At 33.8% G+C, this 56,261-nt stretch carries 62 protein-coding genes and 3 tRNA genes (1 of these 65 running past the window's edge); 30 read left to right on the forward strand and 35 right to left on the reverse strand.

Annotated features, from left to right (window positions below; all coding sequences use genetic code 11):
- Positions 1-100 precede the first annotated feature (100 nt).
- Positions 101-301: a hypothetical protein gene (locus tag BMX64_RS15595; RefSeq protein WP_143056076.1), complete on the reverse strand. Its 201-nt coding sequence runs from the start codon at positions 299-301 to the stop codon at positions 101-103.
- 546 nt (positions 302-847) lie between these two features.
- Between BMX64_RS15595 and thrS the strand changes: the two genes are divergently transcribed.
- From thrS to BMX64_RS09915, 10 genes are all read left to right on the forward strand, one after another.
- Positions 848-2,794: a threonine--tRNA ligase gene (gene thrS / locus BMX64_RS09870; RefSeq protein ID WP_091171186.1), complete on the forward strand. Its 1,947-nt coding sequence runs from the start codon at positions 848-850 to the stop codon at positions 2,792-2,794.
- A gap of 16 nt (positions 2,795-2,810) precedes the next feature.
- Positions 2,811-3,368 (forward strand): translation initiation factor IF-3, encoded by a 558-nt coding sequence (gene infC, locus BMX64_RS09875; RefSeq protein ID WP_370273076.1) that lies wholly within the window; start codon positions 2,811-2,813, stop codon positions 3,366-3,368.
- Between the two features lie 100 nt (positions 3,369-3,468).
- Positions 3,469-3,666: a 50S ribosomal protein L35 gene (gene rpmI, locus BMX64_RS09880; RefSeq protein WP_022827375.1), complete on the forward strand. Its 198-nt coding sequence runs from the start codon at positions 3,469-3,471 to the stop codon at positions 3,664-3,666.
- A 101-nt stretch (positions 3,667-3,767) separates the two neighbouring features.
- Complete coding sequence (gene rplT / locus BMX64_RS09885) at positions 3,768-4,112, forward strand: 50S ribosomal protein L20 (protein ID WP_073016805.1); 345 nt, start codon at positions 3,768-3,770, stop codon at positions 4,110-4,112.
- Between the two features lie 150 nt (positions 4,113-4,262).
- Positions 4,263-5,984, forward strand: coding sequence for a tetratricopeptide repeat-containing sensor histidine kinase (locus tag BMX64_RS09890; protein ID WP_091171189.1), 1,722 nt, complete (start codon positions 4,263-4,265; stop codon positions 5,982-5,984).
- A gap of 11 nt (positions 5,985-5,995) precedes the next feature.
- Positions 5,996-6,664, forward strand: coding sequence for a response regulator transcription factor (locus BMX64_RS09895; protein ID WP_091171193.1), 669 nt, complete (start codon positions 5,996-5,998; stop codon positions 6,662-6,664).
- A 160-nt stretch (positions 6,665-6,824) separates the two neighbouring features.
- Positions 6,825-7,112, forward strand: a complete 288-nt coding sequence (locus tag BMX64_RS09900) for a hypothetical protein (RefSeq protein WP_091171197.1) — start codon at positions 6,825-6,827, stop codon at positions 7,110-7,112.
- 65 nt (positions 7,113-7,177) lie between these two features.
- Positions 7,178-7,489, forward strand: a complete 312-nt coding sequence (locus BMX64_RS09905; protein ID WP_091171200.1) for a hypothetical protein — start codon at positions 7,178-7,180, stop codon at positions 7,487-7,489.
- A gap of 243 nt (positions 7,490-7,732) precedes the next feature.
- On the forward strand, positions 7,733-8,203 hold the full coding sequence (locus BMX64_RS09910; RefSeq protein ID WP_091171204.1) for a hypothetical protein: 471 nt from the start codon (positions 7,733-7,735) through the stop codon (positions 8,201-8,203).
- A 242-nt stretch (positions 8,204-8,445) separates the two neighbouring features.
- Entirely contained in the window at positions 8,446-9,249 is an 804-nt protein-coding gene (locus BMX64_RS09915) for an endonuclease/exonuclease/phosphatase family protein (RefSeq protein WP_091171208.1), read from the forward strand.
- Between the two features lie 32 nt (positions 9,250-9,281).
- Here the strand turns inward: BMX64_RS09915 and BMX64_RS09920 are convergent, their stop codons facing one another.
- Together BMX64_RS09920 and BMX64_RS09925 are read right to left on the reverse strand one after the other, a co-directional pair.
- Positions 9,282-10,124, reverse strand: a complete 843-nt coding sequence (locus BMX64_RS09920) for an isoaspartyl peptidase/L-asparaginase (protein ID WP_091171212.1) — start codon at positions 10,122-10,124, stop codon at positions 9,282-9,284.
- 57 nt (positions 10,125-10,181) lie between these two features.
- Positions 10,182-11,054, reverse strand: a complete 873-nt coding sequence (locus BMX64_RS09925; RefSeq protein ID WP_091171215.1) for a cyanophycinase — start codon at positions 11,052-11,054, stop codon at positions 10,182-10,184.
- A gap of 269 nt (positions 11,055-11,323) precedes the next feature.
- On the opposite strand from BMX64_RS09925, the gene cphA reads away from it, so the two are divergent.
- On the forward strand, positions 11,324-13,948 hold the full coding sequence (cphA, locus tag BMX64_RS09930) for a cyanophycin synthetase (protein WP_091171220.1): 2,625 nt from the start codon (positions 11,324-11,326) through the stop codon (positions 13,946-13,948).
- Between the two features lie 128 nt (positions 13,949-14,076).
- Here the strand turns inward: cphA and BMX64_RS09935 are convergent, their stop codons facing one another.
- Positions 14,077-15,336: an asparagine synthetase B gene (locus BMX64_RS09935; protein WP_091171224.1), complete on the reverse strand. Its 1,260-nt coding sequence runs from the start codon at positions 15,334-15,336 to the stop codon at positions 14,077-14,079.
- Positions 15,337-15,504: 168 nt separating this feature from the next.
- Here BMX64_RS09935 and BMX64_RS15715 point away from each other — a divergent pair, with 168 nt between their 5' ends.
- Together BMX64_RS15715 and BMX64_RS16000 are read left to right on the forward strand one after the other, a co-directional pair.
- The gene (locus BMX64_RS15715) at positions 15,505-15,645 is read left to right on the forward strand and encodes a hypothetical protein (RefSeq protein ID WP_167543051.1); all 141 of its coding nucleotides are present in this window, start codon (positions 15,505-15,507) and stop codon (positions 15,643-15,645) included.
- Between the two features lie 170 nt (positions 15,646-15,815).
- Positions 15,816-16,046, forward strand: coding sequence for a DUF547 domain-containing protein (locus tag BMX64_RS16000; RefSeq protein WP_396180375.1), 231 nt, complete (start codon positions 15,816-15,818; stop codon positions 16,044-16,046).
- Between the two features lie 294 nt (positions 16,047-16,340).
- Here BMX64_RS16000 and BMX64_RS09945 read toward each other — a convergent pair whose 3' ends face one another.
- The 3 genes from BMX64_RS09945 to BMX64_RS09960 form a co-directional block, all read right to left on the reverse strand.
- Positions 16,341-17,009 (reverse strand): response regulator transcription factor, encoded by a 669-nt coding sequence (locus tag BMX64_RS09945; RefSeq protein WP_091171231.1) that lies wholly within the window; start codon positions 17,007-17,009, stop codon positions 16,341-16,343.
- Positions 17,010-17,012: 3 nt separating this feature from the next.
- Positions 17,013-17,804: a sensor histidine kinase gene (locus tag BMX64_RS09950; protein WP_091171234.1), complete on the reverse strand. Its 792-nt coding sequence runs from the start codon at positions 17,802-17,804 to the stop codon at positions 17,013-17,015.
- Positions 17,805-18,447: 643 nt separating this feature from the next.
- Positions 18,448-18,843: a hypothetical protein gene (locus tag BMX64_RS09960; RefSeq protein ID WP_091171241.1), complete on the reverse strand. Its 396-nt coding sequence runs from the start codon at positions 18,841-18,843 to the stop codon at positions 18,448-18,450.
- Positions 18,844-19,195: 352 nt separating this feature from the next.
- On the opposite strand from BMX64_RS09960, the gene BMX64_RS09965 reads away from it, so the two are divergent.
- The gene (locus tag BMX64_RS09965) at positions 19,196-20,266 is read left to right on the forward strand and encodes a helix-turn-helix transcriptional regulator (RefSeq protein WP_091171245.1); all 1,071 of its coding nucleotides are present in this window, start codon (positions 19,196-19,198) and stop codon (positions 20,264-20,266) included.
- 212 nt (positions 20,267-20,478) lie between these two features.
- Here the strand turns inward: BMX64_RS09965 and BMX64_RS09970 are convergent, their stop codons facing one another.
- Entirely contained in the window at positions 20,479-21,432 is a 954-nt protein-coding gene (locus tag BMX64_RS09970; protein WP_091171249.1) for a transketolase family protein, read from the reverse strand.
- Between the two features lie 61 nt (positions 21,433-21,493).
- Positions 21,494-22,345 carry a transketolase gene (locus BMX64_RS09975; protein ID WP_091171253.1) on the reverse strand — a complete coding sequence of 284 codons (852 nt, stop codon included), beginning with the start codon at positions 22,343-22,345 and terminating at the stop codon, positions 21,494-21,496.
- 153 nt (positions 22,346-22,498) lie between these two features.
- Between BMX64_RS09975 and BMX64_RS09980 the strand changes: the two genes are divergently transcribed.
- The 3 genes from BMX64_RS09980 (at position 22,499) to BMX64_RS09990 (ending at position 24,792) form a co-directional block, all read left to right on the forward strand.
- Positions 22,499-23,086: a Crp/Fnr family transcriptional regulator gene (locus tag BMX64_RS09980; RefSeq protein WP_091171257.1), complete on the forward strand. Its 588-nt coding sequence runs from the start codon at positions 22,499-22,501 to the stop codon at positions 23,084-23,086.
- A gap of 86 nt (positions 23,087-23,172) precedes the next feature.
- The gene (locus BMX64_RS09985; RefSeq protein ID WP_091171263.1) at positions 23,173-23,673 is read left to right on the forward strand and encodes an NAD(P)-binding domain-containing protein; all 501 of its coding nucleotides are present in this window, start codon (positions 23,173-23,175) and stop codon (positions 23,671-23,673) included.
- A 24-nt stretch (positions 23,674-23,697) separates the two neighbouring features.
- Positions 23,698-24,792, forward strand: a complete 1,095-nt coding sequence (locus BMX64_RS09990) for an alkene reductase (protein ID WP_091171266.1) — start codon at positions 23,698-23,700, stop codon at positions 24,790-24,792.
- Positions 24,793-24,931: 139 nt separating this feature from the next.
- Here BMX64_RS09990 and BMX64_RS09995 read toward each other — a convergent pair whose 3' ends face one another.
- The 9 genes from BMX64_RS09995 to BMX64_RS10035 all read right to left on the reverse strand — a co-directional run bounded on the left by BMX64_RS09995 (position 24,932) and on the right by BMX64_RS10035 (position 32,396).
- Positions 24,932-25,501, reverse strand: coding sequence for a YciE/YciF ferroxidase family protein (locus BMX64_RS09995; protein ID WP_091171270.1), 570 nt, complete (start codon positions 25,499-25,501; stop codon positions 24,932-24,934).
- A gap of 176 nt (positions 25,502-25,677) precedes the next feature.
- Positions 25,678-25,998 (reverse strand): rhodanese-like domain-containing protein, encoded by a 321-nt coding sequence (locus BMX64_RS10000; protein ID WP_091171273.1) that lies wholly within the window; start codon positions 25,996-25,998, stop codon positions 25,678-25,680.
- Between the two features lies 1 nt (position 25,999).
- Complete coding sequence (locus BMX64_RS10005) at positions 26,000-26,284, reverse strand: rhodanese-like domain-containing protein (RefSeq protein ID WP_091171275.1); 285 nt, start codon at positions 26,282-26,284, stop codon at positions 26,000-26,002.
- A gap of 121 nt (positions 26,285-26,405) precedes the next feature.
- Complete coding sequence (locus BMX64_RS10010; RefSeq protein ID WP_143056077.1) at positions 26,406-27,575, reverse strand: hypothetical protein; 1,170 nt, start codon at positions 27,573-27,575, stop codon at positions 26,406-26,408.
- A complete protein-coding gene (locus tag BMX64_RS10015; RefSeq protein ID WP_091171284.1) occupies positions 27,572-28,303 on the reverse strand; it encodes an ABC transporter ATP-binding protein in 732 nt (243 codons plus the stop codon). Before BMX64_RS10015 ends, BMX64_RS10010 begins: the two co-directional genes overlap by 4 nt.
- A gap of 4 nt (positions 28,304-28,307) precedes the next feature.
- Entirely contained in the window at positions 28,308-29,519 is a 1,212-nt protein-coding gene (locus BMX64_RS10020) for an ABC transporter permease (protein WP_091171289.1), read from the reverse strand.
- Positions 29,520-29,643: 124 nt separating this feature from the next.
- Entirely contained in the window at positions 29,644-30,858 is a 1,215-nt protein-coding gene (locus tag BMX64_RS10025) for an ABC transporter permease (protein WP_091171293.1), read from the reverse strand.
- On the reverse strand, positions 30,855-31,601 hold the full coding sequence (locus tag BMX64_RS10030; protein ID WP_091171298.1) for an outer membrane lipoprotein-sorting protein: 747 nt from the start codon (positions 31,599-31,601) through the stop codon (positions 30,855-30,857). The genes BMX64_RS10025 and BMX64_RS10030 overlap by 4 nt, the downstream gene beginning before the upstream one ends.
- 237 nt (positions 31,602-31,838) lie before the next feature.
- The gene (locus BMX64_RS10035; protein ID WP_091171301.1) at positions 31,839-32,396 is read right to left on the reverse strand and encodes a MepB family protein; all 558 of its coding nucleotides are present in this window, start codon (positions 32,394-32,396) and stop codon (positions 31,839-31,841) included.
- Positions 32,397-32,782: 386 nt separating this feature from the next.
- Here BMX64_RS10035 and BMX64_RS10040 point away from each other — a divergent pair, with 386 nt between their 5' ends.
- Positions 32,783-33,160 carry a hypothetical protein gene (locus BMX64_RS10040; protein WP_091171307.1) on the forward strand — a complete coding sequence of 126 codons (378 nt, stop codon included), beginning with the start codon at positions 32,783-32,785 and terminating at the stop codon, positions 33,158-33,160.
- A 114-nt stretch (positions 33,161-33,274) separates the two neighbouring features.
- On the opposite strand, the gene BMX64_RS10045 is transcribed toward BMX64_RS10040, so the two are convergent.
- Positions 33,275-33,706, reverse strand: a complete 432-nt coding sequence (locus tag BMX64_RS10045; RefSeq protein WP_091171311.1) for a DoxX family protein — start codon at positions 33,704-33,706, stop codon at positions 33,275-33,277.
- 213 nt (positions 33,707-33,919) lie between these two features.
- Here BMX64_RS10045 and BMX64_RS10050 point away from each other — a divergent pair, with 213 nt between their 5' ends.
- Positions 33,920-34,768 carry an alpha/beta hydrolase gene (locus BMX64_RS10050; RefSeq protein ID WP_091171801.1) on the forward strand — a complete coding sequence of 283 codons (849 nt, stop codon included), beginning with the start codon at positions 33,920-33,922 and terminating at the stop codon, positions 34,766-34,768.
- Between the two features lie 66 nt (positions 34,769-34,834).
- Here BMX64_RS10050 and BMX64_RS10055 read toward each other — a convergent pair whose 3' ends face one another.
- The 8 genes from BMX64_RS10055 to BMX64_RS10090 all read right to left on the reverse strand — a co-directional run bounded on the left by BMX64_RS10055 (position 34,835) and on the right by BMX64_RS10090 (position 40,861).
- Positions 34,835-35,254, reverse strand: coding sequence for a DoxX family protein (locus BMX64_RS10055; protein ID WP_091171314.1), 420 nt, complete (start codon positions 35,252-35,254; stop codon positions 34,835-34,837).
- A gap of 87 nt (positions 35,255-35,341) precedes the next feature.
- Entirely contained in the window at positions 35,342-35,737 is a 396-nt protein-coding gene (locus tag BMX64_RS10060; protein ID WP_091171318.1) for a ribosomal maturation YjgA family protein, read from the reverse strand.
- A 32-nt stretch (positions 35,738-35,769) separates the two neighbouring features.
- Complete coding sequence (locus BMX64_RS10065) at positions 35,770-36,327, reverse strand: YdeI/OmpD-associated family protein (RefSeq protein ID WP_091171322.1); 558 nt, start codon at positions 36,325-36,327, stop codon at positions 35,770-35,772.
- Positions 36,328-36,484: 157 nt separating this feature from the next.
- The gene (locus BMX64_RS10070; RefSeq protein WP_091171325.1) at positions 36,485-37,279 is read right to left on the reverse strand and encodes a DUF3667 domain-containing protein; all 795 of its coding nucleotides are present in this window, start codon (positions 37,277-37,279) and stop codon (positions 36,485-36,487) included.
- Between the two features lie 15 nt (positions 37,280-37,294).
- On the reverse strand, positions 37,295-37,552 hold the full coding sequence (locus tag BMX64_RS10075) for a hypothetical protein (RefSeq protein WP_091171329.1): 258 nt from the start codon (positions 37,550-37,552) through the stop codon (positions 37,295-37,297).
- Between the two features lie 96 nt (positions 37,553-37,648).
- Positions 37,649-37,948 carry a hypothetical protein gene (locus BMX64_RS10080; protein WP_091171333.1) on the reverse strand — a complete coding sequence of 100 codons (300 nt, stop codon included), beginning with the start codon at positions 37,946-37,948 and terminating at the stop codon, positions 37,649-37,651.
- A 626-nt stretch (positions 37,949-38,574) separates the two neighbouring features.
- Positions 38,575-39,714: a pyridoxal phosphate-dependent aminotransferase gene (locus BMX64_RS10085; RefSeq protein ID WP_091171336.1), complete on the reverse strand. Its 1,140-nt coding sequence runs from the start codon at positions 39,712-39,714 to the stop codon at positions 38,575-38,577.
- 205 nt (positions 39,715-39,919) lie between these two features.
- On the reverse strand, positions 39,920-40,861 hold the full coding sequence (locus tag BMX64_RS10090; protein WP_091171340.1) for a 5'-nucleotidase: 942 nt from the start codon (positions 40,859-40,861) through the stop codon (positions 39,920-39,922).
- A gap of 994 nt (positions 40,862-41,855) precedes the next feature.
- Here BMX64_RS10090 and tgt point away from each other — a divergent pair.
- The 5 genes from tgt (at position 41,856) to dnaB (ending at position 47,817) form a co-directional block, all read left to right on the forward strand.
- Positions 41,856-42,986, forward strand: a complete 1,131-nt coding sequence (tgt, locus tag BMX64_RS10095; protein ID WP_091171344.1) for a tRNA guanosine(34) transglycosylase Tgt — start codon at positions 41,856-41,858, stop codon at positions 42,984-42,986.
- A gap of 103 nt (positions 42,987-43,089) precedes the next feature.
- Positions 43,090-44,178, forward strand: a complete 1,089-nt coding sequence (locus BMX64_RS10100) for an LptF/LptG family permease (protein WP_091171348.1) — start codon at positions 43,090-43,092, stop codon at positions 44,176-44,178.
- A complete protein-coding gene (locus BMX64_RS10105) occupies positions 44,165-45,052 on the forward strand; it encodes a DMT family transporter (protein ID WP_091171352.1) in 888 nt (295 codons plus the stop codon). Before BMX64_RS10100 ends, BMX64_RS10105 begins: the two co-directional genes overlap by 14 nt.
- A gap of 115 nt (positions 45,053-45,167) precedes the next feature.
- Positions 45,168-46,121, forward strand: coding sequence for an acetyl-CoA carboxylase carboxyltransferase subunit alpha (locus BMX64_RS10110; RefSeq protein ID WP_091171356.1), 954 nt, complete (start codon positions 45,168-45,170; stop codon positions 46,119-46,121).
- A 151-nt stretch (positions 46,122-46,272) separates the two neighbouring features.
- Complete coding sequence (dnaB, locus tag BMX64_RS10115) at positions 46,273-47,817, forward strand: replicative DNA helicase (protein WP_091171360.1); 1,545 nt, start codon at positions 46,273-46,275, stop codon at positions 47,815-47,817.
- Positions 47,818-48,142: 325 nt separating this feature from the next.
- On the opposite strand, the gene BMX64_RS10120 is transcribed toward dnaB, so the two are convergent.
- A complete protein-coding gene (locus tag BMX64_RS10120; protein ID WP_091171804.1) occupies positions 48,143-49,111 on the reverse strand; it encodes a BamM family beta-barrel-assembly machinery protein in 969 nt (322 codons plus the stop codon).
- 79 nt (positions 49,112-49,190) lie between these two features.
- Here BMX64_RS10120 and BMX64_RS10125 point away from each other — a divergent pair, with 79 nt between their 5' ends.
- A complete protein-coding gene (locus tag BMX64_RS10125; protein WP_091171364.1) occupies positions 49,191-49,580 on the forward strand; it encodes an RNA-binding S4 domain-containing protein in 390 nt (129 codons plus the stop codon).
- 69 nt (positions 49,581-49,649) lie between these two features.
- A complete protein-coding gene (locus tag BMX64_RS10130) occupies positions 49,650-50,150 on the forward strand; it encodes a phosphoribosyltransferase family protein (RefSeq protein ID WP_091171368.1) in 501 nt (166 codons plus the stop codon).
- Here the strand turns inward: BMX64_RS10130 and BMX64_RS10135 are convergent.
- Positions 50,142-50,660, reverse strand: a complete 519-nt coding sequence (locus tag BMX64_RS10135) for a shikimate kinase (protein ID WP_091171372.1) — start codon at positions 50,658-50,660, stop codon at positions 50,142-50,144. The genes BMX64_RS10130 and BMX64_RS10135 overlap by 9 nt on opposite strands.
- Positions 50,661-50,786: 126 nt before the next feature.
- Here BMX64_RS10135 and BMX64_RS10140 point away from each other — a divergent pair.
- The 3 genes from BMX64_RS10140 (at position 50,787) to BMX64_RS10150 (ending at position 51,096) form a co-directional block, all read left to right on the forward strand.
- Positions 50,787-50,859, forward strand: a tRNA-Lys gene (locus tag BMX64_RS10140).
- Between the two features lie 39 nt (positions 50,860-50,898).
- Positions 50,899-50,971 (forward strand) — tRNA-Lys (locus BMX64_RS10145).
- Between the two features lie 42 nt (positions 50,972-51,013).
- Positions 51,014-51,096, forward strand: a tRNA-Leu gene (locus BMX64_RS10150).
- Between the two features lie 182 nt (positions 51,097-51,278).
- Here the strand turns inward: BMX64_RS10150 and BMX64_RS15720 are convergent.
- The 5 genes from BMX64_RS15720 to BMX64_RS10170 form a co-directional block, all read right to left on the reverse strand.
- Positions 51,279-51,449, reverse strand: a complete 171-nt coding sequence (locus BMX64_RS15720; protein WP_167543053.1) for a hypothetical protein — start codon at positions 51,447-51,449, stop codon at positions 51,279-51,281.
- A 200-nt stretch (positions 51,450-51,649) separates the two neighbouring features.
- Positions 51,650-52,183 (reverse strand): DUF4252 domain-containing protein, encoded by a 534-nt coding sequence (locus BMX64_RS10155; RefSeq protein WP_091171375.1) that lies wholly within the window; start codon positions 52,181-52,183, stop codon positions 51,650-51,652.
- A 1-nt stretch (position 52,184) separates the two neighbouring features.
- On the reverse strand, positions 52,185-52,760 hold the full coding sequence (locus BMX64_RS10160) for a DUF4252 domain-containing protein (protein ID WP_091171379.1): 576 nt from the start codon (positions 52,758-52,760) through the stop codon (positions 52,185-52,187).
- A 62-nt stretch (positions 52,761-52,822) separates the two neighbouring features.
- Positions 52,823-53,296, reverse strand: a complete 474-nt coding sequence (locus BMX64_RS10165) for a hypothetical protein (protein WP_091171383.1) — start codon at positions 53,294-53,296, stop codon at positions 52,823-52,825.
- Positions 53,283-53,792, reverse strand: a complete 510-nt coding sequence (locus BMX64_RS10170) for an RNA polymerase sigma factor (RefSeq protein ID WP_091171386.1) — start codon at positions 53,790-53,792, stop codon at positions 53,283-53,285. The genes BMX64_RS10165 and BMX64_RS10170 overlap by 14 nt, the downstream gene beginning before the upstream one ends.
- A gap of 120 nt (positions 53,793-53,912) precedes the next feature.
- Between BMX64_RS10170 and BMX64_RS10175 the strand changes: the two genes are divergently transcribed.
- Positions 53,913-55,367: a S41 family peptidase gene (locus BMX64_RS10175; RefSeq protein ID WP_091171389.1), complete on the forward strand. Its 1,455-nt coding sequence runs from the start codon at positions 53,913-53,915 to the stop codon at positions 55,365-55,367.
- A 113-nt stretch (positions 55,368-55,480) separates the two neighbouring features.
- On the opposite strand, the gene BMX64_RS10180 is transcribed toward BMX64_RS10175, so the two are convergent.
- Positions 55,481-56,261, reverse strand: the 3' portion of a protein-coding gene (locus BMX64_RS10180; RefSeq protein WP_091171392.1) for a YncE family protein. It continues 278 nt past the right edge of the window; the window shows 781 of its 1,059 coding nt (coding positions 279-1,059); its start codon lies off the right edge, out of view; it ends in the stop codon at positions 55,481-55,483.

The following is a 56,261-nucleotide window of genomic DNA, read 5'->3' on the forward strand; positions in this document are numbered from 1 at the left end:
TTTTTTTGAAAATAAATTTTCTACTTTGATTAACTTTACTTGCCAGTATTTAAAAGAACTTCTGCGTCATTGCGGGTGCAAAACTAGCACCTTTATTGCGTTATTCAAGCTTTTTTAAACCTTTTTTTGACCTTTTCTTAACTTTATCTTTAACCTGCTGAAAACATGCTTTTTGAATGTCAAAGTTTTTTAAACAAAACAGTAACAAAACAGCCGATGGGTACAATTTTAAGTCAAAATCGCCTATTTCAGTATGATCGGACGCTTTCAACTTCCCTCTTTTATTTACTAAAGCTTTCAAAATTTAATCTTTATTCATGCTTTAACTGCTCTTAACTAAGCTCTAATCCTTAAAAACAGCCTAACTTGCCTGTATTTAAACAAAAAAACTCGTCTGGACCAATAAAATGGTTTTATGCCGTACCTTATATAGTAACAAACATCGCTTTTCCATTCTCTCCTATATATTAGGTAAAATCATATACGTCAAAATAACAAAAAGCTCTGGTTTATCGAAACCCGCGTTAGGGATAGCAGCGAAAAGCCCACAGTCCCGTTGAGTCTCAAACTCAACGGGACGAGGACTTGTAGCGAATAGCCCGACTTATAAAATACAGAGAGGCGATTACCCTTTACGATAATCGCCTCTCTGTATTTTATAAGGAACGCCAAAATGAAACTCTAATTGAAACGGATCGCAGGAAACAGCTCGCAATAGAAAAAACATCTCTTTACCTATATATAAGGAGTCCGACTTTGTATTTACACCTATATAGCAACAAACCTTACATATATATTGTATGTATTTCTGCAATGCTCTATATTTGCATTCTTAAAATAATAAACAATGATTAAGATTACTTTACCCGATGGGTCAGTTAAAGAGTTTGCTTCAGGGGTAACACCGATGGATGTTGCCAAAAGCATAAGTGAAGGATTTGCCAGAAATGTGATTTCGGCATCATTTGATGGTACAACTGTAGAAACCACAACTCCTTTGACGACGGACGGTAGTCTTATATTATATACATGGAATGACGAAGGTGGAAAAAAGGCTTTTTGGCATTCTACTTCACACGTAATGGCACAGGTTTTAGAGGAAATGTATCCAGGGATAAAATTAACTCTTGGACCAGCAATATCTAATGGATTTTATTATGATGTAGATTTTGAAGATCAAAAAATCACAGATGCTGACTTCAAAAAAATTGAAGATCGTGTTCTTGAAATAGCAAGAGGAAAGCACGAATTCAAACTACGACCTGTTTCTAAAGCTGACGCTTTGGAACAATATAAGGATAACGTTTACAAAACTGAATTGATCACTAATCTTGAGGATGGAACAATTACGTTTTGCGATCATGATACGTTTACTGATTTATGTCGCGGTGGTCACATTCCAAATACCGGAATAATCAAAGCGATGAAAATAATGAGCGTTGCCGGTGCTTACTGGCGTGGTGATGAAAAAAACAAACAGTTAACCCGTGTTTATGGAACTTCGTTTCCCAAACAAAAGGATTTAACAGAATACCTTCTATTATTAGAAGAGGCAAAACGTCGCGACCATAGAAAACTAGGAAAGGAATTGGAGTTATTTGCTTTTTCACAAAAAGTTGGAGCAGGTTTACCATTATGGTTGCCAAAAGGTGCTGCGTTGAGAGATCGTTTAGAGCAGTTTTTGAAAAAAGCACAGAAGAAAGCGGGTTATGAGCAAGTAATCACACCACATATAGGTCAAAAAGAATTGTATGTAACTTCAGGTCATTATGCAAAATATGGTGCAGACAGTTTTCAACCCATAAGCACTCCAGCTGAAGGGGAAGAGTTTTTATTGAAACCGATGAACTGCCCTCATCACTGTGAAATATATAATGTACGTCCATGGTCATACAAGGATTTACCAAAGCGCTATGCTGAATTTGGTACGGTTTACAGATACGAACAAAGTGGTGAACTACACGGTTTGACTCGTGTAAGAGGTTTTACTCAAGATGATGCACACATTTTTTGTACTCCGGAACAACTGGATGAAGAGTTTAAGAAAGTAATTGACTTGGTACTCTATGTATTTGGTTCATTAGGATTCGAAAACTTTACAGCTCAGATTTCTTTGAGAGATAAAGAGAATAGAGATAAATATATAGGTAGTGATGAAAACTGGGAAAAAGCAGAAAATGCCATTATCAATGCCGCTGCAGACAAAGGTTTGAAAACCGTTGTTGAATATGGTGAAGCTGCTTTCTATGGTCCGAAGTTGGATTTTATGGTAAAAGATGCTTTGGGAAGACAATGGCAGTTAGGAACCATTCAAGTAGATTATAACCTACCAGAACGTTTTGACTTGACCTACAAAGGATCTGATAACGAATTACATAGACCGGTGATGATCCATAGAGCTCCTTTTGGTTCAATGGAACGATTTATAGCTATTTTATTGGAGCACACTGCAGGAAATTTCCCGCTTTGGCTAATGCCAGAACAAGCTATAATATTGTCTTTGAGCGAAAAATATGAAATATATGCGAAAAAAGTTTTAGATTTGCTAGAAAATCACGAAATTCGCGCCCTCATTGATAATAGAAACGAGACAATCGGGAAGAAAATCAGAGATGCCGAAATGCAAAAAACCCCGTTTATGTTGATCGTAGGCGAGGAAGAAGAGAAAAACGGAACCATCTCTATCCGTCGTCACGGACAAGAAGGAAAGGGAAATATCAGCGTTACAATAGAAGAATTTGTTGCTATTGTAAACGAGGAAATCAATAAAACATTAAAAGTATACACAGTTTAACTTAAATTATAAAGTCATAGCAATAAGAAGCAACAGAGGTTACCAACCTCGCGTAGAAAAAAAAGATGCCCACAGAATAAACAGTCTTATTCGTGGTGTACAAGAAGTGAGACTTGTAGGTGAAAATATTGAGCCAGGAGTTTTTAAACTTTCAGAAGCTTTAAGATTAGCTGACCAATTTGAATTGGATTTAGTTGAGATTTCCCCTAATGCTGAACCTCCGGTTTGCAAAATCATGGATTACAAGAAATTTGTTTATGAGCAAAAGAAACGTGATAAAATCCTAAAAGCGAAATCTACACAAGTAGTCGTTAAGGAAATTCGTTTCGGACCTCAAACAGATGAGCATGATTATGAATTTAAGAGAAAGAACGCAGAAAAATTCTTAAAAGAAGGAGCAAAATTGAAAGCTTTTGTTTTCTTTAAAGGTCGTTCTATAATTTACAAAGATCAAGGTCAAATCTTATTGTTGAGATTAGCAACAGATCTTGAGGAATTTGGAAAAGTAGAAGCGATGCCAGTTCTGGAAGGAAAGAGAATGATTATGTTCATTGCTCCGAAGAAGAAGAAATAAATACGTCATAAATTCAAAAGTCTTAACGTTAGACTTTATGACTTTTAACTTTAAGACAAAACGATAAGTAAGTAAGAATAAATTAAAACACTAGGAAAAAATGCCTAAAATGAAAACCAAATCTAGCGCCAAGAAACGTTTTAAAGTTACTGGTTCTGGAAAGATTAAAAGAAAGCATGCTTTTAAAAGTCACATCTTGACTAAAAAATCTAAAAAACGTAAATTAGCATTGACACACTCTGCGCTAGTTCACAAAACAGATATGAAAAGCATCAAACAACAATTAAGAATTATTTAATAATTCTTTAGGTTAAAACAATTTAAAATAACCTTGGAGTATGGCCATTAAGTGCTTTTGATTCAATTCAAGCCGCCTACTACAAAAAAAACAATAAAATTATGCCAAGATCGGTAAATTCAGTTGCTAAAAGAGCAAGAAGAAAAAAAATAATGAAGCAAGCCAAAGGTTTCTTTGGTAGACGTAAAAACGTTTGGACAGTTGCTAAGAATGCGGTAGAGAAAGCAATGTGCTATGCTTACCGTGATAGAAAAGTGAACAAAAGAAATTTCCGTGCTTTATGGATTCAACGTATCAACGCTGGAGCTAGATTGGAAGGAATGTCTTATTCACAATTCATGGGTAAAGTAAAAAAGCATAATATCGAATTGAACCGTAAAGTTCTTGCCGATTTAGCGATGAACCACCCAGAAGCTTTCAAAGCAGTACTTAATAAAGTAAAATAAACGTTTTATCAACTCAATTTAGATTACTTACTTATAGAAAAACCTCAATCGAAAGATTGGGGTTTTTTGTTTCAAATTCCATTTTAAAATTGATACTATATACTCATCAAATAACTTTTGTAATAAAGTTATTTTAAGTAATTTCGAAAGATGATTTTTAAAAAATTATACTTCCCAGTTTACATCGCCGTATTAATAGTCCTTACCTTTTTACAATCCTGTAATAAAAAGCCTAAAGACAGCACTCCAAAAAAATTTGATCGAGTAGAAATTAATAAATTTTTAGAACTAGGTTATAAACACCATGAAAGCTTAAAATATGACAGTTCTTATTACTATTTTAACAAAGCAAAATATGTTGCGGAAATTAAAAAAGATACTTCCATAATTATTCATTCATTATCATGGATGGCGCAAATTCAAACTAATTTAGGAGATTATTCTGGTAGTGAGACTACAGCTATCGAAGCCCTTCATTTGTTAGAAAACACAGATAAATATCCTTATGGAGAAACGAACATTTACATCACTTTAGGTAATACTTATTTACAAACATATGATAATGACAATGCCATATTTTATTTCAATAAGGCTATAAACTCAAAAACGGATGAAGATATAAAATCTGGTATAAAAAATAATATTGCGATGGCCTACACGGAAAAAGGTAATTATAAAAAAGCTATCAAGATTCTCATTCCGTTACTTTTAAATAAAAAAGAAATAAACAGCCCAGAAACATTGGCTAGGATCAACGATAATTTAGGACATGCCTATGACAAAACATCAAACCCTAAAGCATTATACCATTTAAATTTAAGTTTAAATATTAGAGAAAAAATAAAAGAATACATCGGTATTTCTTCTAGCTATTTAAATCTTTCACAATATTATAACAAAAAGAATAAAAATCTATCTCTTTATTATGCAAAACTAGGATATTTATCAGCCGTTAAGCGAAAAAACATACTTGATCGTATGATTTGTTTAGAATTATTGATACAAAACAGTTCAGGAACTGAATTAAAAAAACATTCACTCGCTTATATCCATATAAATGACAGCATCAACAAAGTTAGGCAAAAAGCCAAAAATCAATTTGCTAAAATCAAATACGATTTTAAGAAAGAAAAGGATGAAAATCTAAAATTAAAAGCGCAAAAAGAACTTGAATCCGAAAAACAAAAAAATAAAAATATACTTTTATATGCTATAGTTGCAATTATTACTGTGGTTAGTATCCTTATAACAAATCTAATACTAATTAAAAACAGAAGAGAAAAAATAAAAGTCTCCTACAATACTGAGATTCGCATAGCAAAAAAATTACATGACGAATTGGCTAATGATGTATATCATACAATGGCTTTTGCTGAAACACAAGATTTATCGGACACTCACAATAAAGAAATACTAATTTCTAATCTAGATACCATTTATTTAAGGACACGAAATATTTCTCGTGAAAATAACACCATGGAAACTGGTCCTTTATTCATGTCAAATTTGAAAGAAATGATGTCTGGATTTAATACAGTCAATGTAAACGTGATATCAAACGGTATTGAGACAATTAATTGGAAAACCTTAGAACAAAATAAGAAAATAATCGTTTATAGGGTGCTACAAGAAATACTCGTCAACATGAAAAAACATAGCCAAGCTAGTTTGGTCGTATTAACTTTCAAAGAAAATAAAAATAAATTACAAATAGATTACACTGATAACGGGATAGGAGCAACATTTGAACAATTAAATTCAAAAAATGGACTGCAAAATGTGGAAAACCGTATTAAAGCTATAAAAGGAACAATTACTTTTGAGAGTAAATCCAGCAAAGGGTTTAGAATACATATTGTTTTCCCAATATAATACCAATTCCTATGTTCAAAAAAGTTTTAGTTGCCGAAGATTTAGACTCTATCAGCATTTCCATAGTTAAAGTACTTGAAGAACTTGCTATCTTAGAAATTCATCATGCCAAATACTGTGATGACGCTTTTTTAAAAATAAAAAAAGGATTACATAACAGTACACCTTATGACTTATTAATTAGTGATTTGTCATTTAAACCAGACCATCGAGAGAACAGATTTTCATCTGGAGAAGAACTTATTGAAGCTGCAAAAAAACTCCAACCAGACCTCAAAACTATCGTATTTTCTATTGAAGATAAATCCTTTAGAATAAAGTCTCTCTTTAATAATTTAGAAATAAATGCTTATGTTTCTAAGGGTAGAAATAGTATTCCAATACTCAAAAAAACAATTCAACGTATTTATAATAATGAAGAAGTAAAACTATCTGCTGAATTATCTTTGGCTTTAAGGGATAATTCTCTTTTTGAAATTGAATCTTATGACATAGCTCTTTTGAAATCATTGTCAAAAGGATCCACTTTAGACAATATCTCATCTGAATTTAAAGAATCAGGAATTGTACCTAATGGCAGTAGTAGTTTGGAAAAACGTATCAATAAGCTCAAAATATATTTCAAAGCCAATAATAATGTTCATCTTATCGCAATAACAAAAGACTTAGGACTGGTCTAATCTACATTTTTACTCTTCCTAAAGCGAAAGTCTACAGAATAATTGAATTATTTCAGCCATTTTTTAATGTTTTTTATTAAAAATAGTGTTTTTACGGTTTATCGTAAGGATATGATTTATAAAGATGTTAGGTTTATCCCATAAATTTAAATCAATATAAATGGCCAATTTTACAAGAGAAGATTTAGCATTCTCAGGATATTCTCAAACGATTAATCTGGAAAACAATACAAATCATATTGAAATTCTTGACCGAATTTATGTTGATAAAGTAGAAGAATGTGAAGTAATTCATTTTTGCAATCAGTTCTTGGAAAAATATAAAGTCCCCCAAACAAAAGCAACTTTTCAAAAAGTAGAAAGCTTTTTACAACATTCCGCATTAGAAAACGAAGTCTACAGAACTCAATTACAAGACTGGATTGCAAGCAATTGGATAAAAATATAGCAATTACTTTATTTTTATCAGATTTAAAAATCGGAATGAAATTGAAAATATAATACTTCTTAAAAATGAAAAAAAACATCTTGTTAGGACTTCTACTTGTAATATTGTTTTCTTTTCCTTCAAAACAATCGCTACAAATTCATTTAGAAAAGGTCCCTAAATATAAAGGTGATGGTTCATTGATTGACAAACCTAATAACAAAATTTTAATCTCCGAAAAAGATATTAATCTTGAAATTTTTGAGAAATGGAATAAAAAAAATACAGTTGGCATTTATATAAATCAAAAACCAATGAAATGTTCCTCAAGACAACGAAAAGGGAAAATTATTTATTCCAAATACAGCAAAGAAAATTATAGAACTGAATTTGAATAACATTTTTATCTACAAATGAGGAAAACCGTAGACTAATGATTTTTTAAGATTGTAAGTTTGAAATCAATTACTAAACTAGTACAATGGAATTATTACTTTTTTTCAATTTTGATCTATTATTTTCAATACAAATTGCTGTAATCCTAATAGGAACTGCTTGTCTTATTTATTTGGTATATCAAATTTGGAAAAACAAATAAGGTTATTGGACTGGAACTACAAAAAAAATAGAATGACCAGATCATGGAAATGAATAAAAATAAACTTTACCACAGAATAATTTTTAAAAATAAATTCAAGGAAATTAATTTAACAGAACACGGAATAATTTTAAATAAAAGAGGAAAAATAAAAAAAGAAATATTATTTTCTGAATTGGATCAAATTTATATTTCTGTAAATAAAATGAAGCTCAGTAATAAATTTTTAATAATCTTAGTGCTACTCTTTTCTGGACTATTTTCTCACTTATATCTTCAAGTTGACATACCAATCATTCTCGCTTACTTAACAGTCATTATTTTCATTTTAAAAATGAATAAATTCAGAAACTATACCTTAAAAATACGTCTAAAAAACGGAAAGACTTTTGAAAAAAAAATAACTGAAAAATTAAAACAAGAAGCTATAGATCTTATAAATGAAATTCGAAAAGAGATTTATGACTCTAAAATTGATAATAGTACTAAAATCTCAATTGAAATTTGTGCCTAAATGATTTATCCTCAAAAACTGCTAATTCTTAGTTAAATAGGTAACTTCAATACGATTCCGTTTTAAATTAAAAGATATAATCTTCTTAACAAAACAAGAGACAGTTTATCATTAAAGTGAATCCTTAACTATCTTTACATTCAAATCTGAAATAAAAACTAGAACTTATCGTGTGGTTTTATATTTTATACAAAGTCATTTTAAATTAAAATAAATTCATTAAAACATTCTGTTCCTAATAAATGAAATACAGCTATTCCTTCCTGTTCCTCCTCATTGCTACTTTTACTTTCTCTCAAACCAAACTCGTTTCTTGGAATCTTGAAAATTTTGGTAAATCTAAATCCGAAGAATCGATCAACTATATTGCAAATTCGCTGAGAGAATATGATATTGTCGCCATACAGGAAGTCGTGGCAGGATATGGTGGCGCGCAGGCTGTAGCCAGATTGGCGGATGAACTTAATCGTAAAGGAGCAAAATGGGATTATGTGATTAGTGACCCTACCTGTAGCAGCGCTTATAAAACTGAACGATATGCTTTTATCTGGAAAACGAGTACAATTAAAAAAATAGGAAAAGCCTGGCTGGAAAAAAAATATCATTTAGAAATAGACAGAGAACCCTATTTCTGTACGTTTCAATATGAAAACAAACAATTTACAGTCGTTAATTTTCATGCGATAACAAAGAAAAGACAACCTGAAACCGAAATTAAATATTTTAAATTTCTACCGGTTGAATATCCCAGTTTAAATTTAATTTTCGCGGGTGATTTCAATTGTCCGCAATCACATACTGTTTTTAATCCTTTGAAAAAAATGGGCTATCAGTCAATTTTGGTTGACCAAAAAACTTCGCTGAAACAAGAATGCAAAAACGATAATTGTCTGGCTTCGGAATTTGATAATATGTATTTCAAATCTTCGAAAGTAAATACTATAAATTCAGGAATTATCCCGTTTTATAAAAACTTCAATTCTTTAAAAGAAGCCCGAATAATCTCTGACCACATTCCTATTTGGTTTGAATTTTCTTTGAACTGATACTAAACAAAAATCCCTTTAGACAGAGAATATTAATCAAAAACTTCAAAATTATTGCCATCAAAACTAGCAAAAACAATACTTGGATGCGAATCCTGATGAAACATATTTCCTTGACTGTCAATGGCAATTGCTCCTGCAAAACCATCATAAGGTTTTAATTCTTTAAACGTTTTGGCAAAAGCTTCTTGTAGCGCAAAACCATCGGTAACCCGAGTGACGATTTTTGCCGCGGTGGCATTACTCACAATATCTTCACCTACTCCTGTCAAACTCACGCCACAAAATGCATTAGCATAATTCCCGGCTACAGTAGCTGAATCTGAAATACGCCCAGGAATTTCAAATCCTTTCCCGCCTGTTGAAGTTGCTACAGCAATTTTTTCGTTTTGGTCCAAAGCGACACAACCTACGGTTCCTGTCCCCAATGATTTCTGTTTCGCTTCATATTCAGCTCTTCGTTGAGGGATTTCAGTTGAAAAAGCTTCAAAACCATGTTGCCGTGCAAAATTAGTAGCTCCACTTCCACCTAAAATTCTATCGTCATATTGTATCAATATTTGTGCAACCTGAACCGGATTTTTCACTTCTTCTATATTGATAACGCCGCTCATTTTCTGAGTTTCCCCATCCATAACCGCAGCACTCATTCTTATTTTTCCGTCACTTTGAATTTGGGATCCAATTCCGGCATTGAACAATTCGTCATCTTCCAAAAGCGAAACGGCATAAACAACTGTTTCTAATGCGGAATGCGTTTGTAAAAATGTATAGGAATCTTTTACAATTCTTTCTAAAGCCTTTTGCTTGGCCACTTTTGTTTCGTGATTGGTTGATGATTCCGAAAAAAAACCACCATGTATAATTAATTTCATAATTGACTGAAGTCTTTTAGTTTACTGTATAAAAATCTGTTATTCGCAAACTAACTATTATAGGTAATGAGAAGATTGAATGTGCATTTTATGCGTTTCAAGATTATAAGTATCAAATTTGCTCATAACATGTGTTACTAAATGGGAGATAGAAATGGGTTGTCCTAATTCTACTTTCGTTAAATTAGTATCTTTTATCTCACGCCCATCAACCAAAATAACCAAACCGGAGCCTATCGCTTCCATTTCATTATTATTAGTAATCAACAATCCGGTATCTTCTCCAAGTCCTATTCCCAGTACTCTCGGATTACCTACAACAGCTTGAAAAAGTCTACCGATTCTACCGCGTTGTACAAAATGAGTGTCGATAATAACGCCATCAATTAAACCCAATCCGCTCGAAATTTTCACTTCGCCTTTCAGTAAAGCCTCTGAACTGCTTCCCTGATAAATCATGTTATTAGAGGCTGCTGCGGCTCCAGCCGAAGTTCCAGCATAAATAAATTCTTCATTGTGGTATTTATCCAACAACATGTCATGAAATGGTGTTCCTCCCAGAATGGAAGTCAATCGCAATTGATCGCCTCCAGTAAGCATAACAATGTCTGCTGCTTTTAATCGAGATAAAACTGTTGCATCTGCAGCTTGTTCTCGTCTTTCAATATGCAGAATATCTACATTTTTAGCATTCAAATATTCAAATGCCTTAACATACTCAGGACCAATTTCTCGCGGAATGACTGAAGCAGTTGTGATAATTTCTATACGGGACTTCTCTTTGTGTTTTGATTCATTCAGTATCCTTTTTAAAATTCCAGTTTCAAAAAAGTTTAAATTATTGTTGGCATTTTTATCTAAATAGGTTTCGGTAAAACTTCCTTTATCTACTGCACCGCCTATTATTATTAGTTTTCCTAGTATATTCATTTGGTAAAAATAACCAAAAAGATAAAAAAAGAACCTTTGAAGTTCTATTTTTTTTCAATAGTTGCGAACAGAAATAATATTAATTAATTTTCAAAGAATAAATTTCGATTCGTATTGTAAAAAACTTTAATTTAGTTGTATTCTATCTTATTTAGATTGAGTTGTTAGATTGTACTTTACCTTTTTTTTCCAAAACAACACTGGTCAAAAATGAAAATTAAGTCTTTGTATTCAACTTTTTTTACACAAAAAAATAATCTTCTGTTTCTATGAAAATAATTAAAGTACAAGCCCTTCGTGGTCCGAATATCTGGAGTATTCAAAGAAAAAAATTAATCCAAATGCGTTTGGATTTGGAAGAAATGGAGCAGTTCCCTACCAATAAAATTGACGGATTTAAAGAACGCATTGAAGCTATGTTTCCTTCAATGATTGAACACCGTTGTTCTGAAGGTTGTCGTGGCGGATTTTTTTCCAGAGTAGAACGTGGAACCTGGATGGGACATGTGATTGAACATATTGCCCTTGAAATTCAGTCTCTTGCCGGAATGGAAACCGGTTTTGGAAGAACCAGAGAAACTAAAACTCCAGGAACGTATAATGTAGTTTTTAGTTATACGGAAGAAAATGTAGGTCTTTTTGCTGCAGAATCCTCTGTTGCCATTGCCGAAGCATTAATTGCGGGAACTGAATATGATGTGAATGCCGACTTACAGAAAATGCGAGAAATACGCGAGCGCGTGCGACTTGGACCAAGTACCGGAAGTATTGTAGAAGAAGCCGTTTCTAGAGATATTCCATGGATAAGACTTGGAACAAACTCATTGGTACAACTTGGATACGGCATCAATCAAATGCGTTTTCAGGCAACTATTACTTGTAAAACAAGTAGCATTGCTGTTGATATTGCCTGCAACAAAGAACAAACCAAAAAAATGTTGGAAATGGCCTCCATCCCTGTGGCTAGCGGAAGCATTTGTGTAGATGAAGAGAGTCTAGCTGAAGTGATACAAAAAATTGGCTATCCTATTGTCCTAAAACCGTTGGGTGGAAATCACGGAAAAGGTGCCTCCATTAATGTTACTAATTGGGAAGATGCTGTATCCGGTTTAGCATTTGCACAAGCATACGGGAAACGTGTCATTGTAGAGAAATTCATAACCGGTTTCGATTTTAGAATATTGGTTATCGATAATAAATTAGTAGCTGCCGCAAAAAGAGTTCCTGCTCACGTAATTGGAAACGGAACGGATAGCATTCAGCAATTAATTGACACCACAAATCTGGACCCAAGAAGAGGTTATGGACATGAAAATGTGCTAACTCAAATTGATGTCGACCGTGATACCGAAGATCTATTGGAAAAACTGAACTATACTTTGGAAACTATTCCAAGAATTGGTGAAATTGTATTTTTAAAATCTACAGCTAATTTAAGTACTGGAGGAACTTCTGTAGACGTGACTGATATGATGCACCCCGAAAATATCTTTCTTGCTGAAAGAATTTCAAGAGTCATTGGACTCGATGTCTGCGGAGTTGATATAATGGCCGAAAATTTGACGCAACCTTTAAAAGAAAATGGTGGTGTAATTCTAGAAGTCAATGCGGCTCCTGGTTTTAGAATGCACCTTGCTCCTTCTGAAGGCTTGCCCAGAAACGTGGCTGCACCGGTAATTGACATGTTGTATCCTCCGGGGAAATCATGTCGCATTCCAATAATTGCCGTGACGGGAACAAACGGAAAAACCACCACTACCCGACTTTTGGCACATATTGTGAAAAATAATGGATTCAAAGTAGGATTCACCACATCAGATGGGATTTATGTTCAAAATCACATGATGGAAAAAGGAGACACTACAGGACCTCTTAGTGCCGAATATATTTTGAGAGATCCAACTGTAGAATTTGCAGTTCTGGAAACTGCCAGAGGCGGAATTCTTCGTTCTGGTTTGGGTTTCAGTCGCTGTGATATCGGAATTGTAACTAATATTCAGGAAGACCACTTGGGTTTAAGCGACATTCACACATTAGATGATTTGGCAAGAGTGAAAGCTACAGTGGTCAAAAGTATCAAGAAAAACGGCTGGGCTGTTTTAAATGGTGACGACGAACATTGTATAAAGTTAGGAAAAGACCTAAATTGTAATGTCGCCTATTTCAGTTTGAGCGAAGACAGCGATTTTATAAAAAAACTTTGTGCCGAAGGAAAAACAGTTGCAGTCTATGAAAATGGCTATATCACTATCAAAAAAGGAGAATGGAAAATCCGAATTGAGCGTGCGACTCACGTACCTTTAACATTAGGCGGTAAAGCGAAATTCATGATTGCCAATGTCCTTGCTGCTACTTTAGCGAGTTATTTATGGGGTTTCAAAACTGAAGATATCAGTTTGTCCCTTCAAACTTTCATTCCAAGTGCCGCACAAACTCCGGGTCGTATGAATATTTTTGAATTCAAAAAATTCAAAGTCCTTATTGATTTTGCTCACAATGCATCCGGTTATAAAGGTGTCGAAGAATACCTTCAAAGCGTAGATGCTACCAAGAAAATTGGAATAATAGCAGGTGTTGGTGATCGCAGAGACGAAGACATCAGAGAATGTGCCAATATAGCAGCCCGAATGTTTGACCATATTATAATTAGACAAGAAAAATACCTGAGAGGAAGAACCGAAGATGAAATTATTAATTTAATTCTCGATGGAATCAAAGCTTCCGGTAAAACGGTCACCTATGAAATTATCCCTAAAGAAACTGAAGCGATAAAACATGCTATAAACTCTGCCGAAGAAGGAAGTTTCATCACCGCTTTAAGTGACGTAGTGACCAATGCAATTGATATTGTACAAGAATATTTAGACAAAGAAAATGAACACGGAGTGGTGTAATTTTTTCAGGAGCTAATCCTGCTGTCCGTTATATCTTTATTTGCCTAAAGAAGGCAAACAAAGGATGCCACTACCATCAGGGCTAAAAAACGAAAGCCAATCGAATTCAGATTGGCTTTTGTTGTATATTATGTTTTCAACTTTTTCTTTCTGGCTGCAGGAAATAAAACGTTATTCAAAATCAAACGATAACCCGGTGAATTAGAATGCAAATCCAAAACTGTTGGAGGATCTCCCACCTGATGCTGAAAATCTTCCGGATCGTGACCACCGTAGAATGTGAACATTCCTTTCCCTTTTTGACCATGAATGTAACGTGCCTCCCCATTCAACTCACAAGTTCCCATAACCAACACGTTTGATTTTATTAAAGGTGCGTTAAAAGCAGTAGTTTGTCCCATAAATCCTTTAACCAATTGGGTGTGGTTTTGACAGAGCATACTAGGAATTGGATCCCATTTAGCCGAAAATTCCATTAAAGTAAAATAATCTTTATCCATAGGAACTCGTCTTTTAGAAGTCATATCAATATCCGAAAATTCATATTGCTCGGGCCTTCTTTCCAAAGTAAAATCTTTGAAGGCAAAAGAATTACTGAAATTCATCTTCGATTGGTAATTGCCTTCGCTGGCATCACCATCAAACATGGCTTCACAAATATCCATACCATCAGCCGCCAAAGCGATATCAAAACTATCCGTTGCAGAACACATAGCAAACATAAATCCACCGCCAATAACAAAATCCCTGATTTTCTTCGCTACAGCTCCCTTTTCTTGTGAAACTTTAGAATATCCTAATTTAGTAGCCATTGTTTCAGCATCTTTCTTTTGCTCAATGTACCAAGGCACATTTTTGTATGCGCTATAAAATTTACCATATTGTCCTGTAAAGTCCTCATGATGCAAGTGTAACCAATCGTAAAGCAAAAGTTGATCACTTAAGACTTCTTCATCATAAATTGCGGTAAAAGGGATTTCTGCATAGGTTAAAACTAGCGTTACCGCATCGTCCCAAGGTTGTTTTCCTTTAGGTGTATAAACAGCGATTTTTGGCGCTTTTTCCAGCACTACTGATTCCATGTTCTGTGAAGGACTTGAGATTTCATTCAAAATAGCCCACTCTTCTCCATCAGAAATTATTTCAAAACTAACACCTCGTATCTGGCACTCTTTACGAATTTCCTCTGCATCAGGCAGTAAAAAAGATCCGCCACGATAATTGAGTAACCAACTTGCTTTGTAATTTTTGTCCAAACACCAAAAGGTAATTCCGTATGCTTTCAAATGGTTTTGCTGCGTAGTTTCATCCATTGGAACCAAAATAAAAGAAGCTTTGGCAGTTGTAGTCAATAGAAAAAGGAATATATAGAAGAGTTTTTTGAGCATCTTGCAGTAATTTTTTATATCTCAAAGATAGAAAGTAAGCACTTCAAATGAATAAAATTTAACGTTTAAATGAAGCTTTTTCATCGCTTTTCTAAAAAACACGTAAAAATACGCATAGCCAAATTATTTCTTAATTATAAATTCGCAGATATCCTTTAATAAACCAAAATGAAAAATTCAATAATGAATCCAAACGAAAGCAATGATCCGTTCAATCTTCTGAATTTATTAAAAAAAATAGGATTGTGTTTATTAGTAATCCTTATCATAACTTTTTACATGCTTTGCTACCAACATCTTAGCCTATAACGAATGAAAATTATTCTCAAAAAATAGAAATTGTTTTAAAAAATTATTACACCGCTTTATCAGAAGAAATTCTCGTCACTGCAAAATCAGATGGCGATTCGACCTTGCTGAGAAGACAACTTTTCTATATCCAGGCAGCAAAACTGGAGAAAAGTCTGGATAGTGATGATTTGAGAAAGACATTTTGGATAAATATCTACAATGCGTATTATCTCATTATTTCAAAAGAATCTACTGACAATACTTCAATTTACAACTTAAAAAGAATAAAAATTGCTCGTTCTCAATTGTCATTAAACGATATTGAACATGGGATTTTAAGGAAATTTAAAATGGGATTTGGATATCTTACGAATCCATTTTGCTTTACGCAGTATTTCTTTAGAAAAAACAACCATTGATTATTACGACAGTGAAATAATTGAAAACCAACTCGGCCAAATTACCCACAATTTCATTCAATCTGAAACTGAATTTGATTCAAAATTAAAATTAATCCGAACATCAAAATTTTTATTCTCTTATTATCGGGATTTTGGAGGTATGCGCTCAGTTAAAAAAACTATTGCAAACAAGTTTAAAAAAAGACTTGAAAGGGTATACACTTCAGTTCAAAAAACACTGCAAAATAAAAAACAATATCTAATGCAACGCAATTGCCGTTCCTCAAGCAATTAACTAAATTTTCAAAAAAATTAAACTTCAAAATCCATAATTTCATTCTGAACAGCATAAACCACTAAACCAGCAATATTCCTGGATTCCGTTTTCAATAATAAATTATTGCGATGACCTTCTACCGTTCTTGGACTTATAAACAGCTTTTCGGCAATTTCAGCCGTACTTTTTTGCAAACAAATCAGTTTTAATACTTCAAATTCACGAGCTGTCAAAAAATTATTATCTAAAGCGCTCTTTGTTTTTTTAGCAGTCAAGACATCATCCTGAATAATTTTCATGACATAATCCGTGTAGTAAAAACCCTTTTCAGCAACTTCATTTATAGTTTTAATCAATTCTTGCGGAGTAGCATTTTTTATCAAATACGAAACTGCGCCTACATCAATCATATTGGCAACAAAAGACTTTGAATCGTAACTGGTCAGTGCTATGATTTTTAGTTTTGGAAATTCCACATGAATAATCTTAGTTGCTTCAACACCATTAATTCCTGGCATTTTTAAGTCCATGATGATAATATCCGGATGATTATTTTTATTGTTTTGCAGAAAAGAAATCAATTCATCACCGTTTGACGCTTCAAAAATGATGTCAATATTTGGTTCACGACCCAATAAAAAAGAAATTCCTTTTCTAAAAAGAATCTCATCATCCACTAATATTATTTTTATAGTTTTGCTCATTTTTTAAAAATTAAAAACTACCGAAACTCCTTTGCTTAATGCTGATTCTAAAGTCATTTTACCATTTAAAAAAGCAATTCTGCTTTCTATATTTTTCATTCCTAATCCTTTTTTATTTTTGTCGGATTTCATTTCAAAACCAATTCCGTTATCTGAATAATAACAGTTTTTGATTCCGTTTTTCTCTTCAAAAAGGACTGCAATAACGGTTGCTTTTCCGTGCCGAAGCGAATTATTCATCAGTTCTTGCAAAATTCTAAAAACATGTAAATGTTTATCAATGTCTCTGATATCAAATGTAGTTTTGTTTTCATAATTTACTTTTACTGCTTTGGAACTGCTAAATTCCAAACATAATTCCTCGACTCCTGCATGAAGTCCAAATTTTTCTAAAACAGGAGGTAACAAACCGTGTGCAATTTTTCTTGAATTATCTAAAGCTTTCCCGGTAAGATTGATAATGTTTGCAGTAATTTCATGAATCTCGTTTTGAGATAAATTAGGTGTGGTCAACAAATGCGAGTTCAGCGAAACAATATTCAGTTTAGAACTGATGTCATCATGCAAATCTTGTGCAATACGCTTGCGTTCCTCTTCCTGAGTAATAATTACGGCACTTAAAAGTTCTTTTTGATACTGAATTTCTAAATCCTTTTTTTCTAATTCCTTTTGAATAATTTTCTTTCTTGAAAAATAAAAAAACAATATCAAAACCAATCCCATTAGAAGGAAAGCGATAAAACTATACACTATGATTTCAATTATTTCACTTTCCTGCAGCGTATTGACTTTCATAAAATTGTTTTAAATTCTCTTTTTTTAGAAAAACTTTTTTTCCATTCTACCAATATGAAAATCTGATACAAAACATACAATATACTATTCAAAATCCACGTAATTTTATTCATTTTTGGACTTAAAACAATTGTCAGATTCCCCACCAAAAACAAAATTGTACTACCGAACAAATAGAACAAAATGCCCATATTTATGAAATAGAACTCTTTTTTTTCATTTAACATATTGTAAAAATGAAAAGTGGCATACAGAATCAATAATATGGAAGTAATGAATATTTCGAAAAGATTAAATTTTAAAAACAAAGAAAAGTCATTCACATATTGTACTGCTAACGACAACAAGACTATGATTAGACAAACTTTCACTATTTTTTTTTGCAATTCTCCTTTTAAAATATTTATGTAAAAAAGACTCAGAAGTATAAACTGGCCGATAAAATAAAAATGCGAGAGATATAAGTTATTAATATTGAATTTCTTCAAGGTCATTGAAGTAATTTGGACTAAAAAAATTACACCAAGATACCATGTAAAAATTGAGAATGCTTTCCCGTAATTTCGGGCGCTTTTAATAAATAGAATTAGGTTAAGGAATAAAATTAAGTAACCAATATTTGCAAATAAACTCCACATGTCAATTAGGAATTTAAAGGACTTTCAGGATCACTCGCCGGCGGGCAAGGCTCTGTAAAATCGTATATATTATCTTCACCTCCTGCTGAATTTCCCAAAGTGCCAGAAATCATATCTACATAAATACCTGTTATAGGATCATATTTCGTACCTACAATCATTAATTTTTCAACTCCATTATCATCAACCCCTATATAGGCTCTTGCGGCATCAATTCCCTCTGCTAATACTTCAAGTAAATCAGCTTTAGGGATTAGAAATGCATTCAAATTATGGTGCTTATTATAATGACCTTCTTTTTTAGCCCAACGTTTAGCCCATCTTTGTGCTTCTTTGAGCGGAATAGTGTTTGCTTTTTTTGATTTTGATTCATTGTTTGCTGTAGTGGTTTTTTCAGACATAGTTTTTAGATTTTGGATGTTGATCTTTCAATAGTAGATTTATAATCTGAATGCTAAACTACTCTTTTTTTAAGATTTTTAACAAAAAAAGCATGCTTAAAATATAAAACCAACAAAGGTATTAGTAGCGAAAACAGCACTAATCACTTCTAAAACAACAGTTAATCGATTATTCAAAACACTTAATCGATGAATTAAAAATTTCATTTATTTTTAATTTAAATTAACACTTTTTTAGAATAAATAATTGTCCTCAAGTTTATCAACTTAGATGTTTAAATAATTTTAACTCTAACAATATTTTTTGGTTGCGCAACTAAATTGATTTTAAATATTAAGAATATTAAAATTTATGTCCTTAAATAAATGGTCTAAACACCTTCAAAAATACCTTTTCCTGCTCAAAGATGATTTTTTTGAATTGCCTTATTTATCCAATTCCCCGGAAGTCATGTTTAATAGTGTAATAAAAACGCCAATAGCAAAGCATAAGCCCTTAGAACAAGCAATTTACACTAACAATCCTTTTTGCAAAGGCATCATGCATTATCGCCAAATCGAAGATGGTTTTTGGCTCTTAGCCACCGATATAGAAATTAAACAAAATATAATTGCAAAAGCAATTTATACTGAAGATGAAGTTACTGATTATTATTTTTTATCGTTTTCAGCTTTTGAATATGAGTTTCCTATAAAAGACTCTTTAAATAATAATGTAACACTATTAAGTGTTTGCTGGACATTTTACAAACCAAGAACAGAAGTAGCTACTTATTTTTATAAAAATACAAAAGGCAAATTTTACAACCTTATTTTTAACAAAAAATGGGCAGATAACAATCTTTTTTTTAAAGACTTAAATAATAAAGAAAGTATTTATAAACTTCTGAACAATGATTTAGGGTTTTACACCTGGCTTGATATTGCTCCCAAAGCCAGTACGTTAGCAAAACAAATTTCGAAAATTTTGGAAAACGAAAATTCAGGGGTATTTAACACTGTTGATTTAAAAAAACATAGCTTAGATTTAATCACGGACTTCGTTAATAATGCCTTTAACGACAATCGCATGAAAAATGATGTTTCATTAAGTAATTTAGATTATTACAAAATTGCGAAAGCTGAAAAAATGATTCTGCATAATTTAAATGTCCCTTTTGTGGGTATTGAGCATATTGCCACTGAAGTGAACATGTCTCCAACAAAATTAAAATCTAATTTCAAAACAGTATTTGGACTATCGTTATTACAATATCATAAAGAGAAAAATATGCGTTTGGCGTTACAGCTCATTCAAAAAACTAATGACCAAGTAAAAGTAATTATTACTTTGACAGGTTATAATAGCAATAGTAAATTTTCAAGTGCCTTTAAAAAACGATTCGGTTTCCTTCCCTCTGAAACAGAAAAAAAAATAACTTAACCGTTTTATAATTCTAAATATTAATAGTTAGCAGTTTCACAATAATTTAATGCTAATTTTTGAGTTTTATATTCTCTTATCAAGGGATTATTAGAATTCAATCGAAGTAAATCCAAAAATTAAAAACGGATCATCCAAAAAAGTTCCTATTATTTTTAAATAAAAAAACGGATGCCTTTTTGTGGCATCCGCTTTCAATTCCAGAAAAAAAATTATTTTCTTTTCATTACTCTTTCTACAGCTTCAACAATCGCTTGATTGTTCAATTTGTATTTATCCATTAATTGTTCTGGTGTTCCAGATTCTCCAAAACTGTCATTAACCGCTACAAACTCTTGTGGAGCTGGGCTGTTTAATGCTAATACTCGGGAAACACTTTCGCCAAGACCACCAAGAATATTGTGTTCTTCAGCAGTAACAATACATTTTGTTTTTGCCAATGATTTCAAAATCGCTTCTTCATCCAATGGTTTGATCGTATGAATATTGATTACCTCAGCAGAAATCCCTTGTGCTTCTAATGCTTCCGCAGCAATTAAAGCCTCCCAAACTAAATGTCCGGTAGCTATAATAGTTACATCAGAACCTTCAGTTAAAACAATTGCTTTTCCTATTTCGAAAGGCTCGTCTGCTGGCATAAAGTTAGGTACAACTGGACGACCAAAACGCAAATAAACAGGACCATGATGATCTGCAATTGCTAATGTAGCCGCTTTAGTCTGGTTGTAATCACAGGTGTTGATTACAGTCATTCCCGGTAACATTTTCATCAACCCAATATCTTCAAGGATTTGGTGCGTTGCACCGTCTTCACCTAAAGTTAATCCAGCGTGTGAAGCACAAATTTTTACATTTTTCTCAGAATATGCAACGGATTGACGAATTTGATCGTACACTCTTCCTGTAGAAAAGTTAGCGAAAGTTCCAGTAAAAGGAATTTTTCCTCCAACGGTTAAACCTGCTGCAATTCCGATCATGTTGGCTTCCGCAATTCCAATTTGGAAAAAACGCTCCGGATGGTTTTTCTTAAAATCATCAAATTTTAAAGAACCTATTAAATCCGCACAAAGTGCCACAACATTTTCATTTTTTTGACCTAATTCAGTCATGCCCGCTCCAAAACCCGAACGCGTATCTTTACTTCCTGTATTTGTATATTTTTTCATTTTCTAATTTAGATTTTAGCAGTATTCTACTGAACACTAATTACTGAATTCTGAATACTTTTTAATAATCGCTTTCTCCTTCAGTATAGTTTTGGCCTAAAGCAATTTCAAGTTGCGTATCATTAGGCGCTTTACCGTGCCAAGCATGACTATACATCATAAAATCTACTCCATTACCCATTTCAGTATGTAACAATACACAAACTGGTTTTCCTTTTCCAGTTCTTGATTTAGCATCATTCATACCAGCAATGATAGCTTCGATATCGTTACCTTTTTCAATTTCTAAAACATCCCAATCAAAAGCTTCAAATTTAGCGCGGATACTTCCCATGGCTAAAACCTCATCGGTAGAACCGTCAATTTGTTTTCCGTTTAAATCGATTGTAGCAATAAGATTGTCCACTTTTTTTGCAGAAGCATACATGATGGCTTCCCAGTTTTGACCTTCTTGCAATTCTCCATCGCCGTGAAGCGTATAGATAATATGGTTGTCCCCATTCAATTTTTTAGCTTGAGCAGCACCAATTCCTACTGATAATCCTTGTCCAAGAGAACCAGACGCAATACGCACTCCCGGTAAACCGTCATGTGTAGTTGGATGTCCTTGCAATCTTGAATTGATCAAACGGAAAGTAGCCAGTTCCGAAACCGGAAAATAACCGCTTCTTGCTAAAACGCTGTAGAATACAGGTGAAATATGCCCGTTTGAAAGGAAGAAAAGATCTTCTCCAATACCGTCCATATCAAAACCTTCTTTACGCTCCATTATATTTTGGTATAAGGCTACAAGAAATTCAGTACAACCAAGAGAACCACCTGGGTGACCTGAGTTGACTGCGTGTACCATTCGAAGAATATCTCTTCTGACTTGGATTGTTAAATCGTTTAATTGTTGTGTGTTCGGTTTCATTTGTGTGTTAAAATTAGACTGCACAAAGATAATCAGATATTTTGATTTATGAATGGTTCCATTTTTAGATTTATCAATAGTTATTAAGGATTGTCTTTTATTAGCAATAATAAATTTTTACATGAATTATCGAGTATTTAGTATCTTGCAGCCATGTTTCAACAATTATTCAAAAGCATTCAGGAAAAAGTACTACTGACCCAAGAAGAAATGGAGTTGTGTAAAACTTTTTTTATTCCTAAAAAGTTGCATAAAAAACAAACCCTGTTGCAAGAAGGAGACATTTGTATCTACAATGCATTTGTTGAAAAAGGAATCCTCCGCTCTTTTTCCATGGATGAAAAAGGAAACGAACACATTGTACAATTTGCGATTGAAGGCTGGTGGATTACAGATTTATCCAGTTTTCTGACCAACAGCAACTCTATTTATACCATTGAAGCGCTTGAGGATTCTGAATTGCTTTTGCTGACTACTGAAGCCAGAGAAGCTTTGATGGATAAAGTCCCCATGTTTGAAAGATACCAACGCTTGCTTTTGCAAAATGCCTACATCGCAAATCAAGCCAGAATAAATTCGGCCTTAACAGAAACCGCCGAAGAAAAATACACCAATTTAGGAATTGCTTATCCCGGAATTGTAAAACGAGTTCCTCAACACATGATCGCTTCTTACCTTGGACTGAAACCGGAAACATTGAGTCGGGTTCGCAAACAAATTAACAATAGGAGTTCATTTTAATTGACATAGATCAATAGAATTTCTTGTTTTATATCAACGGAAACTTTACCAGTACAGCCCTAAATTTGCCAAGTAAATAAAAGTCGATGTCAAATAAAAGAACATTTGCAGTACTTGGTGTTTCAGAAACCAACAGTATTTTTTTAGCGAAGCAAATTGCCAAAACCAATTCCGTTTTACTGTTTGATCATGATGCTGTTGTACTGAATACAGTTTATTCCCAAATACTTTCAGAACATCCAAACGCAAACGCGGAGATGATGATTTGTCCAACCAATGCCAGTTGGGAAGCTGACGTTATTATACTTTCAAATCCTGCGGCAACTGATGTCAATCTGATTGAAAAAATTAGAAATGTGGCTACAGGCAAGATTGTAATTTTCTTGGAAAACAAAAAGAACACGATTAATTTCGAAAGTACTCTTGAAAAATTACAGCTTTTGGTTCCTTTTTCTAAAGTTATTCAGAGTTTTGAATCAGCGGATAATTCTAACGATTCCGTTCTTTTGAAAGGAAATGATAAAGAAGCCTTAAAAACTATTTTGACACTATTTACAAGTATTGGTTTGAAAGCCAATATCATATAAACTAACACTAATTAAAAAAATCAAATGAGTAAATCAATTTTATTTCAACCCTATACATTAGGAAGCAGTACTTTAAAAAACCGAATGGTGATGGCACCAATGACGCGAAGCCGTTCTAATAATGAAGGTAATGTTCCTACAACACTTACTGCCGAATATTATGCGCAAAGAGCAACAGCAGGTTTAATTGTCTCTGAGGGAACTTTTGTGAGTACAAAAGCAGTTGGTTTTATCAATGTACCTGGAATTTACAGTGGAGCACAAACCGAAGGTTGGAAACTAGTTACCAAAGCAGTACACGAAAAAGGAGGAACTATATTCGCACAATTGTGGCACACGGGACGATTGTCGCATCCGGATTTGCATAATGGCGAATTGCCACACGCACCTTCATCTTTAAATCCTTTTGCAAAAGCGTACACGAATGACGGTTTTGTAGATACAGTTGTTCCAAAAGAAATGACGATTGAAGACATCAAACAAACCGTTTTAGATTTTAAAAACGGAGCTAAAAATGCAATTGCTGCAGGTTTTGACGGAGTCGAATTGCACGCAGCCAACGGGTATTTGTTGCAACAGTTTTTTAATGGGTATTCCAATCATCGTTCGGATGAATACGGTGGTTCTATTGAAAACAAATCCCGGATCTTATTTGATATTCTAGATGCTTTAGAAGGAGTTATTGATTATGCTAAAGTTGGTGTTCGATTGAATCCTTCATTGCACAATGCGCAGGGAATGATGCTGGATGAAGAGACAATTCCAACCTATGAGTACATTATCAATAAACTGAATGATTACGGATTGGCTTATATCCATTTAACGGAGCCTTTTACTGATGTAACTGAGGTGCCTTTTGCGGTTACTGAAGTAGCTAAACATTTCAGACCATTTTACAAAGGAACTTTAATCATCAATAAAGGTTTTAATAAAGAAACGGGTATCAAAGTTATTGAAGACGGTTACGCTGACCTTGTTGCTTATGGAGTTCCCTTTATTGCAAATCCGGATTTAGTGGCTCGTTATGAAACTGATGCACCATTAAACACGCCAGATCAAACTACTTTTTATACTGATACTGTAAAAGGATACACTGATTATCCGGCAATGGCTGAATAATTTAAATCTTTTGTTAGATATAAAAAATAGTACTTCTTCAATGAAGTTTGGTTATAATTCACAAGAAAGCCCGCATTTTGCGGGCTTCTACTTTTTACAAAAAAATCACTATTTTTTATGCTCCAATAAAAGAGAGACGCTACGTATTCGTTATTGCGTCAGCTTTGTGAGCTTGATTGTTGATGTGTGACATTGCAATACCAGTTAGTGCGGCATCTGTTTTTTTCTCTTCATCAAGACTCATCGCCAGCAAGTTTGCCGCTTTGTTTTCTCCTAATGTTTTTGCATAAGCATGCAACGTACCATAAGTGGCAATTTCATAATGTTTTACTTTTTGGTCTGCGGCAATGATTCCGGCATCACGGACTACGCCAAGATCCGTTTGTTTGATAAGACTATTTGTTTCTTTCAATATACCACCCATTGCTTCGCATTTTTTAGCTGTGGCTTCAACACCTGTGACTTCAAATATTTTTTCCAGACGCGATACATGCTCTTGGGTTTCATTTAATTGGTTTTTCAAAGAATTAACTAATTCTGGCGATGAAGCATTTTTCATCATTCTGGGTAAGGTTTTAGTTAAAACTTTTTCCGCCCAGTAAATATCTTTTAGCCCAACTTCAAATAAATCTCGTAATCCATGTGCAGCATTCATTTCTCCTCGTACGGCACCTTTAATACTTTCATTTTTACTAATTGCGGTTCTCATAACAGTAGTTTTTAAGATTAATTTTTCATGAGAAATATGCACTTTCACAGCATCTCATGTGAACTGATTACTTAACTTTTAAGTTTAATAAAATTAAACATATTAAAACACAACTAACTGTTAATTAACAAATTATAAATAAGAATTGTATTATTTACACTTTTAAAACGTATTCTTCAACGTCCAATTTTATTTTTTAGACTGCTCCATCCTCCACCATTATAGACTTTAGTATACCCATTTGATTTCAAAATACTTTTTGCCGAAGCACTTCGCATTCCTGAGGCGCAACACGTAATAATAGGTTGGTTTTTATCTTTCAATTTGAACAGATTATTGCGTAGCGTATCCACGGGAATATTAATGGAATCCTTAATATGTCCTGCTAAATATTCTGCTTTGCTACGCACATCTATCACAATTGCCCCGTTTTGTACTAATTCCGGATAGTTCACTTTAGCACTAAGTCCGAATAATTTTTTGAGTCTGTTTAACATTTTATTCTATTTGAGATTGATAATAATTCACATCCAGCCACGAACCGCCATTGTAAGATTCAATTCCATGTGCAGTTAGAAACACTTGTGCCTGTCCACTCCTGTTTCCAGAGGCACAACACAGTACCAATGGTGCTTTAAGTTCCTGTATTTCCTGCATTCTATGTGGTATTTCATTCAACGGAATATTAATGGAGCCCGCAACATGACCGCCCATAAATTCATCATAAGAACGCACATCGACAATGGCTCCTAGTTTTTCTTTAATTATTTTAGCTACTTCCATAGTTTTATTTTTAAGATTAATAAGTTTTGTATTCCTACTCCAGTGTTACAAAATTACAATTACACGGTCGATTTCTAGTACTAATTATCACTTAACAAAAATTATATTTGGCATTAATACTCTAAAAACTCCATCGGCCTCTAATGTAAATCTCCGTTATTAAATTCTGGTACGTATTATTATGTTCCGCAAAAAAGGACTGTGCTGTGAAATCCAAATCAAAATTGGTCGCCACATTCCAAGCATAAACAGGAACTAAAATCATCGTATTTTTTTCGGGGGAATAAATAATCGAAAAGTTGAACGATTTAATTGGAGAAATAGTTTTCATAACTGTTGCATAAAAATTATAGCGAAAGGGAAACAGCAATTTTGCTGATAAATTTGAGTTATGAAAACTTTCGCTGGCTGCAAAAATATTCGTAGGATTGCTATTGTATAAACCGGCAATCGAGACATACCAATCGTTCCCAAACGTTTGATCCGCCATTATGGAAAAACTAACCGTTTTGGATGTCTCCAAAGTGTTTCGTTTTGGAATAAAATAACTCAATTCCCCTTTAAAACCAGCTTGTTTAATGTTCCCCGCCCAACCTCCGCCAACAACATAATCAGATTGGTAGATACCTCCCAAGAACTGAAAATCATAGTTCCATTTATTGAATTTATATAAAAAAGCAGCAGTATGTTCGTCCATATATTTCCCCGGTTTGTAGGCAAATTCTAAAACGGAACTGTTGTTCAAATTGCGCTGAATCCGTATCGCATCATTGCCCGGTCGTTCTTCATAATCAAAATCCAGAAAATTATAAGCATTGAAAATATCATTGGGATTCCAGATGTTGTTAATTCCCCAGTTAATGCGTTGCCTTCCTATTTTAATATCCCATTTTTCATCTGCATATTGAACTAGCATGCGATCAATGACAGAATGCGCCACGAATGATTTTTCGTCTATCCATAAATGAGAAAGGTTTAATAAACCATTGTATTCGTTAATGGTTTTTCCAAAGTTTGGAATCAGTTTGACTTGCTCGCCATAAAAAATACGATTCCTGATTTCTAGTCTTCCGCTAATTTTAGGTGAAATAATGAACTTAAAATTCAAACGGTTGTGAATCAGATTCATGGATGCATTCGAATCAATTTTTTGAATAAAATAAGTGCTTTGCATATCTTTGATATAACCGTTCAGTTCTATCCAACGTGTTTTTGTACTATCCTTTTGCGCAATAACTGTAGTGCAAATGAAGTATAAAATCGAGGTCAATATGAAGCTATAAAGTTTCACAAAAGTTTATTTATTTCTATTTTTTCATGAACAATGGTAGTTGGAGCTGTATCAGACACCATTTTTCCGTCTTCGAGTGTGATGACTCTTCGCGCTCTGTTGATGACTCTCTGGTCGTGTGTCGAAAAAACAAAAGTCATATTTTCTTCCTCATTGAGTTTGAGCATCATGTCCAATAAATTTTCTGCTGATACAGAATCGAGATTTGCCGTAGGTTCATCTGCTAAAATAAATTGTGGTTTTGGTGCCAATGCTCTCGCCACGGCCACACGTTGCTGTTGTCCTCCGGATAATTCTCTTGGACGTTTATTGATTTTGTCTTCTAAACCAATTTGTTTCAGTAATTCCAAAACCCGTTGCTCAGTTTCTTGCTTGGGACGCTTTTGCAAAAGCATAATAAACTCGATATTTTCTTTGGCGGTAAGCACCGGAATCAAATTATAGGATTGAAATACAAAACCAATATTGTTCAATCTAAAGTCAATCAGTTTGTTGCCTCTGAGTTCCGTGATATTGGTTCCGTTAATCTCGACAAAACCTTCTGAAGGAATGTCTAAACCGCCAATCATGTTAAGTAAAGTGGTTTTTCCCGAACCCGAAGGACCTTTGATGGCTGTGAATTCTCCCCGTGAAATATGAAGATGGACTTTGTTTAGGGCATACACCGGAATAGTATTTTCATCGTATATTTTCGATAAATTATGCGCATCTATAACTGTTTCTTTCATGGTCTTATTTTTTTAAAGATTCTGCCGGATTCAATTTCAAAACTCTTCTTGCCGGAAATAAAGCCGAAAATAAGGCCGTAATAAAAACCAACAACATGATAATCCCGAACTGCCTTGCCGTCAAGCTGGGATAGATTATGGAACTGTAACCAAAACTGGAATAGGCTTCAGAGAAATTACTAAAGTCAATTCCTGTTCGTTGCGTTATACCAATAGAAACAAAGGCTAGTAAAATCCCAACTGGACAACCTGCAATTATCAGAAACAGCGTTTCCAAGAGAATCATCATGAATATTTTAAATTTATTCATCCCTAAAGCCAGTAACATCCCTATTTCTCGTGTTCGCTCTAATACGGACATCATCATTGTGTTGACAATTCCAAACGCCAGCGCCAGAAGAATAATTCCCATGAAAATAAATACCATTTGGTCTCCCACGGAAATTGTCAGCCCAAGTTCCGGTGAAATTTCCATCCAGTTTTTTATTTCTGTTTTTGGAAATTTGTGTTTCAGTTTTTTTTGAATTTCTTCCAATTCTGTATTGGATTTCAGTAAAATGGCAATTTCATTAATGGCATTTGGAATCCCCGCGAGCGAATCTATATCCGTTATTTTTACAAAAACATTACTTTCGTCGTAAGGCCCATTTACGGTTTTGTAAATAGCGGTAATCCGGAAAGCTCCTGATGCCAGATTGCCTTCGGTATCCTGAAAAGTCAGGATGGTTTTCTTGTTGAGGTTCAGTTTTAATTTTTTGCAGAGCTTTTCACTCAAGATGATTTCGTTTGTTTTTTGGGGATTGAAATAGTTTCCCTTGATGATTTTTTCGTTCAGATTAGTGAGTATTTGCTCAGCTTCAGGCTTAATTCCGTTTATCGTTATGCCACTGCTTCCGGAGGCCGAAGCAATCATTCCTTTTAGGATTATACGACCTGCTATCGCTTTTATTTTGCTGTCTTTTCTAATAGTTTCCACTATTTTTCTGCCTTCGGATAAATGATATTTTATGTCATATTCTTTTCTGAATTCGGGATGGTGTACTTGAATATGAGAAAGTTCGTCTGTAATTGCAGAATTGATTCGTTGTTCAATCATGCCGTTGTAAAAAGCCATCATAAAAATTCCAGCCCATAAACCAATGCTTACCGCCGCGATAATGATGAGACTTCGTTTCCTGCTTCTCCAAATATTTCTGCTGGCGATTTTTGTCAACATGATTTTTTCTTTAATATGAATTGTATCATTGTTTTTTTGAATTGAATCCCACTTTTCGGATATTAAAAAATCAGTGTGAATTAATGGTATTCTTGGCTCACTTTTTTTCGAAATAGAAAGTACATCACTTTTTCATTGCATTCACAGGATCCAAACCGTGAATATGCCAAAGCGGATATACGCCAATCAGTACTGCCATTGCCAAGACAATGAGCGATTGGGTTATAAAAATATTCTGGTCAACGTTAGTGGGAAAGAGTGCTTCAAAACCAAATTGTTCATACGCTTTTGCTAATTCTCCCCCAAAACGGATTGGCTTTTCCTTTAAATAAAGTACTAATGGCAGACTCAACAAGATGCCTAACAGGACTCCAAAAAAAGTAATCAGTACTGTTTCACCAAATAGTATCAGTTGCAATTTGGATTTTTTCATGCCGATAGCGATCAGCATTCCAAACTCATATTTGCGCTCAGCCGTCATCATTAAAACCGTTCCAAAAAGTCCGAAGCCAATGATGAGGTATAAAATTCCTGAAAAAATGTAAAACGAAAAACCATCGGCTTTGATATGGTTCGCAACATCAGGTATCAGTTCCTGCCAAGGCATTACTTCATATTGTTGTCCAATAATGGCTTTTATGTTTTGAGCGATAGCATCCGTATTTTCAGGGTCATCAATCCCCAATGAAACAGAAGTAAGTCTGTTTTCAGCACTCAAAAAAGACTGGGTTGCAGTCAAAGGCAAATACACAAAAGCTGCATTCATTTCTGGAGAGGCCAAATGGATAATTCCTTTTATTTTATATTTTCCGGCAGCCATAACGCCATGAAAACCCTGACCAAAAAGCACAATCGTATCACTAAAACTAACCTCCAGCCGTTTAGCCAAACCTTCCGCAATAAGAACTGTTGCCTCATTGTTTTCGAAATAACTTCCTTTGATTAGTTTGCTTTTTAATTGAGTGAGTTTGTTTTCTCTTACGGCATCAGTTCCCACGAGCAGGCATCCTTTGGTTGTATTTCCTTTGGAAGCCAAAACAAAAGTTTCTAATCGGGGAACGATTGCTGTTATTTGATGGTTTTGTTGCAGTTGATCATTTAATTCTTTTTTTAGCTCAAAGCTATTGTCCAGAATTTGTTCGTCCCAATAGCCTTTTTGGTGAATTTGAACATAACCGGAATAGTATCCTACCACATTTTTAATCAAATTATTGAAAACCCCATCCTGAAATGATTTCATCAAAACGGCAAATAAAACGGCAAACGCTATGGAAGCCATCGTAATTAGCGTGCGTCGGCTGTTTCTCCAAAGGTTTCTCCAAATTAATTTCAGAATCATTTTACTTTGGTTATGTTTTGGGTATTGAAGAATGAATCATCCAGTGGCGTATCAAAAACAAGTGAATTATAAAGTAATACTGTTTTATTGCCTTTTTTGTTAGCAGGAACCATTTCCATTCTTGCGGGTAATAAGCGACCTCCCAACATTTTGATATCGGTGCAATGCATCGTGTTAATGAGTACTCCATCTTCGTCATAGTACTCAACATGCAGCATCATGAAATCTTTTTTGTCAATCGCCATAATGACTTTTCCCCAAACTACTGCCGCTTTGGGTTTGGGCAGCAGTTGGATTTTATAACAAGTTCTTGCGTCAATAGTTACTTCTGCTAGAAACGAATGGTTGTAATCTTCCAGAATAGAAGCTTCCTTGACCAAATCATCATTAGTAAAATCCGTCCCCATCCAACTCTGGCTCATCATCGAAGGCGGCATTTTGATGTTTCTTTCTATGGAAGGAATCCAGTTCCAAACTTCTTTTTTTCGCTTTAAGTAGACTACGCCTTTTTCTTTGGCTGGAGCCAAAACCAAAATCAAGGTCAAATCATTGCCTTTTGTCCATCCTTTCACACTCATTTCCCGAGTCCATCCTGGCCGAATTGTTTGAATCGTGATGGTAGCCGCAGAGGTTTTTCCTTTTGCTTTTTCGTCCGCTTTTTTCACAACGTCTTTTGCCTCTTGCGCAAAAGCAAAAGGGATAATCAATAAATGAAAAAAAAATAGGAAGAATATCTTTTTCATACCTTCGATTTTAATAATTAGGTTGATTTAGCCCAATCGTGAAAATATGCAGGTTTCGATAAATAAAGATAAAAGGGGCGGTAATGGATATTAGGACAATTCACTTTTCGAAACAACGTCCTTTTTGAAATACAATAACTCAAAACAAACTCACCATAACGGAATAAATCATAACTACCTCAAAGATAATGAAATATCAGTCCAAAAATGTGGATAAAAAACATATTTTGATTAAAACTATCCGTTTTTTATAGCATAAAGCTGTTTCGCTCTTTCTAAATTTATGGGCTGGTTCAAAGGAATTTCTAAAAAATATTCCAGTTGCCATTTTTGGGTTTTTTGTGCCTGTTTGCTCACTGTCAAATCCCAAGGTGGATACACACGTATTGCTCGTTTTCCTTCTTTTACGATGGTACTGATAATTCCTTGTTGGCAAAGTACTGATTTTGGAAAAATAAATTGACCAAATTGATTACCACTTTTAGTATTTATAATAAAAAAATCAATCTCGTCTGAAACAGCATAAGGTTCGATTGGCCCTTTTCCTATTCTCTTCCAAAAAGTGACAAACTGCCCAATCTTTGTAGGAGTAATTTTGGCAACACGAAAGAGTGTTTTAATTTTATCAAGATCAAATTTACAAGCGCCATATTCGGCACTTTCTTTTTCTATTTCGAGATTTTGAAATTCAAAACCACATTTGTCAAATACAAGCTCTTTAGTCTCAATTAGGTTTTCGGGAATCATTTGAATTGTTGTAAATAAGGATTTATCAGGTTGATTACATACATGCATTTTTAACCTTAATTTCCAGTAAATATATACGATTAAACTGATATAAAAATTATTTCAAAAAAATACACATTGATTGTTTTATGAAAAGTTCAGATTTATTTTGAATAAGCAAGATCATATCACCAAAACATCAATTATAATTTATTGGTTTTAGATAATAAAAATAGGTACAATAAGAACTCCAATGACTATTTATTTAAAGATTTAAGTAGCTTTCCTCTATAATTTACTGTAAATTAGCATATGCTTTAATAAAAGTAACGTACTGAATCAGTGCTATTAATTGCAGCTAACAAGGTGTTTTTAAAAGAAAAAAGAAATAATCCTTCGCGGCATGCTTTTTGAACATTTAATAATATAAGTATTAATAAAATAAATATATAATAATGTCAGACAAAAGTAAAAAACAATTTGGAGTTTGGATGGATTCACATCATGCAACTATCGTAGGTAGAGAAAATGTAGATTCAGGTGATTTCGTAGTATTAGGGCACGAAAAAGAAGAAGGTCAAGGTGGAAATTCAAGTGAAAATGCAGCAAATAATGCTGAAAGAGATTCACTTCACAAGTTATTCAAAAACATCACTGCTCACATGCAAAATGTTGATGAATTGCACGTAACCGGACCTGGTGTTGCTCAAGAGCAATTTATTAAATATTTGAAAGAGACTCCACAATATAAAAATGTAGAGACTAAAGATAGTACTTCTAATAAAATGAGTGATGAAAGTTTAATTGAATATGTGGCTTCACAATTCAACTAATCTTTTCTGAAATAAAATGTTGATAGGCTGTCCGGAAGGGCAGCCTATTTTGTTTGGTACAATATAATTTTGAAATTTAAATAAAAAATGCATGGGACTTCCGTCCTCAATTTTTTATTTTGCCCTCCACGAATGCCAGGCTCCAGTTGACCATAATGCTACTAGAATGAGGACTGGTTGAAATGGAAGTCTGAGCCATCTGGCAAGTTCTGTATTGAGTCCGAAAGCGTTTCTATGTTCGACCAGCTGCGCAATATTTCCCGGAAAGACAAGGACAAAAAAAGCAGCTACAATCCATCCAACCTGGATGCGATACTTAAACAACAGAATTAGGGATAAACCCAAAGCAATTTCGACTACACCAGACAGCAGAACCACTAAATCGGCGTTTACTGGAATCCAGGGTGGTACTTGTGCTAAAAATTCTGTTCGACTCCAAGTAAGATGACTAATTCCAGCAGTGGTAAGGAATAATCCTAATATATACCGACTTATGTTTTGAACTACACTTGTTTTTTCGAGATTTTGGGTATTCGTAGTGTTCATTTGTATTTAATTTTTTTTTATAAAAATAAAGGTAGAAAAGATGCTCTAATTATTTGATAGAGAAAAATTTTAGTAACATTAGTAAAAGAAAATTTAGAAGTAAATATAGTTGTATTAAAGGATATGAAAAACGTTTTACTCAAGAAAACTACCTTTTAAAGCTAAATTAACTTTCGTGATTTTTTAAAATCTTATATTCGTAAAAAAATGAATATGCGTTTATCTTTCTTCATAATCGTCTTACTGAATGCTTTTCTTTTGGTCAACTGCGGTTCAAAAAAAAATACTGATATTTCGTACCTCAATTCTACCGAAAAAAATACGGCAAAACCGCCACAATTGAATGTTTTTGTTCCCCGAAAATCAAGTGTGACGCCGGCTCCCGTTATAATTTTTGTTCACGGAGGCAATTGGAACAGCGGTCGGAAAGGGACGTATGATTTGTTGGGCAGAAATTTTGCAAGCAAAGGAGTGATTACAGTTATCCCGGATTATACATTGAGTCCTAAGGCTTCTTACGATGATATGACACGGCAAATTGTGTCCGTAATTCAATGGACAAAAAAGAATATCAGCCAGTACAATGGTAATCCCAATTCGATTTTTATCACGGGTCATTCGGCAGGCGGTCATCTTGGTGCTTTGGCAGTCATGAATCCGAAATATGGAATTGATTCTGGGACTATTGCCGGAATAATCCTGAATGATGCGGCAGGATTGGATATGAAAAATTATTTAGAAGGAAATCTGCCAACTGAAAAAGATGATTATTTGGCAACTTGGACATCAAATCCGGAGCAATGGAAAGATGCTTCGCCCATTTATTTTTTAAATAAAAACACACCACCTTTTTTAATTTATGTTGGAGACAAAACATATAATTCCATTAAAATTGCCAATAGCCGTTTTGTAACTGCTTTGCAACCTTTCCAACCCGATGTGACACCAATACGGTTGAATAAAAAGCACGTCCCAATGGTGCTTCAGTATTTTTCGCCTTGGAGCAATCGCTTTTATGAGATTATTGCTTTTATGGAATTGAACAATAAGAAAAAACCTTAACCATACTGATAGGATCAGCATGATTAAGGTTTTGATATTTAAATCCGAAGAATAAGAAGAATTGGTTTATGCTTTTCTTTTCAAAACAGCATCCATTGAATATTTACCACTTCCCAATAAAAACAGCGCGCAATAGGATAGTAAATACAATAATGCAGATTCCATTGTTCCTAAATCATCATTGATATGGACAATAAATACCGCCACCGCCATGGTTACAATAAGCGGAATCAAAGCCAGTCGGGTCCATAATCCAAGTACTAGTAATGCGGAGCATAAAACTTCGGCAAAAACGGTCAAAGCTAATGATGCCGGAACACCAATGCCTATTGGATCACCAAATTCCATGTTGCCATCCATTAACTTCATCAGTTTTGGTATACCATGACTCAACATCAATAAACCAAATGTTAATCGTAAAATAAGCGAAGCCCAATCTGTTGCATTAGCGGACCATGAACTTGAGGAAAATAATTTTCGAATCATATTTTTTAAGTTTTTAAATCGTGTTCAGACAAACATAAGATTTTTTCACAAGAATTTGCTATATGAAATACCGTATTTTAGCGAAAGTTACATCTGGTTATGGATTTTATTCTTTTGTTTTAAATGGAGTGTTTCAATACCAATTACGGTTAGAATTCCAAGAAAGTAGGCAAGCAAATCCATCCAGGCAAATGAATTCCCGAGCACAACTCTTGCAATCTTAGAATGTTTTAGTCCCAGTTTTTCCACCATATTGAAATACTGTGCGATTTCGATACCGAATGAAAAAATCAATACAAGACTTGCAGCTACCAAAACCGAAACTTTTGCAAAGGATTTCACAAAACAATAGAGTAAAATAACCACTAAAAAATCTCCGAAATAAGGTCTTATAAAGTCATCATGAACGTACATGGCAATGGCAACTTCTGTCAGAAAAAGTAAAATTGTAAGTATAAAATAGTTGCGGTTGAATTGAAACATTTTGGTGGTGAAATTATTTAGGATTTTACTTTTTATAACATTCGTTTTTGTTGCTCACTAATTTGTATTGTTTTTTCAAGTCTGGCTATTCTGGTTTTTTCCTGTTTTGCCGTCATAATCCAATGTGTCATCACTTTTTTGTAGGAAGGTGCTTGTGCATTAAAAAAGTCCCATGCTGGCGGATTCATTTTAAATTGACTTTCATAATTTGGGTCAAGAATAGCAGGTTCTTTTTCGTGAGAATAAATTCGGGATTTGCTTTCTTTGCGTAAATCAAATGCTTTTTGTCCTTCGGGAGTCATTAGTCCGGCTTTACTGAGTTCCTCCATTTTCTGGATGTTGATGGCGCTCCAAATACTGTTGCTTCTTCGTGGCGTAAAACGTATGCTGTAACTTTCAGCATCAATCGATTTTCGTACGCCGTCAATCCAGCCAAAGCATAGCGCTTGATCCACGGATTGCGACCAAGTCATGGATGGTATATCGCTACTCACTTTGTAGAAACCTACTAGTAGTTCGGTTTCTTTTTTGTGGTGCTTTTCTAACCATGTTCTAAATTGGGCTTGTGTTGCAAAAAAGGTTGGTGCCATTTCAAAATGAAGTTTGTTAAATACCGCAGAAAAATACAAAAAAAAGAGGTCACTAAATCCTCTTATAATTCTATCTTCTAATTTATCGAAAACTCCACAGCACCTGCCAATGAACGGTTCTCGCGAAAAAATGGAACAGGCTGTTCAACCGGAGTTTCTATTTGGGTTTCATATATTCTAGTGCTTCAGGTCCTTCATTCATTGCATAAATAAATCCTCCAATTACTGTTAAAATCATAAGTAAAACAAATCCTAAAATCATTAATCCTATTGTTAATCCAACCCGACCAATTACACTTTTCAAGGGCTTGTCTGAATATAATTCTTTAAAAAACCAAGTTAAAATGAAAAGAATAGACAACATTGATAAACTTGTCAAAGAAGCAAAAAAATCAATATTACTTTTAAATAAAAACATCAGAGGATAGACTAAGAATATATTGAACAGGGTATAAAAGCAAAGTACATAGGAATTCATGACTATGTGTTCATAATAGTTATGTCCCCATTTGCTAAAAGCCAATTTTGTAAAAAAAGCAAAAAAAGGAATTAATAAAAGCATTATAATGGAATTATAACTTGATGTTATAGCCATATAATCATTCATAAATTCGGAATTTATATGTTGCTTTGCATAATAACTGCTCATAATTTCTTTAAGTCCAATTATTTTGAATGATATGAATGCAGAAATACCACTCAAAACAAAAGCCAATAAAATGGGCTTGTAATGATTTACCCTTTTACCGTCAATAAATTCTTTTGCTGTTTTTCCCGGATTTTTAATGATGTTTTTTACTGAATAGAGAAATCCTTTATTAGTGTGTAAAAAAGTGTATTGAATTTCGTCCCAAATATATTTTTTGTCAATTTTTTTATATTTTTTTTGTCCACAATTTCCACAGAAGTTTTCGTTAGTAATTTGATTGCAATTTTGGCAGTTTAGTTCCATATATTTTCAAAAAAATTAAAGATTTCTTGATTTAATTTCTTTATTCATTAAACTTAAGTTTATGAGTAAAGGAATAAAAGTTATTGACATTGTGAAAACAGGAATAAGTGTTGCAATAGGAACGTTTTTGAATCCTTTAGCAGTTAAAAGATAAATTAAAATAGTCGTAGCTAATACGAAAACAATTCCCAAGCCAATTGAAGCGCCTTTTAGCAAACCTCTCTTTTTTAGCAATTTTTCATTTGTCAATTCTTCGTAAATATTTTTCTTCATATGATTTCTTGTTTTTTCTAAAATTTATATTTTTTTTGCAGATTTGGGGTTCAAATGTCTTTTTATTTTTTCAGTTTACAATAACTAAAAAACTGACTATAATAATTTCATTAAAATTTGGACAATCTTATACTGCTTGTTTAGTTTAAATTTCGATATTTCCTTCATTATTTCTTTTTCGAGTAATTTACTATTCCCTGAATTTTTAATTAACAAATAGCCTATTATTAAAGGAAAGAATGTAAAAAATCCAAAACCGTTTTTCACATAACTATAAAAGAATATACCAATTGTTATTCCTATAATAAAAGAGAAAATTATTTTATTACTTTTTATTTTTTTATATTCTAAAATTAAATTTTCATCGCTAAATTCTGATAAATTTTCAGGTTTCATTTCGTGTTTTTTTATGGTTTATGGTTGTCTTTATTTTAAGTCTATTTTTCAAGTAATCAATCTTAAATAAACTCCAAATAATTATACGAATAAAATTCATTGATCTTGTCAAATGTTTTTTTTCATTGATGTAATAACTAAATGCATTAAATAAAATTGGCATCACAATAGACACAATGAGAAGTGCTAATACAAATTCATTGTAGATTTTACATCTTTTTCTGTTTTATTTACGTATAATTTTTCTAACATTTTTTTACTTTTAGGTTTTAATTTTACGCGTTAAAGTTCATGTAAAATATCTGTTACCGTCAGTTCATCTAAAAACCTCTAAACGAACTCTATTTTGTTAATCAGTGCGTAAATATATATGATTTAAACTACAATTAAAATTCTTTATTAAAAAACGGATTGTTTGTTCATGAAATAAAATAAGACCCAAATAGTATAACAAACAGGTAGATAGCGCATTATAATTATAGTAATAGAATAAGCATCGATGGTTGTTGTAGCTTTATACTTTGTAGCGGTTTTTTGTTGTTTTTGTTATTTGCTCACCGTTGTGGGCACAGTTTGCAGAATTGGGCTAACGATTTTGGTATTTCAGTGCAGTCGGGGTCAGTTTTTTATTGGATTGCTTTAATAAATTTTTTCATTTCGTCCATTTTACCTACTGTAATCCTCGTCCATTTACCTTGCTCTTCATATATTCTTCCGCCTTCAATATTATTATCTTCTAATTGCTTGAAATAGTCCTTGTTGTATTTTGCAAGTGAAAAATAGATGAAATTTGTATTAGAAAAAATGCACTCGCAATTTAACTTTTTGAGTTCGCTGATAGTATATTGTCTTACATTTTCATTTAGCAAGTAGCAATTTGAAACAAATTTGTCATCTTTCAACGAAGCTATAGCAGCAAGTTTTGATAATACACTAACACTATTATTTGTATTGGATTGAAAATTTGCCAAATTATCAATTATTGTTTTGTTCGCAATTGCATACCCAATCCGTGCTCCAGCCAAACCATACATTTTGGAAAATGTTTTGGCGATAATAATATTTTTGTGGTCATTTACGAGATTGCTAAGGGATTGCTGTTTAGTAAAGTCCAAATACGCCTCATCAATCAATACAATTGTATTTTGTGAAATCTTGGTTACAAATTCTACTAATGCTTCTCTTTCACAAATTGTTCCTGTTGGGTTGTTTGGATTACAGATATAAACAAGTTTTGTATCTTGGTTTACAGCTGCCAACATAGCTTGCAAATTAATTTTCTTATAGGTTGTAAGCGGTACTTTATTTTTCGTTAAACCTAAATTATCTAATGTAACTGTCCAATAATCATAGCTTGGGTCTGCGATTACATAATTTGCGTTGCCAGTCACCTTCGGTTCGTGTCCTTTGTCTAGTGATACAAATTTCGCAACCAAATCTAAAATTTCAGTTGAACCAGCTCCCAACAATATGTTTTCGTCTTTAACACTATTTCGTATTGCAAGGTCAGCAATCAGTTGTGTCGCAACATCCCAATTATATCGGTTACTAATATTCGCATTGTCTACAAATGCTTTCCTTGCTAATGGAGATGGACCATAGGGGTTTTCATTTGAGCGTAAAAAAATTAAGTTAGCATCATTTTCAAAACTATTAATTAAATTTTCTGATACAAGAGGAGAAGCAAATGAATTGAAGTGTGTAAGTCCAATACCAGCTACTCCAATTCCAATTTTTTTCAGCCAAAGTCTTCGGTTCGTTTCCATACTATCTTTTTCTTTAACAAGTCTTTAAAAAAAATAGTTTGTTACAACCGCGGAGTGTTAAAATTACGTCCAACGTTCGTTTCGCCACTTTGAAAGGGCTGGAAGTTCGTAAACGTTCAATTTTAGGATTTATGAAAACTTGATACGAAACGGTAATTCCGGTAAACTACAGCTAGCTCAAAATGGCGGTTGGCAAATCGGTTTTTTATTCTTTGATTTTGTTTTTTTCGTATTTTTTTAATGGAGAGTCGGTTTTGTATAATACTTTTCCAGAAGGCACGACTTTACTTGAGCCTTCAAGATGGGTTTCTTGGTCGTCAAAAAAAATATGAGCTCCAAATGCTTTCAAAACTTTGTCTTTTGATAATCCACCCAAAAAATATGCTTCATCGACATAAACACCCCAATGACGAAGTGTCTTAATTACTCTCATATGACTTGGAGCATTTCTAGCTGTTACAATTGCAATTCTTAGTGGTGTTAATTCTATTGTTGTTGGTAAAAATTCTTGAATTTTAGATAATTTTCTTAACAATTCGGCAAATGGTCCATCACTTAACGGAATATCTTCATTTTCGGTTTCGTGTTGATGGAAAGCTTCAATACCTTTTTCTTTATAAATCTGTTCGGATTCTTCTGAGAAAACAACAGCATCGGCATCAAACGCAAATTTCACTCTGTCAATCTCGGGAAGATAATCTGTAGGCGGTGCGTAAATTAATGCTGTGGCGCAATTTGAAGTATCACTTATCTTCTGTACTTCAACTTCATCTTTTGATAAAAATAAATCAATATCAAAAGCATCAATAAATGGAGAAAGTGGTTCGCCTCCCGAAAATGCCCATCTAGTAATTGGAAGATTAAAGTGTTTCATTGATTTTAAAACTCGGACTCCTGTTTCTGGGCTATTTCTAGACATTACGACAACTTCAATAATTTGTTTAGAAGCAATTTCGTTTAACTTTAATAGACTTTTGATTAAAGGAAAAGCTGTTCCTTCTGATAATAATTCATTTTCGTGGTCTAATTGATATTTTCGAAATCCTTCTATATTTTCATTTTTGAAAATTTCATTTTCTACTTCTAAATTGAAAAGAGCTCTAGAAGAAACTCCAACTACTAATATTTTTGAAAAGTCTAATGCCATATTTTCTTGTAATTTCTAATGAGGTTTTTCGGTTTTTCCAAACTGTTTTCCAACGTCCCCGCGCTACACGCAGGCTGGGATTAAGAAAGCCTAAACTTTCGGCTAAAAAATAATTTTTCAAATACAAAACCATCATTAAATTTTGCCAAATGCCCAGCTTGCTTGTAGCGTGTGTTACCGGAGGCTTGTTTTGACGAAATCTCGTTTTAAACCGCAATTTTTTTAAGATTCCGTTTATCCAATTCCGTCCGCTCGACAAAGTTTAGTTTTCGGTTTTTGGTTCTATATTTTTTGGCTCAAAGTTTCAAGTTTTCACTTTCCGCTTTTCACGTTTCTTTTTTAAGTTTCAGTTGGCAAATTCCAACTTTTACGTTTCTGCTTTTCAGATTCCAATTTTCAAGCTTGCTTTGCCTGTTCGCTGTCGCTCGAGTCTGCTGGCAAGTTTCAACTTTCACGCTTCTGCTTTGTAAATTTTCTGATTGAAACCATCAGCGTGATTTCGGCACAAGTCTCCGGTAACTTGTATATAGGCGAAACAAACCTTCTTGTATACACCCTAATATGGGTAGATTTGCGAAGGTTTGTTTCGCGTTATAGATTTCCAAATATATTAAAATTTTCTTACAAATAATCAAAAGGATTTTTTAATAACTGGATGTTTTTTTGAATAGCAATCGGAATATTTTAGTCGTTGATACAACTTTTTGCGTGAGGGATAACAGTGGAAATCCTTTTATGAAGCGCAGCGGAGTAAAAGATTATAACGAATAGCCCGACCTTTTTAGGGCACGCCCAAAACCAGATACTAATTGCACTTGTCTTTTTGAACGATATAATTATCTCATTTTTCTCTTAAAAAGTTGGTATGTTTTGGTTGTTATTCTGATAGTTTTTGGGATACTTTTTTACTTTATGGGATGGAAAACATTTTTTTGATGTAGATTTCAAATTAACCTATCTTTGCCAGCCGAACAATCGGGTGAAATACGTTACTATGAAGTTTGATTTATTAAAAAAAGATCCGCAGTCGAAAGCCAGAGCGGGAAGTATTACTACTGATCACGGGGTGATTGAAACTCCAATTTTTATGCCTGTGGGTACCGTAGCTTCAGTAAAAGGAGTGCATCAACGGGAACTGAAAGAAGACATTAACCCGGATATTATCCTGGGAAATACCTACCACTTATACTTGCGACCACAAACGGAAATCCTGGAGAAAGCTGGTGGTTTGCATAAATTCATGAATTGGGACCGTAATATTTTGACGGATTCTGGTGGCTACCAAGTGTATTCACTCTCGGCCAACAGAAAAATTAAGGAAGAAGGAGTGAAGTTCAAATCGCATATTGACGGTTCGTACCACTTTTTTACACCAGAGAATGTGATGGAAATTCAACGTACCATTGGTGCCGATATTATTATGGCATTTGATGAGTGTACGCCGTATCCGTGTGATTACAACTACGCAAAACGCTCCATGAAAATGACCCACCGTTGGTTAGACCGTTGCATCAATCATTTAGACACGCAGCCTGTAAAATACGGTTACGATCAAGCTTTTTTTCCAATTGTTCAGGGAAGTTGTTATAAGGATTTGCGTCAGCAATCAGCGGAATATATTGCAAATTCAAATCAAGTAGGAAACGCCATTGGTGGACTTTCAGTAGGGGAACCTGCCGAAGAAATGTACGCGATGACTGAAGTGGTTTGCGAAATTTTACCGGAAGACAAACCGCGTTACCTAATGGGCGTGGGAACTCCAATAAATATTTTGGAAAATATTGCCCTTGGAATCGACATGTTTGACTGTGTTATGCCAACGCGTAACGCCAGAAACGGAATGTTGTTTACCGCAAATGGTACCATCAATATCAAAAATAAAAAGTGGGAAGCTGATTTCTCTCCAATTGACGAAATGGCAATCACTTACGTGGATACAGAATACACGAAAGCGTATTTGCGCCACCTTTTTGCTGCTAATGAATACCTAGGAAAACAAATTGCTACGATACACAATCTTGGTTTTTATATGTGGTTGGTTCGTGAAGCCAGAAAACATATCTTAGCGGGCGATTTCAGACCTTGGAAAGAAATGATGGTGAAAAATATGAGCCAGCGATTATAGAAATGTTTAAAGTTTTTTTAGTTTAAAGTTTAAAACTCCTTGTGTGAATTTGCAACTGTACTAAACCTTAAACTTTTAAACCTTAAACCTTAAACTTTTTTAAATGTTAACAATAATAGACAAATACATCCTAAAAAGATATTTAGCCACATTTGCGGTGATGCTGTTGTTGTTTATACCCATAGGAATCGTTGTGGACGTATCCGAGAAGATCAATAAAATGCTGGAAAATAAAGTTCCGTTTTTAGAGATTGCTCTTTATTACTACAACTTTACAGTTTATTTTGCCAATTCCCTTTTTCCGATATTTTTGTTTTTATCTGTAATTTGGTTCACGTCAAAACTGGCGAATGATACGGAGATTATTGCTATTTTAAGTTCGGGGATTTCATTTACACGATTTTTAAGACCCTACATTATTGGCGCTTCCATTGTTTCAGTTTTTGTATTGTTAATGGGTTTCTTTGTCGTTCCGGCGGCCAGTGAAGGTTTTAACAATTTCAGGTATACGTACTTGAAAGGAGGCGGAAAAGAAGCGATGCGTGGTGATAATACGGATGTGTATCGCCAGATCAATGACAATGAATTCATTTATGTAAACAGTTTCAATACGGAATCTAAAATTGCTTTTAATTTCTCCTTGGAGAAATTTAAAAACGAGAAATTAGTTCATAAAATAACGGCCAGCAGAATCAAATGGAATCCAAAGGACAGCACCTACACGATGTATGATTACACGAAAAGAACGGTAGGTGAACTGAATGATAAAATTGAAAATCTGCCGGAAAAAAATGCTGTTTTTACTTTTGATTTAGAGGATTTAACACCTGTAGTTTATATTGCGGAAACGTTGAGCTTAGGAAAATTGAATGCTTTCATCGAAAAAGAAAGAGAAAGAGGTTCCTCTAATATCAACGTGTATTTAGTGGTTTTGTATAAAAAATATAGCGTTCCGGTATCGGCATTTATTTTGACTATTATTGCCGTAGCCGTTTCTTCGATGAAACGAAGAGGCGGAATGGGAACGAATCTGGCCATTGGAATTGCACTGGCTTTTGCCTTTGTGTTTTTTGATAAAATCTTTGGCGTATTAGCCGAAAAATCGAGTATTCCGCCCATGTTAGCCGTTTGGTTGCCTAATATTGCTTTTGGAATTTTAGCCATTTATTTATTACGAAATGCAAAACGATAATTTAAAAAGTTATTTAAACCTCCATTTGATTGTTTTTATCTGGGGTTTTACCGCCATTTTAGGCGCTTTAATTACCATAACAGCAGATGCTTTGGTTTGGTATCGCATGTTTTTTGCAGCTGTTTTTTTAGCGCTGTTTTTGGTTTTTAAGAAAAAATCGTTTCGAATTCCCTTAAAATCGTTCCTCAAATTGATTTTCGTAGGGTTATTGATTGCGTTACATTGGATCTTTTTTTTCAAAGCGATTCATGTTTCTAATGTGTCGATAACACTGTCGGTTTTTTCATTGGGTGCTTTTTTCGCATCTATTTTGGAGCCGCTTTTTTATGGTCGAAAGGTTTTGTGGTACGAAGTCTTTTTTGGACTCATCATAATCGCTGGATTGGCACTGATTATGAAAGTCGAAATCAATTACCTTGACGGAATGTTATATGCTTTAGCATCCATTATATTAGGTGTTTTGTTCACACTGATGAACGGAAAACTGATTGCAGATCACGATCCTTCAGTAATCTCATTTTATGAATTTTTGGCGGGCGTTGCCTTCATTACTATTTACTTTTTATTTCAAGGGAAATTTACATTGGACTTTTTTGTATTGACTACAAATAATTGGATTTTAATCCTGATTTTAGCCTCGGTTTGTACCGCGTATGCTTTTACGGCATCGGTGAAAGTAATGCAAAAACTAACGCCGTACACGGTCATGTTGACTACTAATTTAGAGCCGGTTTACGGAATTGTATTAGCGTATTTCATCCTTGGCGGAAAAGAGAAAATGAGTTTTGAATTTTATATTGGCGCACTGATAATAGTAATCACAGTAATCCTAAATGGTGCAATTAAACACTATCAAAAGGGTAAAACAGAATAAGAACTTCCTGCTTTATTGAAGCAAACTTTTACATATAAATAGAATATTTACCTTTTCGAACGATTTAAAATTTTATATTTGCGGTTCGAAATAAAAACAAAAACGCAAAAATCCTATGGAATATTTAGATTTTGAGCTTCCAATAAAAGAACTAGAAGAACAGTTAGACAAATGTCTCGTTATTGGTCAGGAATCAGATGTTGATGTAACGAATACTTGCAAACAAATCAACAAGAAACTAGAAGAGACTAAAAGAAATATTTATAAAAACCTGACTGCTTGGCAACGCGTTCAACTTTCTAGACATCCAAGTCGTCCGTATACAATGGATCACGTTCGCGCTTTGTGCGGTGATACTTTTCTGGAACTTTTTGGAGACAGAGGTTTTAAAGATGATAAAGCCATGATTGGTGGTTTAGGAAAAATTGACGGACAATCGTTTATGATTGTGGGTCAACAAAAAGGATTCAATACTAAGACGCGTCAGTTCCGTAATTTCGGAATGGCCAATCCGGAAGGATATAGAAAAGCGTTGCGATTGATGAAAATGGCCGAGAAATTTGGCATTCCAGTTTTGACTTTGATTGATACTCCGGGCGCTTATCCAGGATTAGAAGCAGAGGAACGCGGACAAGGAGAAGCCATTGCCAGAAACATATTTGAAATGATTCGCTTAAAAGTGCCTATTATCACCGTTATTGTTGGTGAAGGAGCTTCTGGAGGAGCATTAGGAATAGGAGTGGGTGACAAAGTATATATGATGGAAAACACTTGGTATTCCGTTATTTCTCCAGAATCTTGTTCTTCTATTTTATGGAAAAGCTGGGAATACAAAGAACAGGCTGCTGAGGCTTTGAAATTGACTTCGGCTGACATGAAAAAGCAAAAATTAGTAGATGATATTATTCCAGAACCGTTAGGTGGAGCACACTACGACAGAGAAACTGCTTTCAAAACCGTAGAGCAATATATTATGAAGGGTTTTAATGAGTTGAAAGACTTATCAACAGAACAATTAATTGCCCAAAGGATGGATAAATACAGCAAAATGGGCGAATATAAAGAGTAAAATCTTACAATTTAATACTTAATCCGTCTCGCGCTAGAACCTAGAACGAGACGGGTTTTTTTTGGGTTATAAACAAAAAATAGTTAGTTATGAACAATTATTTATAACAACTCAACAACCATATTTTTTTAATTTTCGTTACTTTCGCTCTATGGAAAACTTCAGAAATATTAATCCTGTGAAGGTTGATAAAACTACTATTATAAGCCTTGAAAAAGGAAAATTGCAACCGCAGGTTCTCGATTTAGAGGAGGCTGTATTGGGTGCTATGATGATTGATAAAAAAGGGGTTGATGATGTAATTGACATTTTACAGCCCGATGCTTTTTATAAAGAAGCACACAAACATATTTTTGAGGCTATCGTTCAACTATTTACAGAAACACAGCCTATTGACTTATTAACCGTTTCTGCCCAACTGAAGAAAAATGCAAAACTGGATTTAGCCGGCGGTGATTTTTATTTAATTCAGCTTACGCAAAAGATATCGTCTTCGGCACACATTGAATTTCACTCCAGAATTATTCTTCAAAAATTTATTCAGCGCAGTTTGATTCGGATTTCGACTGAAATTATCGAAGATTCTTACGACGAAACAACGGATGTTTTTGACTTATTAGACAGAGCCGAATCTAAATTATACGAGGTTACACAAGGAAATATCAAACGAAGTTCCGAAACGGCGCAGAGTTTAGTATTGCAAGCCAAAAAACGTATTGAGGAAATCGCCGGTCAAGAGGGATTGAGTGGTGTAGCTACTGGTTTTGACAAGTTAGACAAGATTACTTCCGGTTGGCAACCAAGTGATTTAATTATTATAGCGGCAAGACCTGCAATGGGTAAGACCGCATTCGTATTATCAATGGCCAGAAATATGGCAATTGATTTCGGAATGCCAGTTGCCTTATTTTCTTTGGAGATGGCATCAGTTCAGTTGATCACCCGTTTGATTTCTTCGGAAACAGGTTTGTCCTCAGAGAAATTACGTACCGGAAAATTAGAAAAACACGAATGGGAACAGTTGAGTACTAAAGTGAAGAATTTAGAAAAAGCACCATTATTTATTGATGATACGCCTTCCCTATCGATTTTTGATTTACGTGCAAAAGCCAGACGTTTGGTGTCCCAACATGGAATCCGAATTATAATTGTCGATTATTTACAATTGATGACGGCAGGAGGAAACGGAAAAGGTGGAGGAAATAGAGAGCAGGAGATTTCTACGATTTCCCGAAACTTAAAAGCTTTAGCTAAGGAATTGAACGTTCCTGTAATTGCACTTTCGCAATTGTCGCGTGCGGTAGAAACGCGTGGATCCAGCAAAAGACCTTTATTATCTGATTTACGTGAATCGGGAGCGATTGAGCAAGATGCCGATATTGTATCTTTTTTATATCGTCCCGAATATTACAAAATTGACGAATGGGATGATGATGAAGCATCACCTACAGCTGGTCAGGCAGAAATAATGATTGCAAAACACCGTAACGGTAGTATTGAAAACGTTCGATTGAAGTTTATTGGACATTTAGGAAAATTTGACAATCTGGAAGATTACAGCGGCGGGTATGATGATTTACCATCGAGCATGAATCAGGATGACAATCCTTTTATTACTAAAAATCTACCCTCTGCTAATGATGCTTTTGGAAGCAATTTGAATGATCCTGATGATGACAGCGACGTTCCTTTTTAGGAATACATTACACTCAGTATCAATCTAATCAACTGAATTATTAACGACTCTATTCTAAAAAAATCAACTAATTTATCAAACACACAGAGAAAGCATACTTTTAGAATGACATTTTACTTTTAAAATCATTGTTGTTTTCTTAAACTTCTTCTTGATATAACAGCAGGATTTATAATCTGAATCCAAAAAAACTTATTCGCGGACAATGTAATTACTTACCTTTTGAACAAGAAAACAATTATCAAGCTATAGATAAAGATTAAAAAAAAAATCATAAAAAAACCAGTTCAATTGAACTGGTTTTTTTTATGAAAAAAATTTCTATTTAATTACACTTTACTAAATGTCTTTTGATTCTGGTAGGATCAGTAGTATTACCATCACAACTCGGAATCGCTTCAAAAGGGATTAATGCACCATTAGCATCAGTTATTTCCAATTTAGTAGATTTCCCATCACCATCATCATCAACATCTAAAAAATTAGGAATTCCATCGCCATCTGTATCATCCGGATTTACAACTCCTGTTGCTAAAATACGCATGTAGTCATCTCCGTTAATATCTTCTTGAAAATTTAGAATGCCATCGCCATCGGAATCTAGTCTGTTGATTTCATATAATTTAAAACTAAAAACCAGAGGTGCGTAGGCCGGAATAGAAGCACTTCCTGCATTATAATACCCTAATCCTGAAGGAATAAACATTACACCTGCTCCATAATCTTTATATGAAATTGTACCATCAGCATTAGAAGAGTAAGTTCCAGTTTTAAATTCTGGAAAAGTTTCTCCCCATCCTGTTATTGTACCAAGCAAACTAAAGAATTGTTGTGGGTTTTTTACCACTTCAAATTGTGTCGCGGAAAATGTTGTAACTTCAGATACCGTTTGGCGTGATAAATAATCTCCTTTATAAGCAGCCAAAACAGCATCTGCATTTGAAGGAGAAACTCCTGTTCCTTCTCTTAAAACTAAGTAGTATAATTTATAAGTAATATCGTGAAGACTCACTTCTTTACTTAAAAGCTTAGGAAAAGTTGCGCTATTTAAATATGAAAAAATAGACGGCTGCGTCCCTCCTGTTGGAATTTTAGAAATTTTAGTATCAACATCAGGTGAAACATCTTCTATATAATAGTTTTTTAAATATTCTTCAATATCAGTTAAATCAGTTGCATATTGCACTGCATAGTCTCTTGGTGGTGTAATTTCTGCTGCCGCATCATCCTTTGAACATGAAAATAAAGAGAGGGTTGTAATTGATAAAATAAAATAATACTTAAATTTGTTCATTATAGCTAATTTTTTAAGTGCGCAAGATACAATATTGATTGATTTTTGTAAACTATTTAACTCCGATTTTAGAAAATTTATGAGAATAGATAAATATTTGTGGTGCATGCGGTATTACAAAACCCGAAATATGGTTACTGAAGCCTGCAAAAAAAATCATGTAACAGTAAATGGCCTTGTAGCCAAGCCCTCAAAGGAAGTCTTCCCTACTGACAAAATTACGTTCCGGAAAGACCAAATTACCCAAATCATTACTGTTTTAGACATTCCTGAGAATCGTGTTGGGGCAAAACTCGTTGATATGTATCGAAAAAACGAAACTCCGGCTGAAGCTTATGCGCATTTGGAATTACTAAAATTATCCAAAGAACATTACCGCAAAAATGGTACTGGAAGACCAACCAAAAAAGACAGGAGGGATATTGACGAATTTGGAAATGAAATAATTACTGATGGAGATGAAGATTAAAAAAAATAGGATTTAGTCTTTTAATCAAAAACCATAATTATGTATAACATTAAACTATAAATTAAAATAATGAGCAAAAATATCATTTTAACAAATCAGGAAATCGAGCATCAAATAAAAAGGATTGCTTACCAGATCTACGAAACTTTTGTTGATGAAGAAGAAATTGTCATTGCTGGAATTGCAAGTAATGGTTTTACTTTTGCAAAAAAAATAGCGGCAGTACTAGAAACCATTTCTCCGCTAAAGGTTTCGCTTTGCGAAGTTCAAATTAACAAACAAAATCCCCAATTACCTATTCATACCTCTTTATCAAAAGAACAGTATACCAATAAAGGTTTGATTCTTGTTGATGACGTATTAAATTCAGGCACCACATTAATCTATGCCATAAGACATTTCATAGACGTTCCTTTGAAAAAATTCAAAACGGCTGTACTTGTAGATAGAAACCACAAGAAATATCCCGTAAAAGCCGATTTCAAGGGAATATCTCTTTCAACATCATTATTAGAGCATGTACAAGTAGTTTTTGATGAAGATGGAAACAGTTATGCTTATTTAAGCTAAGATGCTTACAATGTCCAGAACAACCTGATCAATCGTTTTATCATCAACACTCACTTTATACTGTGCCTGATTGTAATAAAAACTTCTTTCGAAGAGGTGCGTTGCAATAAACTCTTTCATCTCCTCATCACTTTTGTTAGCGATGAGGGGTCTTTTGCTTTTATTAGCAGACAACCTGCTAAATAAAGTTTCAATTGAAGCTTTAAGATAAATGGAAACAACATTATCTGCTTTTAGCAGCTCATGATTATTGGCATAACAAGGCGTTCCTCCGCCCAAACCTATAATTAATCGCTCCGGCGAATTCAATAATTCGATGAAAACTTCGTGCTCCAACTTTCTAAAATAAATTTCTCCATGCTTTTCAAAAATGGCATTTATGGATAAATTCACTTTTTCTTCTATCTTTATATCCAAATCCACAAAAGGGATTCCGATATTTTTTGACAACTTATTTGCAATAGTGGACTTCCCGCACCCCATATAGCCTAATAATATAATTTTTCTCATGAAATAAAACCTTATAAATTAAGGCATTAAGATTTATTGTTTAAAAAAGACAAATTTATAATAAAATTGCTTGGAAAACTCCAAAATAAGTCCTTATATTTGCACCCGCATTCAAGGAAAGAATATGACTCGATAGCTCAGTTGGTAGAGCACATCACTTTTAATGATGGGGTCCTGGGTTCGAGCCCCAGTCGGGTCACAATTTTAGTGATCAACACATAATTTTCTTGAAAGCATTGACTCGATAGCTCAGTTGGTAGAGCACATCACTTTTAATGATGGGGTCCTGGGTTCGAGCCCCAGTCGGGTCACAAAAGGTCGAGTAATTTATTACTTGACCTTTTCTTTTTTAAGGCCACGTGGAGAAACGGTAGACTTGCCAGCTTGAGGGGCTGGTGCTCGCAAGGGCGTGTGGGTTCAAATCCCACCGTGGTCACTTTTAAAACAAATAAAATCCTAATAACTTTTAAATAAGTGATTAGGATTTTTTGCTTTTATGATATGTATTATTCTGTATTTTTAATTTTTGTATTCCTTTTAAATATCCCTTTTCATTGAAAAATATTTTGTTTTAGCTTCACATTTGTTTACAAAACAAGACAGCACTTCAAATCTTTCTTAAAACGTCGTAAAAAAATCATCAAGAGTATTTAAAAAAAACATACTCATCAAAATTACAACTGCCACACCTCCTGTCATCAAGAAAAAAGTGCCAATGTATAAAAATGCTGTGTTATTTCTTTGTCCTAAAGATTTATAATTATGTTTTACTTGTGCTGTGCTTTTCATCTTCGATGCCGAATTAATTTGATAAATAGTTCAAAATCTATTATGTAGTAAAATTACAAGTATAAAAAAGCTTTTACAATACCCACTTTTAGTGATTTTTAATGCTGCTAATACAAACAATTACTGATAATCAATTTTTGAACAATAAAAAAGCGTCTTGACATAACATCAAGACGCTTTTCTATCAAATATAAGCATATTTATTTCATTAATTGCTGCAAGGGCTTCAACTGTTCTAAATCAATATTAGATTGCTGTAAAACGCTCATCATAGTCATAATATTAGTAGGATTCATGTCCTTGCCTAAAATTCGAACAACCGCGAAACCGTTATCTTTTTTATTCGCATAAAAAATGAATTCTTCAATGTGTTCATCCGGACCTACAAAGCTTACCGAAGCACCTTCTTTACCTGAACTAAATTTCATCAGTTGCTGATACTTTTTGTCCTTTAAAATCAAATCAACTTTAGCGCATTCTGTTTCAAACTCCGTTTTGTTGGTTTCATTCAATTTGAAAGCCAAAACATTCATCTTATCAAACGATTTCAAAGCATCACTTTGTTCTATTGATAATTTTGTTTTATCAACATTCAAAATACTGGGAGAAACATCAAGTACTACAAAATTTCTATTCTCTGAATTTTCCACAAAATACTTTTGCAAACTGGGCTCTGAGTTGCAACTGATCAGGAACAAACTAAACAGTAGCGTAATTCCATAAATTGTTTTCATCTTATTTTTTTCCTTTAGTTGCTTTCTTCAAGTCATCACCACCGGGAATTCTCATTTTATCGGTAAGAACTGAGATTTCATTCAAATCGAAGTTTCCAGTCAAAGACATTAGAACGGTGTCGTCATTTTTAGCACCTTCAATAAACATCAGTAACTCTCTAATTTGAGAATCTGTTGAACCTGATTTTACTAGAATTTTAATATTTCTGCCATTTTCATTCACACGCATCAACTCTTCTAAACCGGCTGATTTGATGTACTTATCTGCAACTACTTTCATTTCTCCTTCTACCCTAGTACTTTTGGTAGTAAAAACTTTTAGATTATCCAGTTTTTTTATTAGACTCAAGTATTGTTGTGTTTCTTTATCAGAAGCATCTACTTTTACTTTACTCATTAAGTCAAACATTTTTTTATTGACTATAATTGAGGTAACATCGTCTTGACCGTCAAATTTATCAAATGCCGCTTGCGCAAAAAATGGACTGGAAACGAATACAAATACTAATGTGAGCATTATTTTTTTACTCCAACTTAAATTATTGCTCTTTTTGTTGCTATTGATTGTTGATTTCATTTTTTTGTTTTTTACTGTTTATTTAAATTATTTTTTTGTTTTTTACTGTTTATTCAAAGCAATCAAGAACCTCCTGAGTTTTTTTTGGTCTCGATAAAAACTTTTTCTTTTGTAATTTGATATTCTTGAATATACAATACACTTTCTATGCCAACATTTACATTATCTGACAATAGAGACAATGCTTTTTGGGTTGCTCTGAAAGCCTTTTCAGGATCATCATATGTTCCTAAATCCTGACTTTTATTTGCAACATCCAAATTATAATAGGCATAGGTTCCAATTCCCAGCAAAACAACAACCGAAGCTGCAATTGATAACCACGCTACAGTACGTTTATTAGATTGTAGTGGAATCTCATGCTTAAACTGAGGCTCTTTTGCAAGAGAGAAATAACCAAATAATGGCTTGTATTGTTCCAAATGCTGCGCAACATTTAGTGAAGAAAAATAATTACGTAATTCATTTTCTTCTGCAATACTGGTTTCTCCCTGAAAGTATTTTTCTAATAAATTTTCTATTTTAACTGATTCCATAATTGTGTGTTTCTGTCATATAATCCCGTACCGTTTTCCTTGCTCTTGAGAGCGCCACCCGAATCGCACTTTCCTTCATATCTAGTATTTCAGCAATTTCTTCAAATTCATATTGTTCAATATCCCGCATCTGAATAATTAATCGTTGCTGAACTGGCAATTGATTCATTATTTTTCCGACCCAACTCAAACTATCAAGATCTTCCATTTTCTTCTCTAGTCCCGGCTCCTTGTCCTCGTAATTGGTATGGACAATTTTGAGATTACAAGTTCTTTTGGATTTTAGCTGATCCAAACAATAATTTTTTGTCATTGTCATCGCAAATGCCTCAATACTATTATAACCCGTCAAGTTTCCGTTTTTACTCCATAATTTTACCAAAACTTCCTGAGTAGCATCTTCAGCTTCCTCTGTACTCACAAGCAACCGCTTGGCCAGTCTAAAGACTTTGTCTTTAAAAGGAGTTATAAGAAGGACAAACTCATTTTGGTTCATAAAAATTGGTTTTTAAGCTGGTTATATAATCTAGACGATTCATTTTTATTTTTGTAACAAAAAACATAAAATAAAACTAAAGTTAGTATTTTTACGTTAATAAAGTATTAAAACAAATTTATGAGAACAGCATTCAAACTTACGCTTTTATTATTTATAGCTGCTTTAACTTTCCAAAGCTGTCAAGACAATGACGATATTCCGCCACCAGCCACTTTGGAAATCCAAGATTTTATTTGGAAAGGAATGAATTTATATTATTTATGGCAGGCTGACGTTCCTAATTTAAGTGATGATCGATTTGCAAACCAAACGGAATTAAATACTTTCCTGGCTAGCTATCCTGTTCCTGAAGATTTGTTTGATGCATTAAGAGTGAACAATACTATTGATCGATTCAGTTGGATTGTAGATGATTATTTAGAACTCGAAGGACAACTTCAGGGAACTACTAAAAACAATGGCGTAGAGTTTGGTTTAACTTACAAGCCAGGAAGTACCACCGAAATATTTGGTCGTGTTCGTTATATAATTGCAGGATCAGACGCTTCTAACAAAAACATTAAACGGGGTGATTTTTTCACTGCCGTAAACGGGATTCAGCTAACGATTAGTAATTACCGATCTTTACTGTTTGGCACCAATGAAACTTACACACTAAATCTTGCAGATTACAATGGAACAACAATTGTTGCAAATGGAAAATCTGTAGATTTAACAAAAACGGTTCTATCCGAAAATCCGATTTTGATTAATAAAGTAATCACTTCCGGCTCTCATAAAATAGGATATTTAATGTATAATGGTTTTTACGCTAATTACGACAATGAATTGAATGATGCTTTTGGCACATTAAAATCTCAAGGAGTTACGGACTTAGTTCTAGATTTAAGATACAACGGAGGCGGTTCTGTTCAAACCGCTACACGATTAGCAAGTATGATAACAGGTCAATTTACTGGACAGGTTTTTGCAAAACAACAATGGAATGCAAAAATTAATGCTTATTTTGAAGCTGATAATCCGGATGCCTTATTTAATTACTTCACGGATAAAATTGGAGATAAAGAAATAAACAGTTTGAAATTGACTAAAGTTTATATCTTGACTAGTGCAGGCACGGCATCAGCAAGCGAATTAGTAATCAATGGATTAGAACCACACATTCAAGTTATACAAATTGGCGATAAAACTGTCGGGAAAAATGTAGGTTCAGTAACTTTGTATGACTCCCCAAGTTTTGGTAGTGAGAACAGGAATCCAAAACACAGATATGCCATGCAGCCTATCGTGTTAAAAATTGTAAATTCAGTTGGATTTGGAGATTACTTCAATGGATTACAGCCTGATTATTTATTAAAAGAAACGTCGTTCATTGCCTTAGGTGTCCTTGGTGAAACTGATGAACCATTATTAAGCTCAGCCATTGGAAAAATAACCGGTACTGGCAGAATGTTGAGACAAGACCTTGGAAAGGATTTTGAATTTTTTAAGGATTCTAAATCAATGCGAAGATTTCAAAATGAAATGTATATTGAAAAAGCACCAGAAGGACTTTTGAAAGCATTGGAATAAAACCTAAAAAGCATTTCTAGCACTAATTCTAAGAAAAGCTATTCCTAATTTTTTACAAAAAAAGAGGCTATCCGATAAAGATAGCCTCTTTTTTTAAAATTTATTTTTACCTATTAATTATTGAAATAAAAGCCATTAGGAGTTACACCAACAGTGCTATTGTTTTTCAAAACTCCGTTTGTATCATAAATAACAACTTTACCATTCGAACTATAATCCGCTGCATCAGCCAAGTAAACTGAATTATTGTTTACAGCAAAACCATAGATACTAAAACTAGTCGTAAAAAGAGCTTTTGAAGGCAAAACAGTATCCGATGTATTCATCACAAATACATTTTTAGCTTGTGTGAAATACAATTTATTATTTTCTATATCCATTTGACCAGGATGCGAAGTCAAGGCGAAATCTAAAGTTGTACTAACCATATTTGTTGTAGGATTGATTTTTTGCAACTTCCCAGCAGTTTCATCACCAGTCCAAGAAGCTTTACCACTACTTAGAACATAGATAACACCTTGATTTTCTTCAATACTTGCTGGCTTATCTCCTACTGAAATAGTAGCTGTCACTTTAGAAGTCAAAACATCAACCACCGAAACCGTATTTCCTGAACCATATCCGCCTAAATGTGCTACATATAATTTATTATTGTAAACGATCAGCTTTTCTGGACCTTCAGCTACTGGAATTTTGCTTTCTATTGTATTTGAAGTCAAATTCACAACAGCAATATAATCGTCCGTTGCATCACTTCCATCTCCCCAGTTTGTAACATATCCTTTTCCATTTGCAAAAACAATATATCTTGGATTTTTCAAATCTTTATCAATAGTCGCAATACTTTTGAAAGAATATCTGTTTACAATTTGAATTGTATTAGAACCATTCATT

It is taken from the genome of Flavobacterium sinopsychrotolerans (genome assembly GCF_900110375.1).
Classification (GTDB): domain Bacteria; phylum Bacteroidota; class Bacteroidia; order Flavobacteriales; family Flavobacteriaceae; genus Flavobacterium; species Flavobacterium sinopsychrotolerans.

What these genes read in the sequence shown, in the direction of transcription:
- thrS (WP_091171186.1), top strand. Translation starts at nt 848, where the DNA reads ATGATTAAGATTACTTTACCCGATGGGTCAGTTAAAGAGTTTGCTTCA.
- rpmI (WP_022827375.1), top strand. Translation starts at nt 3,469, where the DNA reads ATGCCTAAAATGAAAACCAAATCTAGCGCCAAGAAACGTTTTAAAGTT.
- rplT (WP_073016805.1), top strand. Translation starts at nt 3,768, where the DNA reads ATGCCAAGATCGGTAAATTCAGTTGCTAAAAGAGCAAGAAGAAAAAAA.
- BMX64_RS09890 (WP_091171189.1), top strand. Translation starts at nt 4,263, where the DNA reads ATGATTTTTAAAAAATTATACTTCCCAGTTTACATCGCCGTATTAATA.
- BMX64_RS09895 (WP_091171193.1), top strand. Translation starts at nt 5,996, where the DNA reads ATGTTCAAAAAAGTTTTAGTTGCCGAAGATTTAGACTCTATCAGCATT.
- BMX64_RS09900 (WP_091171197.1), top strand. Translation starts at nt 6,825, where the DNA reads ATGGCCAATTTTACAAGAGAAGATTTAGCATTCTCAGGATATTCTCAA.
- BMX64_RS09905 (WP_091171200.1), top strand. Translation starts at nt 7,178, where the DNA reads ATGAAAAAAAACATCTTGTTAGGACTTCTACTTGTAATATTGTTTTCT.
- BMX64_RS09910 (WP_091171204.1), top strand. Translation starts at nt 7,733, where the DNA reads ATGGAAATGAATAAAAATAAACTTTACCACAGAATAATTTTTAAAAAT.
- BMX64_RS09915 (WP_091171208.1), top strand. Translation starts at nt 8,446, where the DNA reads ATGAAATACAGCTATTCCTTCCTGTTCCTCCTCATTGCTACTTTTACT.
- BMX64_RS09920 (WP_091171212.1), bottom strand. Translation starts at nt 10,124, where the DNA reads ATGAAATTAATTATACATGGTGGTTTTTTTTCGGAATCATCAACCAAT.
- BMX64_RS09925 (WP_091171215.1), bottom strand. Translation starts at nt 11,054, where the DNA reads ATGAATATACTAGGAAAACTAATAATAATAGGCGGTGCAGTAGATAAA.
- cphA (WP_091171220.1), top strand. Translation starts at nt 11,324, where the DNA reads ATGAAAATAATTAAAGTACAAGCCCTTCGTGGTCCGAATATCTGGAGT.
- BMX64_RS09935 (WP_091171224.1), bottom strand. Translation starts at nt 15,336, where the DNA reads ATGCTCAAAAAACTCTTCTATATATTCCTTTTTCTATTGACTACAACT.
- BMX64_RS15715 (WP_167543051.1), top strand. Translation starts at nt 15,505, where the DNA reads ATGAAAAATTCAATAATGAATCCAAACGAAAGCAATGATCCGTTCAAT.
- BMX64_RS09945 (WP_091171231.1), bottom strand. Translation starts at nt 17,009, where the DNA reads ATGAGCAAAACTATAAAAATAATATTAGTGGATGATGAGATTCTTTTT.
- BMX64_RS09950 (WP_091171234.1), bottom strand. Translation starts at nt 17,804, where the DNA reads ATGAAAGTCAATACGCTGCAGGAAAGTGAAATAATTGAAATCATAGTG.
- BMX64_RS09960 (WP_091171241.1), bottom strand. Translation starts at nt 18,843, where the DNA reads ATGTCTGAAAAAACCACTACAGCAAACAATGAATCAAAATCAAAAAAA.
- BMX64_RS09965 (WP_091171245.1), top strand. Translation starts at nt 19,196, where the DNA reads ATGTCCTTAAATAAATGGTCTAAACACCTTCAAAAATACCTTTTCCTG.
- BMX64_RS09970 (WP_091171249.1), bottom strand. Translation starts at nt 21,432, where the DNA reads ATGAAAAAATATACAAATACAGGAAGTAAAGATACGCGTTCGGGTTTT.
- BMX64_RS09975 (WP_091171253.1), bottom strand. Translation starts at nt 22,345, where the DNA reads ATGAAACCGAACACACAACAATTAAACGATTTAACAATCCAAGTCAGA.
- BMX64_RS09980 (WP_091171257.1), top strand. Translation starts at nt 22,499, where the DNA reads ATGTTTCAACAATTATTCAAAAGCATTCAGGAAAAAGTACTACTGACC.
- BMX64_RS09985 (WP_091171263.1), top strand. Translation starts at nt 23,173, where the DNA reads ATGTCAAATAAAAGAACATTTGCAGTACTTGGTGTTTCAGAAACCAAC.
- BMX64_RS09990 (WP_091171266.1), top strand. Translation starts at nt 23,698, where the DNA reads ATGAGTAAATCAATTTTATTTCAACCCTATACATTAGGAAGCAGTACT.
- BMX64_RS09995 (WP_091171270.1), bottom strand. Translation starts at nt 25,501, where the DNA reads ATGAGAACCGCAATTAGTAAAAATGAAAGTATTAAAGGTGCCGTACGA.
- BMX64_RS10000 (WP_091171273.1), bottom strand. Translation starts at nt 25,998, where the DNA reads ATGTTAAACAGACTCAAAAAATTATTCGGACTTAGTGCTAAAGTGAAC.
- BMX64_RS10005 (WP_091171275.1), bottom strand. Translation starts at nt 26,284, where the DNA reads ATGGAAGTAGCTAAAATAATTAAAGAAAAACTAGGAGCCATTGTCGAT.
- BMX64_RS10015 (WP_091171284.1), bottom strand. Translation starts at nt 28,303, where the DNA reads ATGAAAGAAACAGTTATAGATGCGCATAATTTATCGAAAATATACGAT.
- BMX64_RS10020 (WP_091171289.1), bottom strand. Translation starts at nt 29,519, where the DNA reads ATGTTGACAAAAATCGCCAGCAGAAATATTTGGAGAAGCAGGAAACGA.
- BMX64_RS10025 (WP_091171293.1), bottom strand. Translation starts at nt 30,858, where the DNA reads ATGATTCTGAAATTAATTTGGAGAAACCTTTGGAGAAACAGCCGACGC.
- BMX64_RS10030 (WP_091171298.1), bottom strand. Translation starts at nt 31,601, where the DNA reads ATGAAAAAGATATTCTTCCTATTTTTTTTTCATTTATTGATTATCCCT.
- BMX64_RS10035 (WP_091171301.1), bottom strand. Translation starts at nt 32,396, where the DNA reads ATGCATGTATGTAATCAACCTGATAAATCCTTATTTACAACAATTCAA.
- BMX64_RS10040 (WP_091171307.1), top strand. Translation starts at nt 32,783, where the DNA reads ATGTCAGACAAAAGTAAAAAACAATTTGGAGTTTGGATGGATTCACAT.
- BMX64_RS10045 (WP_091171311.1), bottom strand. Translation starts at nt 33,706, where the DNA reads ATGAACACTACGAATACCCAAAATCTCGAAAAAACAAGTGTAGTTCAA.
- BMX64_RS10050 (WP_091171801.1), top strand. Translation starts at nt 33,920, where the DNA reads ATGCGTTTATCTTTCTTCATAATCGTCTTACTGAATGCTTTTCTTTTG.
- BMX64_RS10055 (WP_091171314.1), bottom strand. Translation starts at nt 35,254, where the DNA reads ATGATTCGAAAATTATTTTCCTCAAGTTCATGGTCCGCTAATGCAACA.
- BMX64_RS10060 (WP_091171318.1), bottom strand. Translation starts at nt 35,737, where the DNA reads ATGTTTCAATTCAACCGCAACTATTTTATACTTACAATTTTACTTTTT.
- BMX64_RS10065 (WP_091171322.1), bottom strand. Translation starts at nt 36,327, where the DNA reads ATGGCACCAACCTTTTTTGCAACACAAGCCCAATTTAGAACATGGTTA.
- BMX64_RS10070 (WP_091171325.1), bottom strand. Translation starts at nt 37,279, where the DNA reads ATGGAACTAAACTGCCAAAATTGCAATCAAATTACTAACGAAAACTTC.
- BMX64_RS10075 (WP_091171329.1), bottom strand. Translation starts at nt 37,552, where the DNA reads ATGAAGAAAAATATTTACGAAGAATTGACAAATGAAAAATTGCTAAAA.
- BMX64_RS10080 (WP_091171333.1), bottom strand. Translation starts at nt 37,948, where the DNA reads ATGAAACCTGAAAATTTATCAGAATTTAGCGATGAAAATTTAATTTTA.
- BMX64_RS10085 (WP_091171336.1), bottom strand. Translation starts at nt 39,714, where the DNA reads ATGGAAACGAACCGAAGACTTTGGCTGAAAAAAATTGGAATTGGAGTA.
- BMX64_RS10090 (WP_091171340.1), bottom strand. Translation starts at nt 40,861, where the DNA reads ATGGCATTAGACTTTTCAAAAATATTAGTAGTTGGAGTTTCTTCTAGA.
- tgt (WP_091171344.1), top strand. Translation starts at nt 41,856, where the DNA reads ATGAAGTTTGATTTATTAAAAAAAGATCCGCAGTCGAAAGCCAGAGCG.
- BMX64_RS10100 (WP_091171348.1), top strand. Translation starts at nt 43,090, where the DNA reads ATGTTAACAATAATAGACAAATACATCCTAAAAAGATATTTAGCCACA.
- BMX64_RS10105 (WP_091171352.1), top strand. Translation starts at nt 44,165, where the DNA reads ATGCAAAACGATAATTTAAAAAGTTATTTAAACCTCCATTTGATTGTT.
- BMX64_RS10110 (WP_091171356.1), top strand. Translation starts at nt 45,168, where the DNA reads ATGGAATATTTAGATTTTGAGCTTCCAATAAAAGAACTAGAAGAACAG.
- dnaB (WP_091171360.1), top strand. Translation starts at nt 46,273, where the DNA reads ATGGAAAACTTCAGAAATATTAATCCTGTGAAGGTTGATAAAACTACT.
- BMX64_RS10120 (WP_091171804.1), bottom strand. Translation starts at nt 49,111, where the DNA reads ATGAACAAATTTAAGTATTATTTTATTTTATCAATTACAACCCTCTCT.
- BMX64_RS10125 (WP_091171364.1), top strand. Translation starts at nt 49,191, where the DNA reads ATGAGAATAGATAAATATTTGTGGTGCATGCGGTATTACAAAACCCGA.
- BMX64_RS10130 (WP_091171368.1), top strand. Translation starts at nt 49,650, where the DNA reads ATGAGCAAAAATATCATTTTAACAAATCAGGAAATCGAGCATCAAATA.
- BMX64_RS10135 (WP_091171372.1), bottom strand. Translation starts at nt 50,660, where the DNA reads ATGAGAAAAATTATATTATTAGGCTATATGGGGTGCGGGAAGTCCACT.
- BMX64_RS15720 (WP_167543053.1), bottom strand. Translation starts at nt 51,449, where the DNA reads ATGAAAAGCACAGCACAAGTAAAACATAATTATAAATCTTTAGGACAA.
- BMX64_RS10155 (WP_091171375.1), bottom strand. Translation starts at nt 52,183, where the DNA reads ATGAAAACAATTTATGGAATTACGCTACTGTTTAGTTTGTTCCTGATC.
- BMX64_RS10160 (WP_091171379.1), bottom strand. Translation starts at nt 52,760, where the DNA reads ATGAAATCAACAATCAATAGCAACAAAAAGAGCAATAATTTAAGTTGG.
- BMX64_RS10165 (WP_091171383.1), bottom strand. Translation starts at nt 53,296, where the DNA reads ATGGAATCAGTTAAAATAGAAAATTTATTAGAAAAATACTTTCAGGGA.
- BMX64_RS10170 (WP_091171386.1), bottom strand. Translation starts at nt 53,792, where the DNA reads ATGAACCAAAATGAGTTTGTCCTTCTTATAACTCCTTTTAAAGACAAA.
- BMX64_RS10175 (WP_091171389.1), top strand. Translation starts at nt 53,913, where the DNA reads ATGAGAACAGCATTCAAACTTACGCTTTTATTATTTATAGCTGCTTTA.